Raw genomic sequence first — 57,671 nt, forward strand, 5'->3', positions numbered from 1 at the left:
TAGACCCGGTCGCAGAGGCGAATTTCGTCCATTTCCGTCGAATACCATATGAAGGTGCGACCGCCTGCCGCCTCGGAGCGCAGGATGTCATAGACTTCCTGCTTGGTGCCGACATCGACGCCGCGCATCGGGTCGTCCATCAGCACGATCCTCGCCGTCGTCGCCAATGCACGGGCGAACAGCACTTTCTGCTGGTTGCCGCCGGAAAGCGACAGGATGCGATTTTCCATATCCGGCGTACGGATCTCGATGCGCGTCTTCCAGCCGTTGCCGAGCACGCCTTCGCGATCATGGTCCACGATGCTCCGCGAGGAAAGATCGCCGAGCGAGGCGATGCTGAGATTGTTCAGGATGCTCCAGAGCGGGAATATACCGTTCAGGCTGCGGTCGCCGGCAACAAAGGCGATCTCCTTCCGGCGTGCCGGCCACCAGTTGCTGTTGCGCGAGAGATAGAGATCGAGGAGCGTTTCCGTCTGGCCATGTCCCCCGAGACCGGCAAGGCCGATCATCTCCCCGCGATGGGCTTGGAAGGCAAGACCGTGACCCCGTCGTGGCGGCATCGCAAGCACCGGCGCGCCATCGCGCTTGTCTGCCGCGCGCAGCCATTCCTGCTCGCGTACCACGTTGCCCATGGCTTCGACGAGGCTGCGGGTACTGAACTCTGGAGCGGAGCGGTCAGCGACGACCCGGCCGTCCTTCATCACCACGATGCGATCCGAGGTGGAGAGGATTTCGCCGAGGATGTGCGAGATCAGCAGCACAGAACCGCCCTCCCCGACGAACTTCCGAATATAGGCCATGAGCTGCGCCGCCAACCCCGCGTCGAGCGAAGAAGTCGGCTCGTCGAGAATGACGAGTTTCGACTTTTCGTTCAGGCCGGCGAAGCTGATGGCGATCTCGACCATCTGTCGTTCGGCGATCGAAAGCTCGTCGATCGTGCTGTCGCAATCGATGCCGTGGCCGGGAAAAATATCACCCAATTGCTGTTTGACGAGAGCGGCCGCCTTGGTGCGCCAGTTCCAGCCGGCGAGTTCCGCGTGCATCACGCGGGCGTTCTCGTTGACGGTCAGGTTGGGGCAGAGCGACAATTCCTGGAAGACGCAGCGAACGCCATTGGCTCGTGCAGTCGAGATGCCATGTTGGGCCCTCGAACCGCCATAGCTGACTTCGCCTGCGTGCGGGCTCAGGCTGCCGTTGATAACATTGACGATGGTGGACTTGCCGGCGCCGTTGTGGCCCACGAGGCCGACGCATTCGCCGCCGTGGATGACGAGATCCGCTCCGTCCAGCGCCTTGACGGCGCCGAAGGTCACCTTGAGGCCGCGGACCGCGACCACCTCTCGTCTTGCTGTTATTTCATTCATGCGAAACACATCGTCGATGATCTGGGCAGGGCAATGCGAAGGCACGGCGCCTGCTGGCGCCATGCCTGGTTGTTTGGGAGGACCAGCCTATTTGGCGCTGATGACTTTCTGAGCGTCTTCCAGCGAATATTCGACATTGGCGACGCCGCCCTTCTGGGTACTGGCGAGGTTGGTTTCGAGATTGGCCTGGTCGATGCGCAGGAAAGGAACAACCAAGTCCTTCTTCACCTGCTTGCCGTCAAGGATCTGCTGCGCCACCCAGAAGGCGAGCGTCGAGACGCCGGGCGCGATCGAGACGGACATGGTCTCGTAGCCGTTCTTGTCTTTCTGCTGCTTCCACCAGACGAGTTCGTCCTCGCGGTTGCCCATAACGATGGTGGGGGTCGGTCGGTTTGCCGTGGCGAAGGCCTGCGCCGCGCCGTAACCGTCGCCGCCCTGGGTCACGACCGCCGTGATTTCCGGCAGACTTGGCAGGATGCCGGCGACGGCGCGCTGCGCGACGTCCTGAGCCCAGTCGCCGTTGACGGCTCCGACGATCTTGAATTGCGGGTTTTTCTGAGCGCCCGCCTGGATGCCGGCGTGGATTTCATCGTCGACCGAAACGCCGGCGAGGCCCCGGATCTCCAGAAGATTCCCACCCTTCGGCATCTTCTTGGCGAGGTATTCGATCTGGCTTTCGCCCATCCCCTTGAAGTCGACCGCGATGCGCCAGGCGCAAGGCTCGGTCACGATGCCATCGAAGGAAACGACCGTGATACCGGCATTGCAGGCCTCCTTGATGGCGCCGTTGAGGGCGGTCGGCGAGGCTGCGTTGATGACGATCGCATCATAGCCCTGCAGGATCATGTTCTGGATCTGCGCGGCCTGCTCGGTCGCCTGATTTTCTGCGGTCGTGAACGGATCGGCAGCGGCAACGATCTTCTTTGCGACGGCGTCCTTGGTGATCTTGTCCCAGCTGGTCAGCATCGCCTGCCGCCAGGAATTGCCGGCATAGTTGTTGGAAAGGGCAATCTTCTTGCCCGAAGTTTCGGCCAGGGCAGAGAACGGCCCGGCAACGCAAGCGATTGCGACAGATGCGAAAAGCATCTTTCTGATGATCATGATTTCCTCCCTAGAGTTCCCAACGGGGTTCTCCCCGGGCCGCTCCTCAACGGTGGCCGAAGATAGTGTTTGCGCTGAGCCCCGTTTGCTCAGTAGGAGGAGAATGGAGGAGAAATCAGATGTTGTATAGGCGCATACAAGCAACCTTTCTGCGGGTATTCGCGCAAAATATGCGGGTTCCCGCAAGACAAGAACCACAACGAAGCGTCTAATGGTTTCAAGGACTGGGAGGAGGTCCGTCATGCTCAATCGGGCGCGAAACGCGTTGTTCGACCGTTATCTCGGCATCTCCCGGCTTCTTGCCGGACAGCTCGATTTCAATGCTATCATCCAGGCGGTGGCGGCCGAGATCAGCCACATCATTCCGCACGACCATCTCGACGTCTGCATCAAGATGCTGGATGGCAAATATCACATCGCTTACGAAAGCGGACTTGCGACTGCCTGGAGCCAGCAACCGCCGGCGCTTTTGACTGGCAGCCCGATCCGCACGCTTTTGGCCGGAGAGGTGGATTTCCTTTTGTCGCCCGATGCCTGTGCCGACCCGCGCTTCCATTTCGAAGGCGCCTTTTCAAGCCCGATTATCGCGCTTTCCCTCAGGAGCAGGCTGCATGTGCCGCTCAAGGTCCAGGGAGATATCATAGGTGCCTTGAGCTGCTCCAGCCATGAACGTGACAGCTACTCGATGGAGGATGTCGAGAATGCCCGTTCGATCGCCGACCTTTTGGCCCCCTATTTCTTTGCATTGAGGGCGGCCGAGCAGGCCAAGCGCTCGGCGATCGTCGAGACGGAGGCACGCGCCCGCGAGGAAGGGCTGCGGCTGGGGGCGCTGAAACTGACGGAGGCGCTGGAGGCCGAACGCCAGAGGATCGGCATGGACCTGCACGACCAGACGCTTGCCGACCTGACGCGGCTCTCACGGCGCATGGAGCGTCTGTCGAGGCTTGCGGACATGCATGGCGATGCGCTCGAACCGCTCTGTCGCACCCTGCAGCAATGCATGCACGATCTTCGCGAGATCATCGAGGAGGCCAAGCCGACCGTGCTGCAGCTGTTCGGCGTGGCGGAGGCGATCGAGAACCATCTCGAGCGCTCGGTGCGCGAAAGCGGGCAGCCAATCGAATGGCGGATGATCGACGAAAGCGACGGCGCACTCGTTGACCTCGACCAAACCGTGGCGACGGCCCTGTTCCGCATCGTCCAGGAAGCCGTCAACAACGCCATCAGGCACGGCCAGCCAAAAACCATCCTGGTGCGTCTTGCGAGCCGCAAGCGGGTGCTTTCGATCGAGGTGGACGACGACGGCAATGGCATCTGCAGCCCACAGGACAAGGCGGGCCATGGGATCGACAACATGAAGACGCGGTCGCGGCTCATCTCCGCGCGGTTCGAGATGGCCGGTCATGCCGACCGTCGCGGCACATCCGTGAAGGTCACCCTCCCCGTCGGGCCGAAGCGCCTGGTGGAGGCGTCGACATGAGGGTGCTGATCATCGAGGACGATCCGCTGCACCGGTCCTATCTCCACGAGGCGGTGCGGGCAGCACTGCCGGAATGCGACACGATCCTGGAGGCGGAAAACGGCCACACCGGCGAGGTGCAGGCGCGCCAATCACGGGCCGAACATGTGGTCATGGACCTGCAGATGAGCGAGCGAAACGGCATCGAGGCTGCCCGCACCATCTGGCGCGAGCGGCCGGACACCAAGATCCTGTTCTGGTCGAACTATTCCGATGAAGCCTATGTCCGCGGGGTGGCACGCATCGTTCCGGAAGGTGCGACCTATGGGTATGTGCTGAAATCAACCTCCGACGAGCGGTTGAAGCTGGCGCTGCGCGGCGTCTTCATGGAGTCGCAATGCGTTATCGACCGCGAGGTGCGTGGCATCCAGCAGAAGAGCCTCGGCAATGCGCATGGTTTAAGCGATGCGGAATACGAAATCCTGGTGGATGTGGCGCTCGGCCTGACCGATAAAGCGATCGCCCAGCGCAAAAGGCTTTCGCTGCGGAGCGTCCAGAACCGTCTCCAGCAGCTTTATGAAAAGCTGGATGTCTACGAAGTGCCGGGCGACGGACCGGAGGGCTGGTATAACCTGCGCATGCGGGCAGTCGCCGTGGCACTGCTTCGCAAGGTGCTGAACGCCAGCGCGCTCGAAAGGGCCGAACGCGAATTGCGCAATTCCGGCGGGAATTAAGTGGCGAGGCGGCGGCCCCGCCTTTCACCGAGTGCCAGGCTTTGACGTGCCCTCCAGCAAATCCGCTTCATCGGCAACAATCGAGGCAGCTTCGTTCTGCAAGACGTCCTTGGCGTTCTTGCGGGCATTTTCCATGGCGATATCGGCGCTCAGGCTACGCTCGTTTGCTTCCAGGCCATCGTCTCCACTGCGAGCCAAACCGTCGTTTGTTTGCTCGCGCGCCTTGAGACGGGCTGCCAAGGCCGTCAATTCGTTTTGACGTTCCGATTCATTGAGGGAAATGACGCGCTTCTCGCGCTGCGCCTTCAATTCGGCGGCGTCCTCGACAAAATGCTGGAAATTCCGATCGTTTTGCACGCGAGCATCATGGCGGCTTTCGAGCTGCGGCAGCAGCGCCGCGATATTGCCCGCGGCCGTATACTTCGCAGGCTTGATCTGGGCCCATGGCAGCGCGTTGTCATAACTCGCCTCGCCAAGGGTCTTAGGGTCCGAAAGGCCGGGCAAGCTGATATCGGGTGTCACACCCCGCAGCTGTGTTGTCCCGCCGTCGACGCGGAAAAACTGGGCAATCGTCAACTTTAACTCGCCGAATTTCGGTTTGCTGTTGTGGGCGACATTGTCGAGATTGATAACGGTTTGTACGGTGCCCTTGCCGAAACTAGGCTCGCCAACAATCACACCGCGACCGTAATCCTGTATCGCTGCGGCAAAAATCTCGGAGGCCGACGCTGAACCGCGATTGATCAGGACACCGACCGGGCCTGCCCAGGCGGGCGCGGATAAATCATCGCTTTCTACCTCGACCTTTCCTTCGGCGTCGCGTTGCTGAACCACCGGGCCTTTTCCGACGAACAGGCCTGTCAAATCGATCGCCTCAGCCAACGACCCTCCCCCGTTATCACGCAAATCGATCAAAACGCCGTCGACGTTTTCCCGCTTGAGTTCGCCAAGAAGCTTGGCGACGTCACGGCTTGCGCTTCTGTAGTCCTTGTCGCCCTTGCGCCGCGCTTCGAAGTCCTCATAGAACACCGGCAGGGTAATCACCCCAATTCTGCGCGCCGCACCGCGGTCCTCCACGGATAGGATGGCCTTTTTCGCGGCCTGTTTCTCGAGGCTTATCTTGTCCCGCACCAGGCTGATGACCCGGTGGCTCTCGCCGGCGTCTGCCGGCAGGACGTCCAAGCGGACAACGGAATCTTTGGTCCCGCGTATCATTTGCACGACTTCATCGAGGCGGGTGCCCACGACTTCTTTTACGGTGCCATTCTCGCCCTGACCGACCCCGATAATACGATCCCCGACCGCCAGCTTTCCGGACAGTTGCGCAGGTCCTCCCGGTACGAGTTCACGGACCGTCGTATAGCCATCGCGTTCCTGCAATACCGCGCCGATGCCAACCAGCGAAAGCTTCATTGAAATGTCGAAGTTGGCCGACGCGGCAGCACCAAAATAGTCCGTATGCGGATCAACGGACGTGGTGTAGGCGCCCATGAACGACTGGAAAACGTCATCGCTCTTGTATGTATAGGCGCGCTCGAGGATGTTCTGATAGCGCTTGTCGAGCGTCTCACGAATTGCTGCATCGGCTTTGCCGGCCAGCTTCAAACGCAGCCAATCGCCTTTGACGCGTTTACGCCACAGTTCGTTCCTTTCCGGCTCCGATTGCGGCCAGGGTTCTTCGTCGCGGAGCAAAGAGTAGCTTTCCCGCACGCTAAAATCGAAGTTCTGCTTGAGCAAGCTGCGCGCGTACGTCATGCGATCGACAACGCGCTGCGCATAGACATTAAAAATCGAAAACGGAATATCCAGGTCTTCCTGGACGATGGCATCGTCGATCCTGGCGCTGCCAGCCATGAACTTGTCGATGTCAGCCTGCAGGAAGAGCATCCGGTCCGGATCCAGGGACTTGATGAACCGATTTGTAATCTTGACCGATAGCGCATCGTTGAGCGGAACCGGCTTATAGGCATATCGCGTCAGCAACTGTGCGCTCAAATGAGCGGCTTGCGCTTGGCCCTGCAGCGGCGCCAAAGCCGGCGGTGGCCCAACTTCCAGCGCATATGCCGATGGTGCGATTGCAAGGAATATGCCGAGGAAACCGTAATGTATGCGCATTCGACTTTGATCCCATTTTGCAATGTCGAGACTATAGTGCTGGGATCTTGGTGCAACAATTATGGCGTTTTGGCAACGATATCCGAGAATGGTGCATCCGCCACGAAAACACTGGCTCCGGGCGATCGCTTGATCGCCCACACGGGCTCCGGCGTCATGACCTCTGAAAACCTCCCTGCAGATGACATTGTCGGCGCATATGGAGGCACAGCATTGGTGAAAGGGCTGGCCGCTTGCTGTCAGAATAGTCGATGTAGACCCTGCGGCCCGCCTTTGAGGGAAAGAATTACGCGCCGCTTCTTGTTCGGCCGCCATCCACATGAATGATCTGTCCGGTAATAAAGCCCGCTTCATCGGAGACCAAAAAAGCCAGAGCGTCCGCCACGTCCCTGGGCAGGCAGGCGCGCTTGATGGTCTGTTGGGATATGATCCGCTCCATCATCTGGTCAGCCGACGGCCCGTCCAGGGGCAGGCGTCCGGCGAATCCCTCCGTGAGAACGACGGTCGGAGCGAGCGAATTCACCGTGATGCCCCTATCTGCAAGTTCGTTGGCGAGTGCCTTCGTGACAGCGTGAACGGCGCCCTTGCTGGCGATGTAGGCGAGGTCGCGCGTCTGAGGGTGAAGCGTCACGGCAGATCCCGTCGTTACGATTCTTCCCCAACCGGCAGCAGCCATCGCCGGGACAAATTCACGAGCGAAGTGAACAATGGATTCGACGTTGATGGCGTGAACGCGTCGCCAGACTTCGGAAGTGACCGTTTCAAGCGTTGTGATAGGCATATAGGCGGCGTTATTCACAAAGATGTCGCAGCAACCGAACAGGTCGAGAACGGTCGAGGCAGCGCCTTCAATGTTCCAAGGCTCGCTGACATCGCAGACGAGTGCATATTTCTGTCCGTTGCCGGAAAGCGACGGCAGGAGTGGGGTGGCGTCGTCCCTGTCGATGACCACGACGTTGGCTCCGTCCGCCGCAAGACGTTCGCAATAAGCCCGGCCGATGCCGCGGGCGCCGCCGGTCACGACAGCAGTCTTTCCTTCGAGTGACATCACAAGCATCCTCCCGTTGCAGCTTCGCAGGAACCCGCTGAAGGCAGGCTATCGAGCCCGCGCAGAAGAACGGTCTCGACCTTCTTCACGATGACGCGGTCCTGTCGGATCCTTGCGAGCCCTTCCTGCCATCGCGGATCCGCATGAAAGCGATCCCAGTTGCTCTGGACATCTTCGAGCCGGGAATAGCTCGATATCTGGAAAAGCCTCTCAGCGGTTTCCTCCGTCCAGAAGCCTACCGGCATGATGCCGTATTCCGGCATCATGGGAAGGGCGAGTTCGGCAAGGACCTGCAACAGGGTCTCCATCTCGCCCTCGAGGACGTCATAGATCCGCAGGTCATACGGGCCGACCGTGGCCAATTGTGTGATCGTGTCGTTCATCGTCTTTCCTTGATTGACTTGGACCGCGTTGGCTGACGTGAACGCTTACGGTGCGGAACCCGCCTTCGAGGCGCGGGTTCTGCATTTCGATCAGCCTGCGTAATATTCCGGGCGACCGAGGTCGCTGAGAAGGCTCGCCTCCCGCGGCTGCCAGCCGAGGAGCGCGCGGGTCCTCACGCTGGAAGCCGCCATATCGCTTCCCGCGAAATGGGCGAACCAGCCGAAATGCTCGCGCGGCCGGGACTCGGCTGGAAGACCAAGCGCGGCCCCGATCGCTTCGGCGATCTGCCTGAAGGGCACGCTCTCTTCTGCGACCGCGTGGTAGACCGCCTCCGTGACGCCTGTTTCCAGTGCAAGGCGATAGACGCGGGCGGCGTCGCGACGATGAGTGCCCGACCAGCAATTGGTGCCGTCGTCGACATAGGCGGAGACGCCTGTCTGACGGGCGAAACGGATCAGGGTCGGGACGAAACCATGATCGCCAATGCCATGCACCGAAGGCGCGAGGCGCACCGTGGCCGCCCGCCCGCCGCGTTCGGCGACAGATCGCGCCGCGACCTCCGATTTGCGCGGAAACGCCGGGTTTGGAAGATCGGCTTCCCTCGCCCCGCGGGGCAGGCCCATCAGACCGGAGGTGACGATCAGCGGGCGGCTGCTTCCCACCAACGCCTCGCCGAGGGTTTCGATCACGCGCCGGTCCTGCTCGACATTCTCGAGGAACTTGGACAAATCGTCGTGATTGAAGGCGGTGTGGATGACGGCGTCGGCCGTTGAGGCCGTTGCGCGCAGCAGCCCAAGGTCGTCCAGCGAACCTTCGACGGGGGTCGCGCCGATGGCCGATAGCGTGGCTGCCTTTCCACTTGAACGGCAAAGACCGCTCACCGTATGGCCGGCGCCGATCAGGTCCTCGACAACCGCAGAACCGACCCAGCCGGTGGCGCCTGTAACGAATACATGCATTTTCATTCTCCTATGCGTGGTGTGTTGGCGTGGGTCTCGGCATCAGCCGAGGCGGATGGAAAGCTCGATGCCCTCGGCGACCGGGGTCGAGAGGTAAGAGGCGGTCTGCGAGCGGACGTGTTTCAGATATTCCGGGCTGAAGTCCACGTCGTCGGCAAGGACAAGCGCGCCGGGCCTCAACCGATCCTCGACCAGGGCAAGTACGTCTTCATAGAGGGCCTTGGCGCCGTCGAGCACGAGCAGGTCGATGCCTTCCGGCAGATCGCTTGCAAGCGTCTGAAGCGCGTCGCCTTCGCGCACTTCGACAAGATCCGAAAGCCCCGCTTCGGCGATGTTCTGGCGGGCGCGCGCCACCTTGGACGGCTCGAACTCGGTGGTGATGATGCGACCTCCGCCGTTGTCGCGCAGCGCGGCTCCGAGAAACAGCGTCGAGACGCCGAAAGAGGTGCCAAACTCGACGATGGTTTTTGCTTTCATGCTCCTCGCAAGCATGTAGAGAAGCTCGCCCGTCTCCCTGGACACCGGGAGCCAGAGGTCCTTCAACTGGCTATAGAGGTCGAGATATTCGGTCTTGCTTGTCAGCAGGCGGTCGCGTTCTTCCTCCGACATTGCTGCCATGGCGGGGCTGGTAGCGGCGTCGGCCTGCCTGAAGAGGCGATCCAGGAGGGGAGCGAGCGGAGCGCTCAAAAGGGTGGAATTCATGATCAGAACCGTTCGTGTTTGCGTAGGATTGCGTTGAGCCAGAAAATACGATTAATTAGTCGCATTCGCTAATCGCTTTACGGAGCTGGGACATGAACGGCCGGGCAAGCTATTCAATTTCTTCCAGAAAATTGCCGAAGCAGTCCCGCTCGGAAGAGCTGGTGAAGGCAATTCTCGAGGCTGCCGTTCGCGTTTTGGCTGAGGAGGGCGCACATCGTTTCACCACCGCGCGGGTGGCTGAGAAGGCCGGCGTCAGCGTCGGCTCGCTTTACCAGTACTTCCCCAACAAGGCCGCTATTTTGTTTCGTCTGCAGAGCGACGAATGGCGGCAGACCACCAACCTGCTGGCTGATATCCTGGGCGACCGCTCGATGCCGCCGCTCGCAAGGCTCCGCAGGCTTGTCCACATGTTCATTCAGTCGGAATGCGACGAGGCTGCGGTTCGCGTTGCACTGGACGACGCTGCCCCGCTCTACAGAGATGCGCCGGAGGCCTTGGAGGCACGCGAGGCGGGCAGCCGTAACATCGACGCTTTCATGATAGAGGCGCTGCCACGGTCTTCGGAGGCAGTCCGTAACATGGCGGGTGACCTGATTTTCACGGCAATGAGCACCGTCGGGAAAGAGTTCTCCGAGGCACAGCATGACGCGGCGGAGATCGAGGGGTTCGCCAATGCAATGGCCGACATGTTCGAAGCCTATATGCGCAAGCTCGGGGGTGATGAATCTTCGCCATAGGCGCTGCCGCGTGGACGTGGCAGTCTCCGTGATCCCGAATTCTATCAGGGATCACATTCCTGGTCGCGCACAGGCCCGAGCCCGATGGGATCGCGTTTTGATTTCCAGTGTCAGCGGCTGACTCTTTTCCAGAACCTCGATCGTCTTTGCAATATCGAAGCAAAGGAGCAGAACCGATGAGTCTCAAGGGTAAGAATGTCGTCGTCACCGGTGGAAGCCGCGGGCTCGGCCTGGGGCTGGTGGAGGCACTTGTTGATCAGGAGGCAAGGGTCACGGTTGTGGCGCGTCAATCCGATGCGCTTGAGGCGGTCCGAACCCGACTGGCCGTTTCGACGATTGCAGCCGATGCCAGGGACGAGGCCGCCACCCACCGTATCCTTTCGGACGTTCGGCCGGACATCCTTGTGCTGACGCCGGAGCGAAACCGCCGATGGAGCGATTGGACAAGATCAGTTGGGCCGATTTCACCGCGACCTGGGAGCACGACGTCAAAGCCGGGCTACACTGGCTGCAAGGCGCGCTGAACCTGCCGCTCGAACCCGGGACCCGGGTTGTCGTCGTGTCGAGCGGCGCGGCCGTCGATGGATCCCCGATGTCAGGCGGCTATGGCGGCGCCAAACGCATGCTCCGGTTCATGGCCAAATATGCCACTCGGGTTTCCGAGCAGAGGCAGCTTGGTATCCGTTTCCAGGCAATCCTGCCTCGGCAAATGATTTTAGGCACGGGTATCGGTGACACCGCCGCCAGCGCCTATGCCCGGGCCATGGACATCGAACCCGAAGCATTCGTGGCGCGTTTCGGGGCGCCGATGCCCACCGAGGCTCTTCGGCGAAACGTGGTGGCCGTGCTTGACAATCCAGCTTATTCTGATGGGTTCGCATTCGGATTGTCTGGCGACAAGGGTGTGGACGTAATGGAAAGGTTTGCGGATTGAGTACTGGATTGTCGGAACCTGACCGCGGCACACGAGCTGAATTCACAGTCCTGGCCGAGGCATTGCGGCCGGAGCTCCATCGCTATTGCGCCCGCCTCATGGGATCGGTGATCGATGGCGAGGATGTCGTTCAAGACACCTTTGCCAAAGCTCTTGTTGCCCTTGAAGACCTGTACGAGGCGCCGCACCCGCGGGCTTGGTTGTTCAAGATCGCCCATAATCGCGCCTTGGATTTGTTGCGCGGCCGGGCGATCCGTGCCGCAGAGCCCGTCGAGGCCGCGGAAAACGTCGTCGACGAAATCAATCTCGATCCCTTGGAGAGTCTGATGCATGAAGAAGCGATGCACACTGCGGTGTCGCGGTTCCATGAACTCCCTGTCCTGCAGCGCCGCGCCGTTATATTGAAAGATGTGCTCGACGAACCTTTGGCAGAGATTGCCTGTTTGCTCGGCATCACAATTGACGCGGTGAAGGGGCATCTGGCGCGGGGCGTGCGCGGCTCCGGGAGATCAATGCTCAAAGCATCCCGCTTCCGAACCGGACGGCACCCTCCCCTGCCGCGGTGCGCTACGTTTCGTTGTTCAACCAGCGGGACTGGAATGGTCTGCGCGCGCTCCTCGCCGAGGACGTGAAACTTCAGCAGTCCTCGTACCCGCTGCGCTCCGGCGCTGCAGACGTCGGTCTGTTCTTCACGATCTACGCCAAGTGCGACGAAATATGGCTTGTCCCCGCCTGGCTGGAGGGCCGGCAGGTCATCGCCGTTTTCAGCGCCTAAGGCGACCCGAAACCGACCCACGTCATGTGGCTGGAATGGAGCGGCGAACGGATCAGTTTCATCCGCGATTATCGCTACGCTCCTTACAATGTCGATGATGCGGAACTGGTGTTCTGATCCAGCCCAACCCGATTTTCGCCCGTCACACGGAAGGAAAATCGCTCTTCTCGGTTTTGACAGGAGGCGGCTCCGGCGGGTATCTACCGCCGGCTGACAGCCGACAACAAGCTTCGGGAAAATAACTTGTCGAGCAGACCTCGGTACGCCGACGTCCATCCCGAAGGCGTTGTGACAACCATCACAACGTGCATCTTTCGGGATGGTCCATCGATGACATCGCCAGCTACGAGGGAGCCACTGCGCAAAGGCACTGATCCCTCCGATCAGGCGGCCACGCGCCGCCTTTTCACGACATCGCGGCCGGTCGACTAACCGTGAGGAGTGGATGACGATCAAGCGCTGGTGAACAGATCGCCCGTATAGAACTGTTCCGGGGGCAGCGGATCCTTCACCGTGCCGAACTCCTGAAACATCTTGTTGAAGTCCGCCAGCCACTTGTTGACCGTGCCGTCCCTTGTGAAGGCGTCCAGTTCTCTGCTTGTCAGCATCTTGCGGCTGCGGGCGACCTTCTCGGTCGCATCTGCCGGGGCATTGAGGAAGGCCGTCGTAATCTGAATGGACCGGTCGATATTCGCGGCGCGGTAATCCATCGCCTTCTTCATGACGCGCAGGAATTTCTTCACGAGATCCGGGTTCTGCTGGACGATTTCGTTGCGGGCGACGAAGGTATTGATGAACGACGTCTGCGGATAGAAATCCTGGTTGGACGCCAGTTCCTTCATATCCGGAACGCGCGGTTTGATCACGTCGATCAGTGGATACCAGATACCGGCACCATCAATCTGCTTTGACGTGAACGCGGAAACGATCGTTGCAGGATCCATCGGCACGACCTGAATGTCGCCGACCGTCATGCCGGCCCTGGTGAGCGTCATGCGCAGGATCATATCGCCGGAAGTGCCCTGCGGCACTCCGACCTTTTTGCCTTTCAGATCCTTGATCGTGCTGATATTGCCCTGCACGATAACGCGGTCGGAAAATCCGATATCGTTCACGCCGACCACTTTGGCTCGACCGCTCGCTGGCAGCCAGAGCGCTCCGGGGCCGATCGTGCCGAAATTCAAGCTGCCGGCGCCCATCGCCTGGATCTGGATCGGGCCGTTGGTGAAAACTTTGACCGACGGCGTGATACCTTCCGCCTCCCAGAGCTTCTGGTCCTGAGCGATTGCCAGGACACTGGCATTGGGAAAGTCGGCAATGTAGCCGATGGTCATGTCAGCGGATTGGGCACTTGCCTTTCCGCCGATGGAAAATGCGCTCGCCACGGCGGCGACCGCCGTCGTCTTCATCAGATTACGTCTCGTCAGCATGTTCATTTCCTCCCTGTAACAGCCGATGTTTTTGAAAGCTTCAGGCCACGGCCGGATGGTAGACCGACCGCCACACCTCGTTGCGCAATGTCGAGAATTCGGGCGAAAGGCGCATCTCCTCGGTGCGCGGATAGGGCAGATCAACCCGAATTATCTTGTGTAGCCGGCCCGGCCGGGCGGCCATGACGACGACGCGGCTCCCCAGGTAAACGGCCTCGTCGACGTCGTGGGTAATGAACATCACCGTGCGCCGCTCCTTGCTCCAGGTGGCTAGCAACTGATCCTGAAGCTGCACGCGGGTCAAAGCATCCAATGCGCCGAAAGGCTCGTCCATCAGCAAGATCTTCGGATTGACCGCATAGGCCCGCGCAATCGCGCAGCGCTGCTTCATGCCGCCGGAAAGCGTCTTCGGCAGGGAGTTCGAGAAGTCGCTCAGGCCCACGAGGCCGATGAAATGGTCTGCAATCTTGCCGCGCTCCGCCTTCGGATGACCTGCAATCTGCAGGCCGAACTCGACGTTCTGGCGAACAGTCAGCCACGGAAAGAGCGCGTATTGCTGGAAGATCACGCCACGTTCAGGCCCCGGTCCCGTGACCGGCACGTTATCCACCAGCACCTGTCCGGACGACGGATTGGTAAGGCCCGCCGCGATATTCATGGCTGTCGACTTGCCGCAGCCGGACGGGCCGACCACGGTGATGAACTCGCCATCCTCGATATCGAGGTTGAGCCCCTGCAACGCGTTGAAGGAGATCTGCCCCGCGATGCTGAAAGTCTTGGTGACGCTTTGGAACGAGATTTTTGTGTTCATAGCTTTTCCTGCCAGGCGGTCAACACGCTATCGGTCGTCTGAACGATGCGGTCCATGATGAGACCGAGCACGCCGATCGCGATGAGGCTGACGAAAATCGTCGGAAGATCGTAGTAGAGCTGCGCCTGCTGCATGCGGAAGCCCAGGCCCGATTGTGCGGCAATCAGTTCGGCGGCGACGACGGTCGCCCAGGACGACCCGAGACCGATACGGACGCCGACCATGATGTAGGGCAACGAGGCAGGCACGATAACCCGCCGGAAGATGGTGAAGTCGTTGGCACCAAGCACGCGTGCGGCGTTGATCAGCGTTCTATCGACGTTGACGACGCCCTGATACGTCGCCACGACGCTCGACAGGAAGGATGCCAAGAAAATGACGAAGATCTTCGGTGTTTCATCGATGCCCATGGTGACGATCGCCAGGGGGATGATGGCAAGCGGCGGGATGGTGCGGAAGAACTGCACGTAGGGCTCAATGATGCCGCGGGCAATACGATACCAGCCCATCAGGAAGCCCACAGGGATTGCCACCGCGATGCCGAGCGCAAAGCCGGTAAAGACACGGCCAAGGCTCGAAATCGCATCCGACCACAAAAGCCCGTTCTGCGCCTGGATCACCGCCTGCTTCGCCACGGCAAGAGGCGTCGGAAGGCCGACAACCCCCTGTGACGTCACGACGGCCCAGAGAATGATGCCGACAGCCACGGCGGCGATATTGACCGCCATCATTGCAATCGAACCGGACATGAGGGACGGCCGGCTGGCCGGCTCGGGCTTTTCTTCACTCGTTGTGATGGACAAGGTCATGTCTCCCTCCGGGAAGCTGATCTATCCCGACAATATCGATGGCTCATCGCGCACCCGCCATGACGTCACGCGTCTTGAAGTTGGATTCGATCAGCCAGTCGCGCATAACATCCAGAAGCTCGCGCTTCCGTTCCGCATGGGCCGGATCGCTCCAGAGGTTCCTCACCTCCTTCGGGTCGTTCTCGAGGTCGAACAGTTGTCCATCCTCAGAGCCCTTGAAGTGGACGAGCTTCCACCGGTCGCTCCTCACACCGGTCATGAACTCGACACCGCCGGCCATTGCCACGTCGCCGATCTGTTCGCAGAACACGTGGGCGCGCGGCGTCCAGTCCTTGCCTTCGAGCGCCGGCTTAAGGCTTTTCGCTTCGAAGGTTTTCGGCGGCACAATGCCGGCATATTCGAGAATGGTCGGACCGAGGTCGAAGAGCTGGCAGAGACCGTCGACCGAGCGTCCACCCTCAAACCGGCCAGCCGTCGACCAGATGACGGTCGGCACGCGGGTGACGACGTCATACATCGACCATTTCTGGATCAGGCCATGCTCGCCCAGGCATTCGCCGTGATCCGAGGTGAAGATGACGATGGCATCTTCGAGATAGCCGCGCTCCAGAAGTGAACCGAGCAGTTCGCCAACCTTTTCGTCGATCAGCGTGACATTGCCAAGATAATGCGCCCAGAGCCGCTGCATCTGATCTTCAGACGGATCGAGGCTCCAGACGACGGAGTCGTGATCGACCTCCACGTCGTGCTGGCGCTTGTCCTTCAGCTCCTGATGGAGGGAGCGCAGCTCTTCTTTCGTCGGCCTTGGCAGCGGCAGGTCGTTGCGCCTGAGATACGGCTCGGCATAGCGCGCCGGCGGATCGAACGGTGGATGCGGCCCGGGGAAACCGACCTGCAGGAACAGCGGCTCGGTCGTCGGATAGGTCTCGACCCACCACTTCGCCATATTGCCGACGAAGGCGTCGGAATGCAGCGCCTCGGGCAGTTTCCAGTCGAAGCAGCCCAGCCTGTCACGATAGTCGTCGAGCTTACGGTAGTGTTCGCGCTGCTGTTTGACGAGTCCGTTGGCGGCCAGCGCCTTGTCCCACTCGTCGAAATACCAGCGGCCTTCCATATAGCGATCCTTGTTTTCCACGACGTAGCGCTCGTGGAAACCGGAGTCCGAATTATAGGGTATTGTATGCATCTTACCGACGTTGACGCAGCGATAGCCGGCGTCACGTAGCTGCTCGACCCATGTCCGCTGCCATGCCTGGCCGTTGGCCAGAACGCCCGTCGTATGCGGGTAGTAGCCGGAGAACAGGCTTGCGCGCGAGGGAACGCAGCTTGGCGCATTGACGTGGCAATTGGTAAGCGCCACGCCTTTTTCGACAAGCGCATCAATATTGGGGGTCACGGCATAGGGAAACCCGAGCGCCGATATCGAGTCGTAGCGCTGCTGGTCCGTCATGATCAGAATGATGTTTGGCCTTTCAGCCATATACTGCTCCTCCGCGTCGCCGATAGCTGGCTTTCGCCTGCCGTGCCAGGCAAAAGAACGACTTCGGTCCCTCTTTCGCTTGCCTCCATTTCAAAAAGATGGCATAAAGTTACCGTTAACGCAACGATCACTCACGGGATTTTTTGAGCTGAGATGACGATTGAACTTTCCGACAAGGTGGCCCGCAACGTCCCGACCCTTGCTTCGATCGCCGAGCGGGTGGGCGTTTCAGTCAATACCGTCTCGCGCGCGTTGCGCGCCCCGCACACGGTCCGCATCGAACTTCGCCGCCAGATCAATGCTGCGATGGAGGAGCTGAATTACGTGCCCAACCGGCTCGCTGGCGGGCTTTCGGGCACGCGCTCGGACATTGTTGGCGTTGTCGTCACCTCGCTCTACTATTCCGAATTCGCCAACATCATCGATACGCTGCAATCAGCTTTGCTGGAGCATGACCTGCAGGTCATGCTCGCCAATACAAGGTACAATGCCGACCAGGAGCTGCGTCTCGTCCGGTCGATCCTGAGCTGGCGGCCGGCGGCCGTTGCCATCATTGGCGTCGACCATCCCCCGAAAGTCGTCGAGCTTCTCAAGGCTGCCGACATCCCGATCATCGAGATGTGGGACACGGGCGGTGAAGTGATTGATACCGCCGTTGGGTTCGATCACGCACGTGTCGGCGCAGCGCAAGCCAACCATCTCATAGGTCAGGGTTATCGGCGCCTTGCCTTCGTTGGCAGCGTTCGCGAAAACGATAAACGCGCGCAGAAGCGTTTGAGCGGGCTGGAAACTGCGGCAGCCGCGGCCGGCCTCCCCGACATCGTCAAGCACACGGCGCAGCAAGGCGGCAGCCCGGAACTCGGGGAGCGGCTTGCAACCGAGCTTCTGCAACGCCATCCCGAGATCGACGCAATCGCCTGCAACAGCGATGTCGTTGCGTTTGGCGTGCTTCGGGCACTTCGGAAACTCGGCCGGCGCGTTCCCGAAGATATCGGTGTTATTGGATTTGGAGACAACGAGGCGGCGAGCTGCGTTAGTCCCTCTCTAACGACGGTCCGCCCTGATCGCGAGCTTATCGGCAAACTGACGGCCGAGGCGATCGTCGCCCGGATCAATGATGCCAAGCCATACACCGCACCCGTCGAATGGGAGCTTATCGTTCGGGAAAGTACAGCTCGATAGCTCCCAGCCATCCGAGGTGGTTGAAGCGCTCGTCTCCAGTGTTCGTTCGACATTCCCCTCTCGGTCCAGCTCAACCAGTCTTGCTTCGATCTGCCTAGCGATCCGACAAATGCCGCTCATCGCATTCTCGGGGATTGACAACGATCGCATTTGTTATGTTATAACGTAAAACGAATTTCGATCAAAGCGGCCATCAATCTTGGGGCAAGTCATGTCACAGCAGAAAATTGAACCGACACCGGTGACGGTTTTGACCGGTTATCTCGGTGCTGGCAAAACCACGCTTCTCAACCGCATCCTGACGGAGCCGCACGGAAAGAAGTTCGCGGTCATCGTCAACGAGTTAGGCGAGTTCGGATCGCCAAGCGAGGACCATGACCCGCTTCGTCTTTATCGGTCGAGATATTCCCAAGGATATCATCAGCGACGGCTTTCTCAGATGCCGCGCAATTCGCCAGGCCGCCGAATAAGCCCGCCCCGTGCGACGTAAGTTCAAACACCACGGAAGGAACCCCATGAAACTGTCTCTTGCTCGAAACCATCTGCTGGCAGCTGTCGCGTCAGGCCTCATCTTTGCTGCTTCCGGAGCGTTTGCCGATGACGATCACGAGACGAAAGAGTCGTGGCGCCTGTTTGTCGGCGATCATACGAATCCAGTCGTCCGCGCCATCGACTTCGAGAACGGCAAGGAACTCGGCCGCTATGACGTCAAGGGTCCCGCGGCCCTGACCGCCAGTGCGTCCGGCCGGACCGTATTTGCCACGCAGTCGGATCAGGACATCGTGCACGTCCTCAAGACGGGCATCGATTTCTCCGATCACGGCGAGCATCGGGATCTGGACGTTTCCGACGTCGGGCTGTTGCCCGTGACTTTCGAGGGCAAGCATCCTTTCCACGTCGTTCCGCATGACGACCATGCGATCCTCTTTTACGATCGAGGCGGCAAAGCGGATATCATCGATGAAGTAGCTCTTCTTGAGGGCAAGGCTGACGTGAAGACAGTCGACACCACCAAGCCGCACCATGGTGTCGCGGTGACGATGGGTCGTTTCGTACTCGTGTCGGTTCCAAACACCGCAGTCGAAACCAAGCCCGACGAATTGCCGCCGCGGGTCGGGCTTCGCGTCGTTGACGAGACGGGCAGGCAGCTCGGCGACGTCGCGAAATGCACCGATCTTCACGGCGAGGCCACTTCGTCCCAGCTGGTTGCTTTCGGTTGCAAGGAAGGCGTTCTTGTCGCTCGTCCCGGCGGACTTGATGGACCGAAACTGGAAATGCTCGCTTACCCATCTGACCTGCCGAAAGGTTCGACTGGTACCTTGCTTGGCGGCACGGCAATGCAGTTCTTCCTCGGCAACTACGGCGAATACAAAATCGTCCTGATCGATCCGGACAGCGAGAAGCACTTCCGGCTGATCGACCTTCCCACCCGCCGCGTTGACTTTTTGCTGGATCCGGCTGCGCCGCGCAACGCCTACATCCTGACCGAGGACGGTGATCTTCATGTGCTGGATGTGATCAAGGGCGAGATCGTTCGCAAGGGAAAGATCACGGAGCCCTACAGCAAGGACGGTCATTGGCGTGATCCGCGGCCGCGTCTTGCCGTGGCGGATGGTCATGTCGTCATCACCGATCCGCGGCATTCGCTGGTTCGCATCGTTGATGCGGAGAGCCTGAAGGAAGTCCGCACGATCGCCGTCGAGGGAAAACCCTTTACGATCGTTGCCGTGGGCGGCTCCGGTGCCTCGCATTGAGGCAATATCCTCTGGTCCGGAATTGCTACGGCAGTTCCGGACCAGATCGTTTCATCGGGGGACAACGATGCAACATGCCCTCCCCGGCTCCTGATCACCTGCGGGATGACGGGTTGAGGTGCAGCGTTGACAGACAGAGGAGGCCGTGTAAGTTCGCGGCGTCAAGGTTCTTCCGTCCCCGGACGGAAGCTAAGAGGGAATCCGGTCAAAACCGGAGCTGTCCCGCAACTGTGAGCGGTGAGCCGTTCGCCCAACATGTCACTGGCGCCAATGCCGGGAAGACGGGCGATCAAGGCTTTGACCCGCGAGCCAGGAGACCTGCCTGACGATAGAAATTCCGTGGTCGGGGTGTGCCACAGGAATGACGGTTCCGTTGGGCTATCCGTGCCTGCCGCAACCTTCATTTTTGCTGCCTCCTCCTTTGAGTGAGACGAAGGCAGTGAAAACACAGGGATTATCTTCCCAAAACGTATCCGGGCGCGCCGTCCTGCTGATTGCGAAATCCGCCTTTGCGGCATCGCCGCATCTGGAAATGCAACGGCTCGCGAAACTTGCAGCCGGCGTGACCGGAGCCGGACCGGTTCGGTTCGCCTTTACCGAACAGGGTACCCCCTCTCTGCGCGAAGCGCTGTCCGATCTGCTCGACGAGGATGTCGAAATCGTCGTTATCGTGCCGCTCGTCCTGCCCATGGAGCCGAGCTTCCTTATCTGGCTGACGAAATCGCTGAAGCGCTGGAAGGCCGCCGATAGCCGGCGCTGGCCGGTCCTTTCGATCGCCCGGGATATCGCCTCGAGCACACTGATGGCGCGGTTGATCGGCGAACTGCTCGAAACCGCCGAAGCACTGGACGTGCCGCAGACCGACAAACCGCCAGTTGCCGAGGGATCGCTCGTGCCGACCCAGAAACGCCGCGTGCTCGTCTGCCAGGGCGGACCCTGCAATGCGGCCGGAGCCGATGTGATCTGGGGACATCTGCGCAACCAGCAGGAGCGGCAGAAACTGCGGACTGCCGGCGACGGCACGATGACCGCAAAATCCACCTGTCTCGGTCCCTGCAATCTGGCGCCCGTGCTGCAAGTGTTTCCGGAAGGAACCTATTACGGCGGCGTCAACGAAGACGCGATCGACCGGATCATCGGCGAGCACCTGCTCGGCGGCGGGATCGTCGAGGACTTCGCCTATCACCCAACGGGCCGCAAGCAGCGGCTTCGCACCCCATCCGAATAGAACAAGAGGAAAGAGAATTGACGTCGCACACTCTATCGCGCCTGGCCGCCGCCTGGCTCAGTGCCACCATCTTTGTCACCGCAGGCACTGTCTTTGCAGCCGAGCCGGTTCGCGTCGGCGCCACCTACATCACCAGTGGCACGGATCCGGCCAAGGGCTCGAACGGCTGGGCGCTGGTTAGCCACGGGGTCGGCGAGAACCTCTTCACCGTCGATCGGGACGGCAAGCTCGTGCCGGAACTGGCCGAAAAGGCGCAGCGCATCGGCGACCTGACCTGGACCGTGACCCTGAAACCCGGCCGCTTGTTTTCCGACGGCACGCCGATGACCGCCAAGGCGCTGGCAGCAGGTTTCGACAACACATTCGCCAACAACAAGGCGGCGCTCGCCACCGGTGGCAAGCTGACCTTCGAGGCGGCCGACGACCTGACGCTGAAGGTGACAACCGAAAAGCCGGTACCGTTCATCCAGGCGCTCTTCGCGGAATGGCCGCTGATCGCGTACAAACCCACCGCGGCCGGCAACGCCGTCTTCAGCGGTCCTTATCGAATCTCGGGCTTCAAGGCGGATGCCTCGATCACGCTCGAGCCTAACGCGCATTTTGCCGGCGCCGACAAGCGTTCGCCGGTCAATTTCCGCAAGTTCGGCGATGCCCAGACCCTGACGCTGGCGCTGGAAGCAGGCGAGCTCGATTTGGCTTTCGGCTTGCCGTCGGAAGTCGTGAGCCGGCTCCAGACAAACCCTGATCTGGCGATCAAGTCGTTCCCGGTCGGATACCAGTATCTCGCCTTCTTCAACACGGCCCGGCCGCCGATGGATGATGTGAAGGTGCGCCAGGCGATCGATCTGGCCTTCGACCGCAAGGAGCTTGCAACCGCGATCAACGGCGGCGACCCCGCCACCGGCGCCTACGCCTCCTATTTCCCCTTTGCGGGCAGAGAGGCACGCTCGACCGACCCTGCCAAGGCCGCAGCGCTCCTCGACGAAGCCGGCTGGGCAAAAGGCCGCGGCGGCATGCGCGAAAAAGGCGGCAAGCCGCTACGTCTGCTGGTCATCACCTATCCGCAGCGTCCTGATCTCGTCACCATGCTGCCGGTGGTCAAGGCGGAACTCGCAAAGATCGGCATCGCCATCGATACGCAGGTGGTGGAGAACATCCAGCAGATGGCTGCGGCCGGTGACTTCGACATCGCGCTCTGGGCGCAGCACACTGCCCCGACCGGCGATGCCGCCTTCTTCCTGAACTCGATGCTGAGAAGCGGTGCTTCGCTGAACTATGCGAAATATGCTTCGCGCGACTTCGACGCGATCCTCGATCGATTTGCGACCGAGGGCGATCCGGCAAGGCGAGTGGCGATCGCGCTGGATGCCCAGCAGAAACTGTTCGACGATGCGCCCGCCTCTTTCCTGGTATCGGCCGTCTGGTATGTCGGCCTGTCGAAGCGGCTGAAGAACTACGAGCCGTGGGGATCCGATTACCACGTGCTGCGCGCCGATATCGGCGAGGCGGAGTAAGGCCACGTGATACGACTGGTCAGGTTCGGCATGCAATCGATAGCGGGGCTGCTGGCGATTTCGCTCGCCTCTTTCTCGGTCATCACCTTGATGCCGGCCGATCCGGTTGCGATCGCCATTCGCGTCTGGAGCCTGCCGGCGACGGATGACACCGTCGCCGCATTGAGGGCGGAGTGGGGCCTCGATCAACCCATGCTGTTTCGCTATCTCCATTGGCTGGCAGATTTCCTCGGCGGAGATTGGGGCCGTTCGTTTCGGACTGGAGAGCCGGTACTTGCCGAATTCGTTGAACGGCTGCCGGTTTCGCTGTCGCTCGGTCTCGCCGGCCTGGCGCTGGCGATCGCGCTGGCAATTCCGCTCGGGTTTTTCTCAGCGGCTTATCCTAGGGGTATTGTCGATCGGGCGAGCCGGGCTCTGTCGGTCTTCGTCCAGGCAGTGCCGGCCTTCTGGCTGGGCCTTGTTCTTCTCTGGGTCCTTGGTGTGCAGCTGCGCTGGGTCAGACCCTTCGCCAATGATTGGACCGCGATCGTCCTGCCCGTCCTGCTGATCGCGCTGCACTCGGTTGCCGTTCTCTCCCGCGTCTATCGGCGCGACCTGAAGGAGACCTCAGGGCAGCCGCATTTCCGCACCGCGCTTGCCAAGGGCCTTTCGGAACGGCAGGCGCTCTGGCGGCACGGCCACCGCAGCGCGCTCTATGCTCTCTTGTCAGCAATCCGTTCCGAAGCCGGCTGGGTGATCGGCAGTACCGCGACTATGGAAATCCTCTTCGGCCTGCCCGGCATCAGCCAGTTCTTGGTTCAAAGCATCGCGGCGCGCGACCAGATGGTGCTGCAGGCCTATGTCATGGTCGTTGCCGTCTGGATGCTGGTATTGAATGCCAGCGCTAATCTCGCCATGCGCCTTCTCGATCCGCGTCTCGCCTGATGCCCCGGTCGATCGCGCTTGCGGCGCTCGCCGTCTTTTTGTGTGTCGGTGGTTTCTGGCAGCCCCATGATCCCGATGCGGTGGACATGCTTGCCCGTCATTCCGGCATGACCGCCAGCCATCTGCTCGGTACCGATCATCTCGGTCGCGATCTTCTATCCCGTATCATGGCCGGCGGCTGGCGGACGGCCTGCGTCATCCTCTCGGTCGGTGCGATCGGCTTTTGCGCGGGCACGCTGCTGGGCACCGCCGCTGCCGTCCTTGGTGGCTGGCGCGAGAAGGTGATCCTGCGCTTCTGCGAGTTCTTCATCATGGTGCCGACGCTCATTGTGGCACTGACAGCCGCGGCGATTTTCGGCCTGTCGCCGCTCAGCGCCGGATTGGCGCTAGGCTTGGCTGGCGTCGGGCCGCATGCGCTGCTTGCGCATTCGCTCAGCCAGCGGGTGCTCGGCAAGCCGTTCATGCTGGCGGCGAGGAGCCTCGGCGTCGCGCCAGCACGGATGATTACCCGCCATCTTCTGCCGAATACTCTGCCGCTGATGTTCGCCTATGTCGGCAACCAAGCGGGACTTGCCGCAGTCGCCTACGCCTCGCTCGCCTTCATCGGTCTCGGGGCCGATCCGTCGAAGCCGGATTGGGGATCGATGTTGTTCGAATATCGCGTGTTCATCTTCGACCACCCGATGCTGATGGTCTGGCCGGGGACAGCGGTTGCAATGACTGTCTCGGTGATGAACCGGGTTTTTGACGACGGCCAGGAGGGACTGCGTTTTCGTCTGGTTTCCTGATGATCGATTGCCGGCGCCGTGAACCGCCAGCCGATCGAACGCTCATCGCGCAAGCACGCCGAACGGTGAAATCGACTTCAGGTCGGGGTCCGCGATATCGGTCGCTCTCGCGACCTCAGCATGGCTCATGCTGTAGCCGTAGTCGAGGACGCGCACCCCGTCCATGATGAAGAGTTGGGCCTTGTCCAGGCCGGGTCGCAGATTTCCTGTCACAGTGACGACCTCGTAAACCCTCGAAAGATGGAATGGCTCGTCTGCTACGACATGGACCAGTTGGTTGGGCGGTGGAGCCGCGCTGTGGCTGCAGGCTCCAGCCCAGGGCACCAGCATGAACTCGTAGACGAGGTCGCCGTCCTGATCGACGGGCAGGATGAACCCGGTCAGCTCCACCGCGCGGCTTTCGTCACGCCACGCGAGTGTTTCGCCCTGGGAGCGACTGGATGCCATGCCTGGTAACGCGACGTCTAATCTCGATTGATCCGCGGGCCGCAAGGCGCTCCATAAAACCGGCTGAGCAGCCGCAAAGACGCCCAACGCCGGACAAGCCGTCCCGATCATGATCGTCGTTAGTTTCAGGAGGGAAAGCGCGCGCCTCATCTGCATCTCCATGAGCGTAGCGCTCTCGCAAGCGAGAGGTCACTGCTGACGTGGATGTTAGCCCTATTTATCCACGTGGGTCAAAGCCAAGGTAGAAGGTGTAAAGTCAGAGTTTCGTGTGGTCCGTCCAGTCGAACCTCAAAGGAAGCCTTCACATATCGGAACCGGCCGTGGCGGCGGTGCGGGATGATCTTCGGTGTACTTGGTGATGATCGGCTCCAGCGTCTCCTTCGCCCAGAACTTCGGCGCGCCGATCTCCTGCAGGCATGTGGCGTTCCAGTAGAGTCCCGATTTCTCCGGCGCCTTGGCCGCCGCCAGTGCCTTGGAGACAGCCGCGATGTCTTTTGACTCAGGATAGACGTAGAGGGTCGTCGGATTGTCCTTGACCATCGACAGCGCCTGGGGCGTCTCCGAAGGCGACCAGCTGGTGCAGCCATCACTACGGCCGCCCGCATAGGTCACCAGCTTGCCACGGGGAACATATCCATCGCGGTTGGCGTATGGACTATCCGGCTTCTTCATCATGCAGATGCCAGAGACGAGTGCCGAGGCATGTCCGCCTATCGCGCGCTGCCTGGCGTTCGCAGTTTCTCCGATCCCATCGAACTGCACGAACGACCTGGTCAGGACCGTCTCCTGTTTTGGAGAAACGTTGTAGTAGCCCTTGAAGGACGTCTTGATTTCGCTGGTCAGATAGGCCCCGCCCGCGGTCAGATTGGAGTTGAGGGCATTGCCGAAGTTCTTCGCGCACTGCCGTTCATTGGTAAAGTTTGCGACGCCGGGCAGGTTGCGGCCCCCGCCGTGCCCCGACGAAATTACGCGAAAGGACTGCTCAGCCTCACAGATGATATAGAACCGCCCCCCTGCGGGCCCCTCGGTCAGGTCGTTCGGCCGCGTGGCGTCCATGGCGAAGTAGCAGGCGTTCCTGATCTTACCTTGTGACAGCTTTTCCAGATAAAGCGCACGCGCCCTTTCCAGCACCATCGGCGCGATCTGGCCGTTTCCGGCGCCGACATGGGCGTTCAGCCAAGTCGGGAGCCGGGACGCGCCTTCGGAGGCGAAGGATGCGGAAGGCGCGAATAGACAGGCGATAGCGGATAAAAATCCAAGATATTTGAGAAGTTTGAGCTTCGGATTCACGAACACTCTCCGGGAATGATCTTTGTGAAGGTCGGCCATCATGGTTGAGGAAGATTTAACAGCGGACCTCCAGCCTCGTCGCAACGATCTGCGAATAGTCGGTTCCCATCGGGTCGCTGAAGAACATGGTCGTCAGCCTCGCCTGGTTTTCTGCCAGGACCATTGGAAGCCTCTTGGGATCGAACATCCTTCAATCCTTCTCGCCGGCGCGGCAAACGCAACATGGACTTTACCGCCACCCACCATCGGGGCGTCTTAGGTTCTCGCACCGCTTCGTTCTTTGCCCGCTCGGCGCCTGCGGGCTCAACTCTTGTCGCCATAGGCTGAACAAGAAACTCGATCCGTTTCATGAATGCGCTGCTGTCGAACCGTTTTGACGTTACCAGCGGACCATCGCCGGAAGGCTCCGTGTGGAAGAAAACCTCGAGATTGACCACTGGTATAGAGCGGATATTGCGCAGGAGATCGATCTCGGGTCGGGTCGTTATGGCGAAGGAATAATGATCCGAACGGAGTGCAATAAAAGCCTCCGGAAGCGTCGACACCGCCACGGCGTCAAGCCCATGGCTCGCCAGTTTCGCGACGATCGCATTGGCCGCCGCCACGGGCAGAAACACAAGAATTCTCTTGGGGTGAGTTGTTTCGATAGACATAGCGAGTTCCTCATGCGGAGATGAGAAAATCTAGCCCTTGCCGGTGCAAGCGTGTGTTTGGTTTTGTTTGATTTTGTTGCAGCCGCCGCCTCCTGCAGCCAGCGGCTTCGATCGGGACAACATTTCTTAACATCACAAAACCCAAGTTAACGGCGTCGTCTGGGACAGTGCGCTCCGCAAGAGGCCGGCGCGTCGGGCTTTCACGCCTGCACGCCGAAAACTCTCTACCGGATCCCAGGAGCCAATTCGAATGTCATTGACCAAGTCCTTTTTAAGCCGACCGCGGCAGGCCGCCTATCCGACATAGTGTTGGCAGCGCACAGCATGATGCCTGATATCAGAAAAAGTCTCACCCGAGAGAATGCGAGGCTAGGGCATAGATCCTCGGGCTGCCATTTTGTCCGGTACCATAGCTGGCCGCCCCTTCAGTCACCATCGTCGTGAGGGTAGCGTAGATGCCGAGCCCGCACTGCTGGACGAGTGCTGCAAACGGGCCGGTGTCGATATGGGTATCGAGGCGCAGGAACCCGTCGGCATGGGCTGCGATATGCGGTTGGGTGACGGTGATGGCGTCCTCGTCGTTGCCGGCGACCACCGGTCCGACAACGTGTCCTCGTCCGAAGCGCCGACGCATCGAAAAGGCACGCAGCCGCTCGCCGTGGTATAGACCAAAGCAGATCGAACTCTCGAACAATCGCTGGAGATGCAGGCGACGTTCAGTCCCGAAGGCAGGAGTATCGAAGGCGATGACCGCCTCCAGATCGCCGCGGTCCAGCCGTCTCAAAACAAGTCCTTCCTCCAGGGGCGCAAGTGACATCGGCGCGATCGCCGTGCCCTGGCACTGATAAACCGTCTGCTTCGGCTTGAACCCCAGCGAAGCATAAAGGCGCCGGGCTTCGCGCGTCGAGTTAAGCCGAATACTGTTGCGGCCACAGTCTGCCATGATCCGCTTCATCAGCCACCTGGCCGTGCCGTTGGTCTGCAGCCTCGGCGAAGTAATCAGCATCCCGAACGTGGCAAAACCCTCGCCATGAGGAAACCACATTCCCGAGGCTCCTACGCGGCCGATCTCATCAAGCGCGACATACCCTTTCCCGATGTCGAGCAGATGCTGCCAGTCGGCTGCCCGGTGGGGCCAACCCACCGAGATTGACAATGACTGCAACTGTGAGATTTCGGCATTCGAGACGTCGGCAAGGCGCATCTCGAAATTATCGACAGTCAAGGTTCCTGGTAATTCGCTATCCATCATTCTTCCAGCCGAGTTGAAATATCCTCCTGCGGTTGCACCGATCGGATATCCCGGAGGTCACGTTAGTCGAGATCCCGCGAAACATTTCACTGCTGAAGCGAAATCGAACACAAGATTTGACCGTATCGCGTCCACTTTCGGCAGCCATTGGTTTCTCCTCCCTCTAATCTTGCCTGCCAGGATTGGTTCGCATGCTCTGCGAAAGCAAGGTGTAGCGGCCACGAGGTCATGGCTTTGGAAGGCGGGAACAGTCGATGCGAGCTTTGGACATCCTGGAGAAGCTGGTCGGCTTTCCCTCGGTCGTCGGCACGCCCAACGGCAACATCGTCGGATGGGTTGCCGACTATCTCAAATCCTTCGGGATCGCCACGCATATCCTGCCGGGGCCGGAAGGTGACCGGGCCAACCTTTTTGCCACGATCGGTCCCGTCGATCGGCCAGGCTACATCTTGTCCGGCCATATGGACGTAGTGCCGGCCACGGAGATTGGTTGGGACAGTAATCCGTTTTCGTTGAGGAACGAGAAGGGCAGGCTCTACGGGCGCGGAACAAGCGATATGAAGGGGTTTTTGTCGGCCGCTCTGGCAGCCGTGCCCGCGCTTCTCGCAAGTCCGCTTTCCCGCCCGGTCCACCTTGCCTTTTCCTACGACGAGGAAGCCGGTTGCCGGGGCGTGCCGCATCTTCTCGCACGGTTGCAGGACCTGTGTGTCCCGCCGCTGGGTGCGATCATCGGGGAGCCGAGCGGAATGCGCGCCATTCTAGCCCACAAGGGAAAGGCGGCAGCCCGGGTAACACTCAAGGGCCGTTCTGGCCACTCCTCCCGGCCGGATCTCGGCCTCAACGCGATCCACGCCATGACGGACGTGCAGCAGGCTGCGGTCGCGGCGGCCGTCAATCTTTCCCATGGACCGTTCGAGGTCGAATTCGAGCCCCCCTATTCCTCGCTGTCGATCGGCACGATCACCGGCGGTCAGGCGGTCAATATCATTCCCGAAATCTGCCGTCTTGAACTGGAAGCACGCGCCATCTCTTCCGTAGATCCCGAAGCGCTGCTCACTCCGGTGCGGGGGGTTGCTGAAGCCTTGGCGATGAAGGGCTTCGATGTCGACTGGCAGGTTCTCAGCGCCTATCCGGCGCTGCTGCTGGCGCCAACCTCGCCCCTCGCCGGCCTCTTGCAGGATCTGACGGGGGTCGAGCCGCTGGCGGCTGTCAGCTACGGGACGGAGGCAGGTCTTTATCAGCGCGCCGGCATAGACGCGATCATCTGCGGGCCTGGCGACATTGCCCGCGCCCATAAACCCAATGAATTCATTCTGGAGAGCGAACTCGACGACTGCCAGGCGATGATTGAAGCGCTTGGTCGACATTGCCGTGCAGAACTCCAATGAGCAGGAACGTAGCCGGACCATGACATTCCTCTTCAATTCCGATGCGGTTCGCGGCCGGATTTTCCAAGATGCCTTTGCTCGGGAAATCCCGGACCTGCCATTCTCCATGGATCCGGCGACGGTGGAGCCCGAACAGGTACGCTATCTCATGACCTGGACCGTGCCGGAAAATCTGGCGCGTTACCGCAATCTCGAAGTGCTGTTTTCGACCGGCGCCGGTATCGACCAGTTCCGCGCCGCCAGCGTACCCGACCACGTGAAGATCGTGCGCATGGTCGAAGAAGGCATCGTTCGGATGATGCAGGAATATGTGGTCCTCGGCGTCCTGTCGCTCCACCGCAACCTACCGGCCTATCTGGCACAGCAGCAGGCGGAGGTCTGGAAGGTCCTGCCGCAGGCTCAGGCGGGAGAGCGCCGTATCGGCGTCCTGGGGCTTGGCAATCTCGGCCAGGCCGTGCTGGAGCGGCTGAAACCCTTCGGCTTTCCCTTGTCCGGCTGGAGCCGGTCGGCGCGAGAGATTGCAGGTATCAGGTGTTTCTCGGGCGAGGCTGGTCTGAAGACCATGGTTGCCGAGACCGATGTGCTGATCTGCCTGCTGCCGCTGACCGAAGAGACCCGCGGTTTTCTCGACGCGGAGCTTTTCGCCAGGTTGCCGGCGGGCGCCGGACTGGTTCATGTCGGACGTGGTCCCCAGCTCGACCAGGACGCGCTTCTCGGTGCCCTCGACAGCGGGCACCTATCCGGTGCCGTGATCGACGTCAGCGACCCGGAACCCCTGCCGCCCGGCCATCCCATCTGGCATCACCCACGCATCCTGCTCACCCCGCATATTGCCAGCATCACCCAGCCGCATACCGCCGCGCGCGCCGCCATCGACAATATCAAGCGGCTTCGCGCCGGGCTCGACCCGGTCGGCTTGATCGATCGGCAGCGCGGCTACTGAATCTTCAACCTCGAAAGGAATCCCATGTCGCTTCTCAAGACCATCGAGCCTCAGCCGTCCTTTGCACCGCGCGAAAACGTTCCCGCACCGGACCGACTGATCTCCGGCGATCCGCAGTTCAAGACCTGGGCGCAGGACGTAGCCCATGGCGAACTGGTGCATACCGGCGTCTGGGAAGCGACGCCCGGCGTCACACATTCGATCAAGGGCCAGACTTTCGAATTCTGCCACATCCTGTCCGGCGTCGTCGAACTCACCCCCGAAGGCGGCCAACCCGTTGTCTACAAGGCGGGCGACAGTTTCGTCATGAAGCCGGGTTTTATCGGCGTCTGGAAAACCATCGAGACCGTCCGCAAGGTCTACGTCACCGTCACCCCTTGATAGGTGCGGCCGCGGCGCGGCCACCGCTTCCGGTCCGCTCCGCAGAATACGCCGTGATTGACCGCCAAAACGGATTTTTCCGCTGCGGCCTTTCGCTCTACCGGATCAAGCGGTTCCACCGATCCGGTAATATTGCCGTCCAGTGACCGGAGATAAGCCGATGAGCCTGAGTTTCGATCCCGACAGCCTGGCCCTGCCGATGGGACATTTCATCGGCGATCGGCTCGTGGCGGCCGAAGGCGTCATTGCAATGCACCGGCCGTCCGACGGCAAGGCTTATGCCGATTGCCCCGTCGCCGATGCGGATCTCGTCGACCAGGCGGTGCAGACGGCGAAGACGGCGCTGAAGCAAAGCAATTGGGGCGGCGTCCGTCCGCGCGAACGTCTGAAGGTGCTGCATCGCTGGGCCGATCTCATCGAACGGGACGCTGTAGAGCTTGCAAAGCTGGAAGCCGTCTCCTCCACCCGCCCCGTAGGCCATCTGGTCGAAGGCGACATCGCCGTATCGGCCGAGCAGATCCGCTTCTTCGCCGAATTTGCCGACAAGGAAGGCGGCGACCTGGTGCCGACCGACGACGGCAATCTCGGCATGATCATGACCGAACCCTATGGCGTCGTCGGCGCCATCACGCCCTGGAACTTCCCGATCAACATGGCCGTATGGAAACTCGGTCCCGCGCTTGCCGCCGGCAATGCCGTCGTGCTGAAACCGTCCGAGATGACGCCGTTCTCGACAATCCGCCTGGCGGAACTCGCCGTGCGCGCCGGCATCCCGGCCGGGTTGATCAACATCGTGCTCGGCGATGGCATGACCACCGGCAACGCCATCACCGGCCATCCCGATATCGCCAAGATAAGTTTTACAGGCTCCACCCGCGCCGGCTCGGCGATCATGGAAAACATCGCCCGCACCGGCATCAAGCCGATGACGCTGGAACTTGGCGGCAAGAGCCCGCAGCTGGTTTTCGCCGATGCCGATATCGACCGTGCCGCGGCGGCGGTGGCCACCAGCATCACCAGCAATGCCGGCCAGGCCTGTGTCGCCGGGTCGCGCCTGATCGTCGAAAAAAGCGTCGCCGCGCCGCTGATCGCGGCCATTTTGAAGAAAATGGAAGGGATCGTGCCCGGCCCGACCTGGGATGCGGCGAGCCAGTATTCGCCGATCATCTCCGATAGACAGCGCCAGCGCATCGGCGACATTGTCGCAGCCTCCGTCGCAGCCGGGGCGCAATGCCTGACGGGCGGCCGTCCCATGGACGCTCCCGGATATTTCTACTCTCCGACATTGCTCACCGGCGTCGACCAGACGTCGCCGGCAGTGATTGAGGAGATCTTCGGGCCGGTTCTGACGCTGCAGACATTCGAGGATGAGGAAGAGGCCATGATACTTGCCGATCATCCGAGCTATGGGCTGGCCGCCGGCCTGTTTACCAGCGACCTTTCGCGGGCGATCCGCCTTACCCGCCGGCTGCAGGCCGGCACCATCTGGGTCAACCGCTACGGCCGTTCGCGCGACCATATCCTGCCGACTGGGGGTTACAAGCAGTCCGGCATCGGCAAGGATCTCGGCCGGGAAGCTTTCCACGCCAATCGCAAGAGCAAGAGCGTCTTGATCGGTCTTTGAGGACGAAGAACATGAAATCATACCGGATTGCCCTGATCCCCGGCGACGGCATCGGCCGCGACATGACAGCGGCCGCATGGTCGGTACTGCAGAACGCGGCCAAAGCGCACGGCTTCGTGTTTGAAGCCACGGAATTTCCCTGGTCCTGCGCCTTCTACAGGGAAACCGGTACGATGATGCCGGCGGACGGGATCGAAACGTTGCGCAGCTTCGATGCGATCCTGCTTGGCGCCGTCGGCTGGCCGGCGCAAGTGCCGGATGCGGTGTCGCTGCATGGCCTGCTGCTGCCGATCCGCAAGAGTTTCGTGCAATATGCCAACATCCGCCCCCACCGCCTGCTGGCCGGTGTCGAAGGACCGCTGAAGGCGACCGCCTTCGACATTCTCTGCATCCGCGAGAACACCGAGGGCGAATATTCGGGCGCAGGCGGCCGTATCCATCAGGGCACGGCGGATGAAGTTGCTGTCGAGACGTCGATCTTTACCCGCAAGGGCGTCGAGCGCATCCTGCGCTTTGCCTTCGAACAGGCCCGGTCGCGGCGCGGCAAGCTCGCCTCGGTGACCAAGTCCAACGCCCAGAAATATTCGATGGTGTTCTGGGACGACGTCACCCGGCAGCTTTCGGCGGAATATCCTGACGTCGAGGTCACCAGCTATCACATCGACGCCATGGCGGCGCGCATGGTGATGGCCCCGGAAACGCTCGACGTCGTGGTCGCTTCCAATCTGTTCGGCGATATCCTGACCGATCTCGGTGCTGCCATTCAGGGCGGCCTCGGTTTTGCCGCATCGGCCAATATCAACCCGGAGCGCAATGCGCCTTCGATGTTCGAACCGGTGCATGGCTCGGCGCCCGACATCGCCCATCTCGGGATCGCCAACCCGATCGCCACGGTCTGGTCCGGCGCAATGATGCTCGACCATCTGGGTGAAAAGGATGCAGCGAACGCCGTCATGACGGCGATCGAAGCGGTCACGAAAAGCGGCATCGGCACGGTTCCCGGCAGGGACCGGACGGACACCATCACTGCGGCGCTGCTCGCCGCACTCTAAACATCGTACCGAGGATTGGACATATGCGGAATTTGAAGCTCCCCTCCCTGTTTCGGCAAGAAGGTCTGATCGGCGGCACCTGGGTCGGCGCCCGCTCCGGCAAGACCGTTGACGTCTTCGATCCGGCGAGCCAAGAGGTGATCGGCACCGTTCCCGACATGGGAGGCGATGACACACGCGCGGCGATCGAGGCTGCCGAGAAGGCCTATCCGGCCTGGAAGAACCGTACCCACGCAGAGCGCGCCGCCTTGCTTGAAACCTGGTACGGCCTGATGATCGAACATCTCGAAGATCTGGCGCTGATGCTGACCACCGAACAGGGCAAACCGCTCGACGAGGCGCGCGGTGAAATCCGTTACGGCGCCTCCTTCGTCAAGTGGTTTGCGGAAGAGGCACGCCGCATCGGCGGCCAGACCATTCCCTCGCCGACGCCAGACCGCCGCATCATCGTCCTGAAGGAGCCGGTCGGCGTCTGCGGCATCATCACGCCCTGGAATTTTCCGAACGCGATGATCACCCGCAAGATCGCGCCGGCGCTCGCCGCCGGCTGTACCGTCGTGGTGAAACCTTCGGAATTCACACCTTATTCGGCACTTGCACTCGGCGTTCTCGCGGAAATGGCCGGCATCCCTGCAGGTGTCGTCAACATCGTCACCGGCATGCCGAAGGAAATCGGCACCGAGATCATGGCCAACACTGCGGTGCGGAAGATCTCGTTCACCGGCTCCACGCCGGTCGGTTCGCTGCTGATGCGCGGTGCGGCCGACAGCATCAAGCGGCTGTCGCTGGAACTCGGCGGCAACGCCCCCTTTATCGTCTTCGACGATGCGGATATCGACCTTGCCATCGAAGGGGCAATCATCTCGAAATTCCGCAATGGCGGCCAGACCTGCGTCTGCGCCAACCGCATTCTCGTGCAGGCGGGCGTCTACGATCGTTTCGCCGAGAAGCTCACCGCCCGGGTGAATGCCATGAAGGTCGGCCCCGGAACCGAGCCAGGCGTTTCGATCGGCCCGATGATCAACGATGCCGCAATCGCCAAGATCAACCGCCATGTCGAGGATGCGCTCGCCAAAGGCGCGATGATCGTCACGGCCAAGGCCGATCTGCCGGCCGGTACCCAATACACGGCTCCGATCGTGCTGACCGGAGCCACAACCGACATGCAGCTTGCCAGCGAAGAGACGTTTGGCCCGGTCGCGCCGCTCTTCCGTTTCGAGACCGAGGAAGAAGCGATCGCCATTGCCAACGGTACGCCCTTTGGGCTCGCCGCCTATTTCTATACGGAAAGCCTCAAGCGGGCTTGGCGTGTCGGCGAGGCACTGGAATTCGGGATGGTCGGGCTCAATACCGGTCTGATCTCGACCGAGGTCGCCCCCTTCGGCGGCGTCAAGCAGTCGGGCCTCGGGCGCGAGGGTTCGCAGCTCGGGATCGAGGAATATCTGGAAGTGAAGACTTTCCATATCGGCGGGCTCAACTGAGCCTGTTTCCGCGCCCGGAACGTTTCCCAAAAAGGTGGAGTTGCGATCGCAACCCCACCTTTTTCTGCTCTCGACGATGGCAAGAGTTCCGTTACTGGACCTTGTCGAGCATCTTGTAATAAAGCCCGACCAGTGGCAGGAACCAGGGCTTGCCGAAATGACCCGGAACTGCCGGCCACTCGAGCCCCTTGACGGGGTTTCTGTCAGGCCGGCCGAGGATCGCATCGGCGATCGTCATGCCGAGATGGGTTGCAAGCTGCGCACCATGGCCGGAATAACCCATCGCGTACCATAACCCGTCATGGAAGCCCGCCCGCGGGTAACGATCCTTGGTGATGTCCACCAGGCCGCCCCAGCAATAGTCGATCTCGACATGGGAAAGCTGCGGAAAGATGCGGGTCAGGCTATCGCGAAGAATTGCGCCGCTCCTGACATCCGAACGCTGGTCGGAGGTCGCCGAAAATCGAGCGCGGCCGCCGAAGATCAGCCGATTGTCCGGCGACAGGCGCCAGTAGTTGCCGATGTTCATGCTGTTGACGCAGGTGCGGTTGCCCGGCATCGTCGAGGCGACTTCCTGCTCCGTCAGCGGCCGCGTGGCGATGATGAAACTGCCGACGGCCATGATCCGCCGGCGGAAATAACCGAAATTCGACGTCGTGTAGGCGCCGCTTGCCATCAGGACATTGTCGGCCGTGACCGAGCCTTTGGCGGTCTTCAGCACATGTCGGCCGCCCGATTTCGAAACATCGGTGACCATCGCCTTCTCGGCGATGATGGCACCGCGCCTTTTTGCCGCTTCGGCGAGGCCGACCACGTACCGTCCCATATGCATCATGGCGCTCTTCTTCGACAGCATGGCGCCGTGGAAAGGTGAACCGATCTCTTGGGCGAGGTCTTGGGGCGACAGCAGCGCCGTATCCGGATCGACCTCCGCGTGAACCGCCTCGAAATTCCGGGCAAGCCCTTCGAAATGCTTCGGCTTGGAAGCAAGCTTCAGTTTGCCGGCGCGGCGGAAGTTGCAGTCGATGCCTTCCTCGGCGATGATCGCTTCCAGCGTGTCGATCGAGGCGTCGAGGGCCTTGTAAAGCGCGATCGCGCGCTCCTTGCCGAGCTCCTGCTTGGCCGAAAGATAGCTGTGGGCAAGGCCGTTGTTCAGGTGGCCGCCGTTACGGCCGGACGCTCCGAAGCCGACCGTCTCCGCCTCCAGCACGATAACCTTCGCGCCGGCGATGGCGAGCTGACGCGCCGCGCCGAGCCCGGTAAAGCCGCCGCCGACCACGGCAACGTCGTAGTGACCTTCGATCGGCCCTTCCACGGCGCCCGTAAAACGGGGCGCCGTATCATGCCAGTAGGAGACATATTTCATCGGCTTCGGCCTTCCTTAGAGACCGACCACGCCCGGCAAGCCGGAAATGTCGGAGATTTCCACATAGCCATAGAAGGGGTTGGCCGGCTCGTGACCACGGTTGACCCAGACCTTATTCTTGATGCCGAGGTCATGCGCCGACATCAGGTCGTAGCGGAAGGACGACGAGCAATGCAGAATGTCCTCCGGGCCGCAGCCGAGCATATCGAACATGTATTCGAAGGCCTGAAAGCGCGGTTTGTAGGCATTTGCCTGTTCCGCCGTGTAAACGGCGTGGAACGGCGCGCCGAGCTTGGCGACGTTTGAGGGGATCTGGTCGTTCATCGCGTTCGAGAGGATGACGAGCGGTATTTCCCTGGCAACCTTGGCAAGACCGGCAGGAACATCCGCATGGGGACCCCATGTCGGCACGCGCTCATAGACCATCCTGGCGTCTTCATCCTTGAAAGCGACGCCATTCGCCTTGCAGCTGCGCTGCAGCGCGTTGTGGACGACGTCTGCATAAGGTTTCCAGTCGCCCAGGATCTCGTCCAACCGATAGGCTGCGAAATTCTTGATGAACTTCACCATGCGCGGCTCGTCGAGACGATCACCATAGAGGTCACGCGCAGCTTCGGCCATTTGGAAGTTGGTCAGCGTGCCGTAGCAGTCGAAGGTGATGTATTTCGGGCGGAACGTCGTCATGCGCTTGGTCCTTGCGTAATGGCCCATCGAGCCTTTCGGTTGACGACATGATCATAAGGCCGCTTCGGGCAGCCGAGCCGACTGATTTCCCCCAATCCGAAGCAGAAAGTTTCGTATCGTGGTGCCGGTTTGGCATTTGGTTGCAGATCGTGGCTGGCATGGCAGCCAACGCCCCTTGCATTGTCGGCCGTGATTGCGAACGCACGGCATAAGATGCGGTCCCGAGCCGCCGGTTTGGCGAAAGATACCGCCGCCGGCCCCGCCTTCGGATAATCGTCCGGCCCCTTCCCCTCGAAACTCGAAGCTCAAAACGGAGAGCATCGTCCATGCCAGTCGGGGACATCGAAACCACACCTTTCGGCATCGAGCACCTGGATCGCGCCATCCACCTTTCGCGCGAAGCCGGCTGGCCGCACCGCCTGCAGGACTGGCAGGTCGCCCTGCATCTGAGCGAGGGCGTGGTCGCGTTGGACGAGACCGGCGAAGTAGTCGGCACGGCATTGATGACCCCCTACGGCGATGACTGCGCCACCATCAACATGGTAATCGTCGGCGCCAACCTGCGTGGCCGTGGCGTCGGACGCCGCCTGATGGACGCAGTCCTCGGACTTGGTGGCGAGCGGCCGCTTCGGCTGATCGCCACCTCCGATGGCCTGCCTCTCTACGAAAAGCTGGGTTTCCTGAAGACCGGCGCGGTTTTCCAGCATCAAGGCACCGTCGGCGAAGTGCCGGCGCCCACCGACACCGAGACCGCCATGGCTGCCGATCTGGCCGAAATTACCGCCATCGATCGCGACGCCTTTGGCGTCGCCCGTTCGGCGCTGATCGCAAAATTTGCCGAAATCGGCGAGTTCGCCGTGATCCGCCGCAATGGCAAGATCGCGGGGTTTGCCTGCATCAGGACGTTCGGTCGCGGCGAGGTCATCGGGCCCGTCGTCGCGACGGATCTCGAGGACGCCAAGTCGCTTGTCGGGCATTACATGAGCCGCAGGGCGGGTGCCTTCCTCAGGGTCGATACCGGCGATGCCGGCCTCGCCGCCTGGCTGGCGGAACATTCGCTCGCCCATGCGGGCGGCGGCATCGCAATGGCACGCCCGGTCGTGGCCCGGCCCGCCACCTCGACATTCACCACCTTTGCCCTGGCCAACCAAGCCCTCGGCTGATCCGGAGACGACCATGCTCAGCAATTCCCTCATCGAACTCGATCGCGCCCATCTCGTTCATCCTGTCGCGTCCTATCGCGGCCATGAAAAGCAGGGCGTGCGGGTGCTCGCCTCGGGCAAGGGCGCGACCGTCACCGACGCGCAAGGGCACCAGCTGATAGACGGCTTTGCCGGCCTCTGGTGCGTCAATGCCGGTTACGGGCATGAGACGATCGTCGAGGCCGCGGCCCGTCAGATGCGGGAGCTTCCCTACGCGACCGCCTATTTCGGCCTCGGTTCCGAGCCGGCCATCCGGCTTGCCGCCGAGCTTGCCGAACGTGCGCCGGGCGATCTCGATCATGTCTACTTCACGCTCGGCGGCTCGGATGCCATCGACAGCACGATCCGCTTCATCCGTTATTACTGGATTGCCAGGGGGCAGCCGCAGCGCGATCAGTTCATCTCGATCGAGCAGGGTTATCACGGTTCCTCCACGGTTGGCGCAGGCCTGACGGCGCTGCCGAACTTCCATGCGGGTTTCGGCATTCCTTTCGACTGGCAGCACAAGATCCCGTCGCCTTATCCCTATCGCAACCCGGTCGGCGAGGACCCGAAATCGATCATCGAAGCCTCGCTTGCTGCGCTGAGAGCGAAGATCGAGGCGGTCGGCGCCGATCGCGTGGCGGCCTTCTATGCAGAGCCGATCCAGGGTTCCGGCGGCGTCATCGTTCCGCCCAGGGGCTGGATGAAGGCGATCCGCACCCTCTGCAAGGAATACGGCATCCTGTTCGTCGCCGACGAGGTGATTACCGGCTTCGGCCGCACCGGACCTTTGTTCGCCTGCAGCGAGGATGACATCGTCCCCGATTTCATGACGACGGCCAAGGGCCTGACCTCGGGTTATGTTCCGATGGGCGCCGTTTTCATGGCGGATCATGTCTACCAGGTGATCGCCGATGGCGCCGGTGCCTCGGCGGTCGGGCATGGTTACACTTATTCGGCTCACCCTGTCAGCGCGGCCGTGGGTCTGGAAGTGCTGAGGCTCTACGAAGGCGGGCTGCTCGAGAATGGCATCAAGGCCGGTGCGCGGCTTATGGCAGGTCTCGAAAGCCTAAAGTCCCACCCGCTGGTCGGCGATGTCCGGGGTCGCGGCATGCTGGCGGCCATCGAACTGGTGACGGATAAGGCAGCCAAGACGCCGCTTCCGACCGAAGCCGCGCCGGCCCGCCGGGTATTCGACCGCGCCTGGGACAACGGCCTGGTGATCCGGGCCTTCGCCAACGGCGTCATTGGGTACGCACCGCCGCTCTGCTGCACGGAGGCGGATATCGACGCGATTATCGAACGCACCGCAAAGACACTGGATCAGACCCTGGAGGATCCCGACATCCGCCGCGCGGTGAAGGGCTGACCCGGTCTCGGTGCTGCCGGCTGAAATATCGTCGGCAGCCCGATTTCGGAATTTTGTGCCGAGCTGCCCTGCCGATTCGGCGAAAACCGTTCCAGCGAACTGTCACTATTGCAGTCAATGAGGGCCTCAGGCCCCCGAAAATCCAGCATTTTCGATAGAAGAACGCCTAGGCCGGGAACAGCATATTCTTTCGCAGGTGGCATTTTTGCCAACAGCATCAACTGGGGATATGGAATTGACGAAAGCTCTTCCGGAATTCAAGTACATGACCTTCGACGTGGTCGGCACGCTCATCGATTTCGAGAGCGGTCTGACGTCCTGCCTGCAGGACATCGCCGCCGAAGCCAATGTCGCCATCGACAGCGAAGAGGCGCTTTCTCTCTATCGTGCCGCCCGGTATTCCGGAGATGCCGATCTTTTCCCCGACGACTTGGTGCGCGTCTATCTTGCGATTGCGCCGAGGCTCGGACTGCCGGCGGAGGAGGCCTATGGCATTCGCCTGCGGGATTCCGCCAAGATCTGGAAGGCTTTCCCCGACAGTGCCGCGGCGATGGCAGAACTTGGCAGGCACTATCGCCTGATCGCCATGACCAATGCGCGCCGCTGGGCGTTCGACTATTTCGCAGCGGCGCTCGGCAATCCATTTTATGCCGCTTTCACCGCCGACGACACCGGTACGGAAAAGCCCGATCCGGCCTTCTTCCACAAGGTCTTCGACTTCGTTGCCAAGGATGGCGCCGACAAGAGTGACATCCTGCATGTCGCCCAGAGCCAGTATCACGACATTGGTGTTTCCCGCGATCTCGGGATGACGAATTGCTGGATCCAGCGTCGACATGCGCAGCCTGGCTACGGCGGCACGATCGAGCCGTCGCAGTTCACCGAACCCGACTATCATTTCACGTCCATGGCCGGATTGGCCGAAGCCGTGAGGACCGCGCACGGCAGCTGACAGAATTCACAATTTTTCAAGCATCGGGCCAAACCACGGAAGATGGGTTGCCCGCCAACCAGCGAAAAGGGGAATGACATGAACGACAAGATCACGAACTGGACCACGTCTGACGACGCGATGATCGAGAACGCCATCCGCCGGGGCGCAAGCCGCCGCGAACTGCTGACGATGATGTTGGCAGGTGGCGTTGCGCTTTCCGCAGGTGGTCTGACCCTCGGCCGCGCTTCCAGCGCGGTGGCGGCCACCCCGAAATCGGGCGGGCATTTGAAGGCGGCAGGCTGGTCGTCGTCGACCGCCGATACACTCGACCCGGCCAAGGCGTCGCTGTCGACCGACTACGTCCGCTGTTGCGCAATCTACAACCGCTTGACCTTCCTTGATCAGGGCGGCACCGTTCAGATGGAACTTGCCGAAAGCATCAAGAGCGGAGACGCCAAGGTCTGGACCGTCAAACTTCGCTCCGGCATCACCTTCCACGACGGCAAGTCGCTGTCGGCGAAAGACGTCGTCTTCTCGCTGAAGCGGCATCTCGATCCTGCCGTCGGCTCCAAGGTCAACGCGATCGCCAAGCAGATCACCGACGTCAAGGACGTCGATCCGCTGACGGTCGAGATTACCCTGGCCAACCCGAATGCCGACCTGCCGACCATCCTGTCGCAGCACCATTTCATGATTGTGCAGGACGGCACGACCGATTTTTCGAAGGGCATCGGTACCGGCGCGTTCAAGATGGAAACCTTCCAGCCGGGCATCAAATCGATCTTCACCAAGAACCCCAACTATTTCAAGGCAGGCGGCGCCCATGTCGATTCGTTCGAGTTCTTCGCCATCAGCGATGACAACGCACGCGTCAACGCTCTGCTTTCGGGAGACATCCATCTGGCTGCGTCGATCAAGCCGCGCTCGATGAAGCTGGTGGAAAGCCAGCCCGGCTTCGTGCTGTCGCAGACCACGTCGGGCAATTATACCGACCTCAACATCCGTCTCGATCTCGCCCCCGGCGACAAGGCCGATTTTGCGGCCGGCATGAAATATCTGATCAACCGGCAGCAGATTCAGAAATCGGTTTTGCGCGGCCTCGCCGAAATTGCAAACGACCAGCCGGTCTCCCCGGCCAGCGTCTATCATAATGCGGAACTGAAACCGAAAGCCTACGATCCGGACAAGGCGAAGTTCCATTTCCAGAAGGCCGGCCTGCTTGGCCAGTCCATCCCGATGATCACGTCGGAAGCGCCGACCTCGGCGGTAGAAATGGCGACGATCGTCCAGCAGTCGGGCTCGGAGATTGGCATGAAGTTCGACGTTCAGCGCGTTCCTTCCGACGGCTACTGGTCGAACTATTGGCTGAAGGCACCGGTTCACTTCGGCAACATCAATCCGCGGCCAACCCCGGACATCCTGTTTTCGCTTCTTTACGCCTCCAACGCACCGTGGAATGAAAGCCAGTACAAGTCGGAAAAATTCGATAATATGCTCGTCGAGGCGCGCGGTCTTCTCGACGAGGCCAAGCGCAAGGAAATCTATGGCCAGATGCAGGTGATGATTTCCGAGGAAGCCGGTACGGTCATCCCGGTCTACATTTCGAACGTGGATGCGATCTCGGCGAAATTGAAGGGCCTTGAAGCCAACCCGCTCGGCGGCATGATGGGTTACGCCTTTGCCGAATACGTCTGGCTCGACGCCTGAGGCTTGACCCTTGGCGGCAGGGGAAGCTTCTTCTGCCGCCGTGGTTGCGCCTGATAGCGCTGTCCTGGTTCGTCCATGGATGGTGCCGGCTACATCGAACTTTTCAGGCAAGGAAACCCTATTGCGCACCTATGTCCTTGGACTCATCACGAACCGGCTCGGCAGTTCCGCCCTGACGCTGCTGATCGTGTCCTTCGCAGTCTTTTTCGCAACGGCAATGCTTCCGGGCGATACCGCCACGATCCTGCTCGGTCAGGCTGCGACGCCGGAAGCCGTTGCCGGCCTCAGGGCTGCAATGCATCTCGACGAACCTGCCTTCCTCCGTTTCGGGCGATGGCTCATCGGCCTGCTGCAAGGAGATCTAGGGACATCCTATGTCAATAATTTACCAGTCGCACAGCTGATCGGGGCGCGGTTCGTCAACACGATGCGGCTTGCCGGCATCGTCACTCTTTTTGCGGTTCCCCTGTCGCTGACGCTTGGCATCACCGCCGCGATGTTTCGCGGCTCGGTCTACGACCGCATCGTCACAATCCTGACGATCGGCATCATCTCAGTGCCCGAGTTCATGATCGCGACCTCGGCCGTGCTCCTGTTCTCCGTCTATCTCAAATGGTTGCCGGCGCTTTCTTTCGCCAGCGATGTCACGTCCTTCTGGCAGGTGCTGAGGATCTACGCCATGCCGGTCATCACGCTCACCTTCGTGGTCTCGGCCCAGATGATCCGCATGACCCGCGCTGCCGTCATCGATACGATCAACACGCCCTATGTGGAGGCCGCGATCCTCAAAGGGGCGTCACGCTGGCGTGCTGTCCTGCTACACGCGCTACCGAACGCGGTCGGCCCGATCGCCAATGCGATTGCGCTTTCGCTCTCCTACCTGGTCGGCGGCGTCATCATCGTCGAGACGATCTTCAACTATCCCGGCGTGGCGAAGCTGATGGTCGATGGCGTTTCCACCCGGGATCTCCCGCTGATCCAATCCTGCGCCATCATTTTCTGCGTCGGCTACCTCGCACTCATCACATTCGCCGACATTGTTGCAATCCTTGCCAATCCGAGGGTGCGCTGACCATGACCACATCCACGACACTGGGCCGCAAAGTGAGTTATCGTTTCAGCTGGGTTGGGATGATCGGCTTTACGATCATTCTCTTCTGGGCGGTCATCGCCCTTCTCGCGCCCCATATCATTCCGTATCCCGTTGGCGAGATCATCGACGACGACTATTTCGGCCCGATCGGCAGCAAACTGCTGCTCGGCTCCGACTATCTGGGCCGGGACATGTTCTCGCGCATCATCATGGGCGCCCGCTACACGGTCGGCATCTCGCTTGCCGCCGTCTGCCTCGCGTGTTTCAGCGGTGCGGCGCTCGGCATGGCGGCTGCCGTTATCGGTGGCTGGTTCGATACGCTGCTGAGCCGGTTGCTCGACGCGCTCAACTCAATTCCGAGCAAGCTTTCCGGTCTGGTCGTCGCTGCCGCTGTCGGGTCATCGCTTCCCGTGCTGATCATCATGCTCGCGGTGATCTACACCCCCGGCGCCTATCGGTTTGCGCGGTCGCTTGCCGTAAACGTCAATACGATGGATTACATCACGGTCGCCCGGACCCGTGGCGAGGGCATTCCTTATATCGTCTTTTCGGAAATCCTGCCGAACATCACGGGACCGCTGCTTGCCGATTTCGGCATCCGCTTCGTGTTCATCGTCCTCCTTCTCTCCGGGCTTTCCTTCCTCGGTCTCGGCGTCCAGCCGCCTTATGCGGATTGGGGAGCGCTGGTTCACGAAAATATCGGCGGCCTGCCATTCGGAGCGCCGGCCGTCATCGTTCCCTCGCTGGCGATTGCGAGCCTCACCATCAGCGTCAACCTGCTGATCGACAATCTGCCCAAGAAGATTCGCGATCGGAGTGCGTGAATGGAAAATCTCGTTGAAATCCGCGATCTGAAGGTAGAGGCGACGACCGATGCGGGCCGCCGCATCGAGATTATCAAAGGCGTCGACCTCGATGTCGCGCCGGGCGAAATCGTCGCCCTGATCGGAGAAAGCGGATCGGGAAAGACGACGATCGCGCTGACGATCATGGGTTATGCCCGTCCCGGCTGTCGGATCTCGAGCGGCAGCATCACGGTGGCCGGCAAGGACATGATGACGCTGAGCGAACGTCAGCGCGCACATGTGCGTGGCCTTGAGGTCTCCTATGTGCCGCAGTCTGCCGCGGCCGCGTTCAACCCGTCGAAGCGCATCATCGACCAGGTTGTCGAAGTCACGCGTATCCATCGGCTGATGCCGCTCGCGCAGGCCAAAGCGAAGGCTATTTCGCTGTTTCGGGCGCTTTCGCTGCCCAATCCCGAGGAGATCGGCAACCGTTATCCCCACCAGGTTTCCGGTGGCCAGTTGCAGCGGCTTGCCGCCGCGATGGCGCTTATCGCCGATCCGAAGCTCGTCATATTCGACGAGCCGACCACCGCGCTCGACGTGACGACCCAGATCGAGGTGTTGCGCGCCTTCAAGGCCGTGATGAAGAAAAGCGGCATCGCCGGCGTTTATGTATCCCACGATCTCGCGGTCGTCGCACAGATCGCCGATCGAATCGTCGTGCTGCGTGGCGGCGATGTGCAGGAAGTCGGCAACACCGCCGATATCCTGTCCGATGCCAAGCATCCCTATACGCGCGAGCTGCTTTCGGCCTTTGAACCGAAGTCTCGCGGCGAAAGTATCGTTGTTGCAGCGCCGGAACACGCGCCGCTCCTGAGGGTCGATGGCCTGATCGCCGGGTACGGTCCGCTCCAAGCCGACGGTCTGCCGCTCGTCAAGGCCGTACAGGAGGCAAGCCTTTCCCTGGAACGCGGCCGCAATCTTGGCATCATCGGTGAATCCGGCTGCGGCAAGTCGACGCTTGCTCGCTCGATTGCCGGTATCCTGCCCGCATCGGCCGGCCAACTGACCCTCGACGGGCACGAACTTGCCCGCTCCGTCCGGCAGAGAAGCCGGGAGCAATTGCGCGAGCTGCAGATCGTCTTCCAGCATGCGGACACCTCGCTCAATCCGGCAAAGACGGTCGAGGAAATTCTCGGGCGGCCGCTGAAATTCTACCATGGCATGAAAGGAAAGGTGCGGGACGCCCGGATCGACGCGCTTCTCGACATGGTCCGCCTGCCGAAGACGCTTCGCAGCCGAACCCCCGCCGAGCTCTCAGGCGGTCAGAAACAGCGCGTCAATTTTGCCCGGGCGCTCGCCGCCGAACCGAAACTGATCGTCTGCGACGAGATCACCTCCGCCCTCGACACTGTCGTTGCTGCCGCGGTCATCGATCTCCTGAAGGAAATGCAGCGGGAGCTTTCCCTCTCTTACATCTTCATCAGCCACGATCTGTCGGTTGTCGAAGCGATCTGCGACGAGATCGTTGTGATGTATAACGGCCGCAAGGTCGAGGCAATCACGCCTGCAATCTCAAAGATCCCGCAGCACCCCTATTCGAAACTGCTGTTCTCGTCCGTGCCGAAGCTCGATCCGGGCTGGCTCGATCGTCTGGAGCGTGATCCCGAGCTCGTCAAAACCTATGTGCAGGGCTGAGGCGACAATTGCCGCCTCATTTCCGCGGACAATAATTGTCGGCTGGGAGCATGTCGCGGCTATACCAGAAACAGGCTGGTGAGCGGCATATGGGCTTTGACGATCGGCGACTTCAGGACAACGAAGCTGAAATATTTGTCGATGCCGATATCCATATCGGTCAGCCGTTCCATGATCGTCTGATATTCGCCGATACCGGCGGTGACGAACTTGAGCATATAGTCGTATCCCCCCGACACCAGGTGGCATTCGATCACCTGGTCGACTTTTTCCACGGCTGCGAGAAAACGCGCGAAGTCGATCTGGCGATGGTTTTTGAGCGTCACCTCGGTGAAGACCGTCAGGGTCTGGCCAAGCTTGCCGATATTGATCTGGGCCGAATAGCCCTGGATATAACCTTCTTGCTGAAGCTTCTTGACGCGCATCAGGCAGGGGCTGGGTGAAAGATTGACCAGTTCGGCAAGCTCGACATTGGTGATGCGGCCGTTCTTCTGCAGCTCATAGAGGATCTTGATGTCGATACGATCGAGCTTCACGTGTGGACACCTCCCAAGGCCGGCGGCATTTTATGCCGCGAAAGTTCGAGATCGACTTTAACACTATGGCTTCTCTTGTCTATTTCATTCTGCGCAGGGACGGCCAGCACAATAAATTGCATCATCGGTTACGGGCGGAATCTTGTGCTGTTCGAAGGCTGTGTGCGGTAACCGCGATGTGGGCTGCGCCATTATGCTGAAGCATCGATCCGGTTGCGCCCAGGAGATTGAATATCATGCCAGCACCGCTCACGCTCGTCGAAACCGATGCCGGATTGCCGCGTTCCGCCGACGCTGTCGTGATCGGTGCCGGCATCGTCGGCGTCTTCACGGCTTATTACCTCGCCAGACGCGGCCTGAAGGTGGCGCTCATCGAAAAGGGGCGGATCGGCGCCGAACAATCGAGCCGCAATTGGGGCTGGTGCCGGCAGCAGAACCGCGATGCGCGCGAACTTCCGATGGCGACCAAAAGCCTCGACCTGTGGGAACGCTTCGCCGCCGAGACCGGCGAGGATACCGGCTTCCGGCGCCGCGGCCTCCTTTATCTCAGCGACAACGAGGAAGAACTGGCAGGCTGGGCCCGCTGGCGGGATTTCGCTCGCACGGTGGGCGTCACCACTCACATGCTCGACAGTGCCGGGGCAACCGAGCGCGGCAAGGCGACGGGCCGCACCTGGAAAGGCGGCGTGTTCTCCCCGACGGACGGGACGGCGGATCCCGCCAATGCCGCCCCGGCGGTCGCACGCGCGATCGTAAAACTGGGCGGGACAGTGCTGCAACACTGCGCAGCGCGCGGCATCGAGACGGAAGGCGGCAAGCTTTCGGCTGTCATAACCGAACACGGCACGATCCGAACCAAAGTCGCCATCCTGGCTGGCGGTGCCTGGGCGTCGTCCTTCTGCCGCCAGCTCGGCATTCGTTTCCCGCAAGCCTCGATCCGCTCCTCCATTCTCTCCGTCGGTCCCGGTGAGGGAAACCTGCCCGATGCGCTCCACACCGCCCGCGTCTCGGTGACGCGCCGCGGTGACGGCGGCCACACACTCGCCATCAGCGGACGCGGCCGGATCGACCTGACGGCCCAGACCATGCGTTTTGCGGCGCAGTTCCTGCCGATGTTCATGCGCCGCTGGCGCAGCCTGTCGCCCGGCGGCCTCGAAGGCCTGCGCAGCGGCCACGAAAGCCTGGCCCGCTGGCGGCTGGACCGGCCGACGCCGATGGAGCATATGCGCATCCTCGATCCGGCCGTCGACGCGAGCACGATCAAGCTGACATATGAGCGCGCCGTCGAATTGCTGCCGGCGATCGGCGGGCGCCGCATCACTGCGAGCTGGGCCGGTTATATCGATTCGACGCCGGACGGGGTTCCGGCGATCGGCGAAGTCGCGAGCGTTCCGGGCTTCGTTCTGGCGGCGGGGTTCAGCGGTCACGGTTTTGGTATCGGACCCGGCGCCGGCCACCTGATCGCCGACATCGTCACCGCCGTCACCCCGATCGTCGATCCGCTCCCGTATCGTCCGAAGCGTTTCGAGACGTCCGCCTGGGGCAAGGTGGCGGACTTCTGATCTTCGGACCGATAGGCTAGAGTGAACCCGCAAAAACCAGAGGACACGGTGAACCCGAATGCAGGCACGCCAGCTCGAGGTCTTTTGCATGCTCATGCGGACCGGGACGGTGACCGGTGCTGCGGCGATGCTCAACATATCGCAGCCGGCACTCAGCCAGATCCTGCTGCATGCCGAGGACCAGCTGGGCTTCAAGCTTTTCAACCGACTCCGCGGAAAGCTGGTTCCGACCCGGGAAGCCGAGGAGCTTTATCCGGAATGCGAGCGGATTTTTTCCGAGCTCAGCGCCCTTCGCCGGCGCACCACGGACATGCGTTTCGGCCGCACCGGGCTGATCCGGGTCGCCGCGTCAGCACCGCCAGCGATGTCGATCGTGCCCAAGGCGCTGCTGTCGTTCCGTGCAGCCCATCCCGATATCGTCGTGCGCTCACTGATCGCCCCGCTGGTCAACGTCGTCGACATGATCCGCGACGGCGACGCGCCGCTTGGAATCGTCATGAACAACACGGCCCGTCCGGGTATCGACGTGGAGACACTCGGGCATACGCAACTTGTCTGCATCATCCCTGAGCACCATCGGCTGGCCGAACTGGATCGGATCGGTTTTGCCGACCTGCAGAACGAGACTTTGATCTCCTACCGGGCCGGCACACTGCCGGGCCGGCTTCTGATCAGTGCCGCGGCCGCGGAAAAGCAAATATTCAACCCGGCAATCGAGATCGATATCTCGATTACCGCCCTGCCCTTCGTCCGCGACGGTTTTGGTGTTGCAATCGTCGATCGGCTCCTGCCGTGGCAGCAGTTTCCAGGGCTTGTCCTTCGGCCGCTGCAGCAGAAGATTTCCGTGCCGATCGCCTTGCTCACCAGCCGGGACCGCCCGTTGACGGGAAGCCATCTCGCCATGCGCGACGATCTCCGTGAGGCCTGTGCCAGCATCCTGAAGGCCGGCGGTTTGGAATCTTAGGCATCTCGGCCCAGCCGGTCAGGCATCGCGAACCCATTCACCGATCGGCAGGGGTCTGGCGGGGGCCTGTTCGCGGAGCCGGCCCGCGTCACAGACATTGATACGGGCCTTTTCGGCGATCAGCTCGGCGCCGGCGAGCTGACAGTAGCGCCCCTGGCATCGGCCCATTCCAACGCGCGCCAGCGATTTGACCCGATTGGCTTCGCCCCCGCCGTAAACGACGCTCTCGCGCAGCTGGCCTGCGGTCACCCCTTCGCAGCGGCAGACGACCGTCTCATCCGGAACGGCGCGGACCATTTCGCCCGGCCAGGGAAAGGCGCGTGCGATGGCGCGGGCAAAACGTTCGTAGCGGCCCAACCGGCGCAGATCCGATGTCGCGTCCGGCGAAGAAAGACCCATATCGGCAAGGCAGGCGGTCGCGGCAAGCCGACCGGCCACCTCCGCCGCGTCGGCGCCGAGAATTCTCAGACCATCACCGGCCAGATAAAGTCCCTCGGCCACCCTGCCCATCCGGTCGGTCCGGGGCAGCCATTGCGACCAGCTTTCGTCGTAGTCGAACATGCAGCCTGCCAGGCCCGCGAGCTGCGTTTCGGCGCGCAGGTGCCAGCCAAGGCCGACCATATCGCATGCCGTAATATGCGCCCGGCCGCGGGCATCGCGCCAGCACAGGCCAACGGGGCCGCGTTCGTCGGTTTCGATCCGGTCCAAGGTCACGCCGGCATGATAAAGCCGGCCGAGCTTTGCCCGCATCAGCAGGCCACGCAGGACCATGCCCGGCCTTGCCAGCATGCCCGGAAGACCTGCTGCCTGGTCCCTGATCGAGGACGTGTCGAGGATCGCGGCGATCTTGGCGCCAGCTTTCAGCAACTGGGTTGCGACGAGCGTCAGCAGCGGGCCCGAACCGGCAAGAACAATCCGGCTGCCGAGGGCGACGCCCTGCGCCTTCAGGGCGATCTGTGCCGCCCCCAGGCTGTAGACACCTGGTGCCTGCCAGCCGGGGATCGGCGCCAGGCGATCCATGGCGCCAGTGGCAAGGATCAGGCGGTCGTAGGTGAAATCCCGGCGCCCGGTCGGCGTCAGCGCCTGCAGAAAATGGCCGGCGATCGTCAGGACCGAACTTTGCGGATGATAGTCGATCTGTCCGGCAGCAACCATGCGGTCGAACACCGTATGGAGCGCCACGGCCTTGCGGGCTTCCGATCCGTAGAGCTGTTCCGGCCGTCGCGCGAAACCCTGTGGCGGGCGTCGATAGATCTGGCCACCGGCTTTGATGCCCTCGTCGATGACTATCGGTCTGATCCCGGCCTGGACCAGACGTTCGGCGGCGCGGATACCGGCCGGGCCGGCGCCGACGATCACCACCTTTTCAGCGCCCGGCGCCGTCATGGCCATGTTTCCGGCGGTGCGGTCCGCAATTTCATACCCTCGGCGACCAAAGTCGAACAGGCACGCAGCCGGCCGCCGTCTTCCTGCCATATCCAGCAATCCTGGCAGGCTCCCATCAGACAGAAGCCCGCCCGTTTCTCACGTCCGAATTCCGACTGCCGCACGGCAGGTCCGCAGACCAGGACGGCGGTGAGCACCGTATCCCCGGCCAGTGCCTGGCAATCGGCGCCATCCAGCCGGAACCGAACCTGCGGCCTACCCTTTTCGGCAAGGCGCACAATTCGCCCCCCGAGAGCGGCAGGCGGCAATCCGGATGTCATTCGGCAGCCTCTTTCCGTGCCTCGGCGGGGCTTGGCATGTTCGTGAAGCGTGCGCGCACATCCGCGAACGCAGCGGCCACGCCTTCGGCGCCTGCACGCCCTTTCATCCGGCGGAAGATCTCCGTCTTGGTGAAGAAGCGCCAATGGATGGGAAGGCCCTGCAGCAGGTCGGTCAGCAGGTCGTAGGCCTGCGGCGTCCATTGCGCCTCGTAACCTTCGCGCTCGGGACCAAAGTGGAAGTGTCCGGTCGGCGTGGCCCGGGCGGCTCTCACCTTTCCGGTTTCAATCTCGTCCACCGTGCCGTCGCGGATGACGACGCCGTAATCACGTTCGGCAGCCTCGGAGGAAACGTAGCCGCGTGCGACGTCCTGCGCCACGCGCCAGGTCTCGCGTTCGACAGGGTTGCCGCGCCCGCCGCCGCCGGCTGAGCGGATCTCCAGGACGTCGCCTGGCTGCAGAACCGCGGTGTCGATATTGCCGAGGCGTTGGAAGTCGTCACGGCCGGGGTTCAGCATCATGTCAGACAGGCCCGCAGCCCTGCCGCCCAGCGTGCCCCAGGGGCGGAAGAAGCTGCGGTCGCGGTTGCGGGCGGTGATACGGCTGCCGGGCGAGAAAACCCGGAAGGCCATTTCGGTCGCCAGCCCACCGCGCCAGCGTCCGGCGCCACCGCTGTCCTTTGCCAGGCCATATTTGACGAACTCGATCGGCACTTCCGTCTCGGTGATCTCGATCGGGGTATTCTTGAGATAGGCGGCATCAGCGCCGGAGCCGTTGGTGCCATCGCGGTGGGGCATGCCGCCGCCGCCGCCGACCACCGGATTGACGGCGGCGATCACCGTGCGGCCGTTCCGTTCGTCGGTCGTCATGACGTTGACGATGCAATTGTTGCCTGCCGGTGCTGCCGGCAGCTTTTCAGGCACGGCCTGGCAGAAAGCGCCGAATATGACGGAGCGCAGCCGCGCGCAGGTCAGCGAGCGCATGCCGACGGCAGCCGGCGCGATCGGATTGAGCACGCTGCCCTTTGGCGTGATGCAGGTGAACGGTCTCGTCAGGCCGGTATTGAGGAGGATCTTCGGGTTCAACGTGTAAAGTACGTAATAGACGCCGACCAGAAGCATCGTATGGCGCGGATCGCCGCCCGAGGGGACATTGAGCGAAGAGCCGAGCTGGGGGTCGGAACCGGTGAAATCGAGGATCGCCTCGTCGCCACGGATCGTCAGCGTCAGCTTCAGGCGGCACGGGTTGGCTTCGACCGAATCCTCGTCGGCATAATCGACGAATTCCCAGGTCCCGTCCGGCATGGCGCGCAGAAGATCGCGCGCCTGCGCTTCGGCATGATCGAGCAGGACCTCGGTACCTTCGAGAAAGGCTTGCTTGCCGAATTTCTCGACCATGGCGAGGATCTTGCGTTCGCCCGTGTTGAGCGCCCCGACCAGGGCCTTCATGTCGCCGATATTGAGATCGGGCTTGCGGACATTGGTGGTCATGATCTTAAGGATGTCTTCGTCGAAGACACCTTCGTTGACCAGCTTCATCGGCGGGAAGCGGATGCCCTCCTGATGGATTTCCGTCAACGCTCGCGACAGAGAGGCCGGCACCGCGCCACCCATGTCGGTGTTGTGGATGTGACCGCCGGTCCAGGCGATGATCTCGCCATCGTAGAAGACCGGTTTCCACAGATGGGTGTCCGGCGCGTGCGTCGCCACGAAGCAGGAATAGGGATCGTTGGTGAATGCCACGTCGCCGGGCTTGTAGTCGTCGATCATCGCGATCGCGCGGCTATAGGTGAGACCCGGATACCAGGTCGCGCCCAGTCCCATCGGCACGCCGAACGTCTCGCCTTTGCGATTGACCAGCATGACCGTGAAGTCTTCCGTCTCCTTGACGAAAGCGGAATGCGCGGTCCGCTGCAGCGTATAAGCCATGTTTTCGGCGGCAGCGCGGGTGTGATTGGCAAACACCTGAAGGTTCAAGGGATCGAACATGGGCCGTTACTCCGAAAAGGTGAGATGCAGGTTCAGTTGACGATCGACCTCGACATGTGTGCCGCTCGGGATTGCAAAGGTCGTATCTTCCTGGGCAACGACCGCCGGGCCGGCGAAGCGGCTGCCGGGACGCAGCCGATCACGCCGATAGAGGCCGATCCACTCGAAGCTCTTGCCGGTAAAGACCGGGATCTCGCGCTCGGGGTTGACCGCCTCACCGTCCTCGCGGGCATCGACAGGGATTTCCAGTGCCGGGCCGGCCCCGATTGCCGAGAGACGCAGGTTGACGATCTCGATCGCTCCGTCCGGATCATGGAAGTCGTAGAGCCGGGCATGCATGGCATGGAAGGCCTCCTCGATCGAACCGAGCTTGCCCTCGGCGATCCAGGCTGGCTGGATCGGCACCTCGATCTCGAAGCTTTGGCCGACATAACGCATGTCGGCGGAGACATTGAGCGTCGCGGCGCCGGCATGCCCCTGCTTGGCGAGCCAGTTGCGCCCCTCGACGGCAAGTGCGTCCAGCGCCTCGCGCAATTGTGGTGCCGCCTCGTCGGAGAGATGGGTAAACACGGTACGGATGAAGTCGCCGCGCAGATCTGCTACCAGGCCGCCGAGCGCCGATACAACACCCGGGCGCGGTGCGCCGATCACCTTTGCCATGCGAAATTCGCGGGCGAGGAACGCGCCGAGCATCGGGCCGCCGCCGCCGAACGGCATCAGCGTGAATTCCCTGAGATCGACGCCGGCGCGAGAGGCGAGTTTCTCGACCTCCACGAACATTTCCGAGATGGCGACGTCGAGGATGGCCTGGGCGGCCTCCTCCGCGGTCCGGCCGATCTTTTCCGCGAGCCGGGTGACGGCCGCGCGGGCAAGGCCGACGTCGATCTGTAGCTGCCCGTAGGCCATCTGGCTGTGACCGAGCCAGCCGCAAACGGCCATGGCGTCGGTCACGGTCGCCTGCTCTCCGCCGCGTCCGTAACAGGCCGGTCCGGGTGTCGAGCCGGCCGATTCCGGTCCGACCCGCAACACGCCTTGCGCATCGACGCTTGCGATCGAGCCACCGCCGATGCCGATCGAACTGACCGAGACGGACGGAATATGCAGCGGGAACTCGCCGACCAGTTCGCCGGTGCCGAATTGCGGTTCGCCGTCGATGATCAGCGCAAAGTCGGCCGAGGTGCCGCCGACATCGAGGGTGAGGATATGCTTCTCGCCGGCACGACGGGCGAGCCAGGCGGCGCCTATGACACCAGAGGCCGTGCCGGACAACAACATCTGCACACAGGACCGTTTGCCTTCGTCGGCATTCATCACGCCGCCGTTCGACTTGGTCAGCAGCGCTGGCGCCGTGACGCCACGCGACAACAGCTTTTCCTCAAGTGCGGTCAGGTAGCCGGAGACACGCGGATGAACGTAACCGTTGAGGATAGCAGTGGTGGTCCGCTCGTATTCGCGGATCACCGGCCAGACCTCGCAGGACGTGAAGACGAAGAGTTCGGGGGCGATCCGGGCGATTTCTCGGCTGACCGCCGCTTCATGGATGTCGGTGCGCCACGAATGCAGGAAGGAGACGATAATGCCGGCGGCGCCATTGGCCTTCGCCTTGGCCACCGCTGCCGCAACCGCCTCCAGATCCGGCGCCTCGATCTCGCTGCCATCCGCCCGCAAGCGAGCGGGGATGCCGAAGATCATGTCGCGGGCGATGAGCTGGTCCGGCCGGGAGCAGAACAGGGAATAGACGTCCGGCATCCGCAACCGCGCCAGCTCGATGACGTCTTCGAAGCCGGCATTGGTCATCAGCGCCAGCGACACGCCGCGACGCTGGATCACGGTGTTGATGCCGACGGTCGTTCCATGCACAAAACGGCTGATGGCTGCGGGGTCGAGCCCTTCCCGTTCGGCCAGAAGCGACAGTCCCGTCATCAGTTCCGCACCCGGATCGTCCGGTGTCGTCAGAACCTTGAGCGAGGCAACCCGGCCGGATCGCGTTTCCAGTGCACAGAAGTCGATGAAGGTCCCGCCGATATCGACGCCGATCTTCCAGTCCTGCTGATCGCTGGTTCCCTTGCCCGGCGCGGCCGCACTGTCCATGTCGCTCAATCCTTTCCTGCTGCTTGTCATGAAGCTGGCACGAATGCGCAAAGCCGGTCCAAGAGCGAAAAAGCCGCTGCCCATAAGTGCCGCTTATGCCTCGCCTGGGACGTCCCATAGGTCCGGCTTATGGGGAGATGAAAACCTCGACTTTGACACCGGCCGGCCGCACCGGAATGGTGGTGGGGATGAAAGACATTGCGGAAACGGCCTTATGGATGTGATCGTGCTGGGTGGCGGCCTGATGGGGGCCGCATCGACCTATTTTCTCGCCCGGCGCGGGGTGCGCGTGACGCTCATCGAGCGGAACCGGGTTGGGAGCGGCGCGACGGTCGCCTCGTTCGGCAATATCCGCCGCAGCGGCCGCTATCTGCCGCAACTTCCCCTCGCCCGACGATCCCTGACGCTTTGGGGCAAGGCTGCGGAGATGCTGGATCGGGACGTCGAGTTTCGGGCGACCGGCCATGTCCGTCTGGTGTTCAGCCAGGCGGGTCTGGAGGAGATGCGCAGTTTCGCGACAGCCGCCAGACCTTGGGGTCTCAGCCTTGAGGAACTTACCGCGACGGAGCTTCATGCCCGTTTTCCGGGGCTCGGCCCCGAGGCGATCGCCGCATCCTTTTCCCCGGAGGATGGAAGCGGCAATCCGCGCCTGATCGCCCCTGCCTTCGCGGATGCCGCGAGACGTATCGGTGCCGAGATCATCGAGAACGTGGAAGTAAAAGCGATCCGGCGAAGTGCCTATGGCTTTGAGGTAGAGACCTCGAACGGCATCCATGCCGCTGCTTGCCTCCTCAACACCGCCGGCGCCTGGGGCGCCCGGATCTCCGCGCAGTTCGGCGAAGCCGTCCCGATCGTGGCGAAGGGGCCGCAGATGGGAGTGACCGAGCCGCTGCCGCATCGCATCCTGCCGGTCGTCGGCGTCTGGGCCCATGACCATGGCGGCGGTTACCTGCGCCAGGTGGAGCGCGGAAACATCGTCTTCGGCGGCGGCGCGGAACGTACCGATGTTTCGCTCGATACCGGCCATGCCAAGCCCGACCCCGCCCGACTTCCCGGCCAGCTGCGCGCCCTCCTTCCGATCCTGCCGGCGCTCGCCAATGTCTCGGTGATCCGCACCTGGTCCGGCTGCGAAGGTTATGCCGCCGACGGCCTTCCGGTCATGGGACGATCGGCGACCGCGCCGGGGCTGTTCCATGCCTTCGGGTTCTGTGGCCACGGCTTCCAGCTCGGCCCGGGCGTTGGAGACGTGATGGCGGAATTGATTTCGACCGGCGCGACCGAGACGCCCATCCATGACTTCCGGATTGAACGATTTCACAGGCGGGACGAGGGGCAAGGACCAGGTTAGCCACTCGTCATACGTCTCCGCTCCCTTGCTCTCCAGCTCAACAAAGCGTGCCATTATGACCGGCGCTTGAACGTATGCTCCTCCGTGGGAAACGCTCGGGAGCGAACATCGTCCGCATAAGCTGCGGCCGCCGCCCCCACCCTCTTGCCCAGCTCGTCATACCGCTTGACGAAGCGCGGCGTGAAGTCGTTGAACAGCCCAAGCATGTCGTCCGAAACGAGGATTTGGCCGTCACAGGCAACCGATGCGCCGATTCCGATGGTCGGAACGGCGATAGCTGCCGACACCTCACGAGCCAATGTCTCGACCGTGCCCTCGATAACCACCGCAAAGGCTCCCGAGTTACCGACGGCATCGGCGTCACGCCGGATCTTCGCCACTTCTTCGTCGGAATGGCCGACGGATCGGTAGCCACCCGCGGTATGAACCTGCTGCGGCATCAGGCCGATGTGGCCAAGGACCGGGACGCCGCGGGCGGTGAGGAAAGCGATGGTCTCGGCCATCTCTTCACCACCCTCGAGTTTGACCGCGTCGCAGCCGGTTTCCTGCAGAATGCGCACGGCATTGCGATAGGCCAATTCCTTGCTTTCCTGATAACTGCCAAAGGGCATGTCGACGACCACGCAGGATCTGGTGACACCGCGCATCACCGCCTTGCCGTGCGCGATCATCATGTCGAGCGTCACCGAAACGGTGCTCTCCATGCCGTAGAGGACCATGCCGAGCGAATCCCCGACGAGCAGAAGATCGCAGTGTTCATCCAGCAGCCGCGCCATCGGCGTTGTGTAGGCGGTCAGGCAGACGATCGGCGCTCCACCCTTCATCGCCCGGATCCGACTGGGCGTCAGGCGCTTTAACGAGCCCGCCGCACTCATCGCGTTTCTCCTGTCCCAGACATGGTCTTTTTCGCAATCACCCGGTTGTCGAGAAGCTTGGTCGTACCGATCCGCACGAACAGCGCAACGACCACCGGATCCTCGATCTTCGCGATGGTCTGCAACGTCTTGGCATCCCTGACCGCGACGACGTCCGGTTTTGCCAAGGGCTCGCGACCGATGAAGCCGGCAAGCTTTTCTTCAAGGACCTGCGGGTCCGTGAGACCCTGGGCGACGAGACGCTCCGCCTCGTCCAGGGCGCGAGGGACGACGACTGCAGCGCGTCTTTCGTCTCCACTGAGATAGACGTTGCGGGATGACAGGGCGACACCATCCGCATCCCGGACCGTCAGCACGGAAACGACGCGCACCGGCAATGCGAGATCGTCGACCATCCGTTTGATGATGACGACCTGCTGGTAATCCTTTTCGCCGAAATAGGCGTTCCTCGGCTGGACGATATTGAAGAGCTTGTTGACGACGGTCGCCACGCCCGCAAAATGTCCGGGTCGAACCGCGCCTTCGAGCTCACATCCAAGCTCCGGCACATCAACCACCGTCTTCATGGGCCGCGGGTACATATCCTCGACGCCCGGCGCAAACAGGATATCGACGCCTGCTGTCTCCAGCATCGCCTTGTCGCGTTCCAGATCACGCGGATATCGACTGAGGTCTTCCGCCGGACCGAACTGAAGCGGGTTCACGAAAATGGAGGCAACGACCGTTTCGTTTTCGGCACGGGCTCGCGAGACAAGTTCCATATGCCCCGCGTGGAGATAACCCATGGTCGGAACGAGGCCGACCGTCCCGCCTTTCGCCTTGGTTGCGGCAAGTGCCGCGCGCAGCGCCTCAATGCTCGATAGGACCCGCATATTGCCCTCCCTGGCCACGATCACATCGGCGCGGATAGAGAGAGCAAGCGCGGCTACACGTCAATGCACGCCGTCCGATAAAACCGATTAGACCGACGCGATACGGACTGGCGGCTCATCGCCAATATCTATTCTAGCCTCAGTTTTGGCGTCGAGGAGATTGATGCTT

General features: G+C 61.6%; 50 protein-coding genes, 3 pseudogenes and 1 riboswitch (2 of these 54 only partly in view). Of the genes and pseudogenes, 28 read left to right on the forward strand and 25 right to left on the reverse strand.

Going from position 1 to position 57,671, the window contains the following annotated elements:
• Together RG540_RS26545 and RG540_RS26550 are read right to left on the reverse strand one after the other, a co-directional pair.
• On the reverse strand, positions 1-1,364 hold the 5' portion of the coding sequence (locus RG540_RS26545; protein WP_041366409.1) for an ATP-binding cassette domain-containing protein. It extends 100 nt beyond the left edge of the window; 1,364 of the gene's 1,464 nt are visible here — the first part of the coding sequence; its start codon is at positions 1,362-1,364; its stop codon lies off the left edge, out of view.
• Positions 1,365-1,451: 87 nt separating this feature from the next.
• Positions 1,452-2,465 (reverse strand): ABC transporter substrate-binding protein, encoded by a 1,014-nt coding sequence (locus tag RG540_RS26550; RefSeq protein ID WP_041364970.1) that lies wholly within the window; start codon positions 2,463-2,465, stop codon positions 1,452-1,454.
• Positions 2,466-2,706: 241 nt separating this feature from the next.
• On the opposite strand from RG540_RS26550, the gene RG540_RS26555 reads away from it, so the two are divergent.
• Positions 2,707-3,945 (forward strand): GAF domain-containing sensor histidine kinase, encoded by a 1,239-nt coding sequence (locus tag RG540_RS26555; protein WP_041364972.1) that lies wholly within the window; start codon positions 2,707-2,709, stop codon positions 3,943-3,945.
• On the forward strand, positions 3,942-4,658 hold the full coding sequence (locus RG540_RS26560) for a response regulator transcription factor (protein WP_041364974.1): 717 nt from the start codon (positions 3,942-3,944) through the stop codon (positions 4,656-4,658). The genes RG540_RS26555 and RG540_RS26560 overlap by 4 nt, the downstream gene beginning before the upstream one ends.
• A gap of 24 nt (positions 4,659-4,682) precedes the next feature.
• On the opposite strand, the gene RG540_RS26565 is transcribed toward RG540_RS26560, so the two are convergent.
• From RG540_RS26565 to RG540_RS26585, 5 genes are all read right to left on the reverse strand, one after another.
• On the reverse strand, positions 4,683-6,773 hold the full coding sequence (locus RG540_RS26565; RefSeq protein ID WP_041364976.1) for a carboxy terminal-processing peptidase: 2,091 nt from the start codon (positions 6,771-6,773) through the stop codon (positions 4,683-4,685).
• Positions 6,774-7,059: 286 nt separating this feature from the next.
• Positions 7,060-7,821, reverse strand: coding sequence for an SDR family NAD(P)-dependent oxidoreductase (locus RG540_RS26570; RefSeq protein ID WP_041364977.1), 762 nt, complete (start codon positions 7,819-7,821; stop codon positions 7,060-7,062).
• Positions 7,821-8,204 carry an NIPSNAP family protein gene (locus RG540_RS26575; protein ID WP_041364979.1) on the reverse strand — a complete coding sequence of 128 codons (384 nt, stop codon included), beginning with the start codon at positions 8,202-8,204 and terminating at the stop codon, positions 7,821-7,823. Before RG540_RS26575 ends, RG540_RS26570 begins: the two co-directional genes overlap by 1 nt.
• Before the next feature lie 90 nt (positions 8,205-8,294).
• Positions 8,295-9,164: an SDR family oxidoreductase gene (locus RG540_RS26580; protein ID WP_041364981.1), complete on the reverse strand. Its 870-nt coding sequence runs from the start codon at positions 9,162-9,164 to the stop codon at positions 8,295-8,297.
• A 42-nt stretch (positions 9,165-9,206) separates the two neighbouring features.
• On the reverse strand, positions 9,207-9,866 hold the full coding sequence (locus tag RG540_RS26585; protein WP_041364983.1) for an O-methyltransferase: 660 nt from the start codon (positions 9,864-9,866) through the stop codon (positions 9,207-9,209).
• A gap of 92 nt (positions 9,867-9,958) precedes the next feature.
• On the opposite strand from RG540_RS26585, the gene RG540_RS26590 reads away from it, so the two are divergent.
• The 3 genes and pseudogenes from RG540_RS26590 to RG540_RS26600 all read left to right on the forward strand — a co-directional run bounded on the left by RG540_RS26590 (position 9,959) and on the right by RG540_RS26600 (position 12,429).
• Positions 9,959-10,603: a TetR family transcriptional regulator gene (locus RG540_RS26590; RefSeq protein ID WP_041364985.1), complete on the forward strand. Its 645-nt coding sequence runs from the start codon at positions 9,959-9,961 to the stop codon at positions 10,601-10,603.
• A 176-nt stretch (positions 10,604-10,779) separates the two neighbouring features.
• Positions 10,780-11,537 (forward strand): annotated as a pseudogene (locus RG540_RS26595) (SDR family NAD(P)-dependent oxidoreductase).
• A pseudogene (locus RG540_RS26600) lies at positions 11,534-12,429 on the forward strand (sigma-70 family RNA polymerase sigma factor). The pseudogenes RG540_RS26595 and RG540_RS26600 overlap by 4 nt, the downstream one beginning before the upstream one ends.
• A 335-nt stretch (positions 12,430-12,764) precedes the next feature.
• Here RG540_RS26600 and RG540_RS26605 read toward each other — a convergent pair.
• From RG540_RS26605 to RG540_RS26620, 4 genes are all read right to left on the reverse strand, one after another.
• Positions 12,765-13,721: an aliphatic sulfonate ABC transporter substrate-binding protein gene (locus RG540_RS26605; protein ID WP_041366410.1), complete on the reverse strand. Its 957-nt coding sequence runs from the start codon at positions 13,719-13,721 to the stop codon at positions 12,765-12,767.
• 61 nt (positions 13,722-13,782) lie between these two features.
• Positions 13,783-14,553 carry an ABC transporter ATP-binding protein gene (locus RG540_RS26610; protein ID WP_041364987.1) on the reverse strand — a complete coding sequence of 257 codons (771 nt, stop codon included), beginning with the start codon at positions 14,551-14,553 and terminating at the stop codon, positions 13,783-13,785.
• Entirely contained in the window at positions 14,550-15,302 is a 753-nt protein-coding gene (locus RG540_RS26615; RefSeq protein ID WP_041366411.1) for an ABC transporter permease, read from the reverse strand. The genes RG540_RS26610 and RG540_RS26615 overlap by 4 nt, the downstream gene beginning before the upstream one ends.
• Before the next feature lie 103 nt (positions 15,303-15,405).
• On the reverse strand, positions 15,406-16,842 hold the full coding sequence (locus RG540_RS26620) for a sulfatase family protein (RefSeq protein WP_041364989.1): 1,437 nt from the start codon (positions 16,840-16,842) through the stop codon (positions 15,406-15,408).
• Positions 16,843-16,995: 153 nt separating this feature from the next.
• Here RG540_RS26620 and RG540_RS26625 point away from each other — a divergent pair, with 153 nt between their 5' ends.
• The 7 genes and pseudogenes from RG540_RS26625 to RG540_RS26655 all read left to right on the forward strand — a co-directional run bounded on the left by RG540_RS26625 (position 16,996) and on the right by RG540_RS26655 (position 24,232).
• On the forward strand, positions 16,996-18,024 hold the full coding sequence (locus RG540_RS26625) for a LacI family DNA-binding transcriptional regulator (protein ID WP_041364990.1): 1,029 nt from the start codon (positions 16,996-16,998) through the stop codon (positions 18,022-18,024).
• Between the two features lie 211 nt (positions 18,025-18,235).
• Positions 18,236-18,382 (forward strand): annotated as a pseudogene (locus tag RG540_RS31885) (GTP-binding protein); the annotation flags it as partial.
• Positions 18,383-18,539: 157 nt separating this feature from the next.
• The gene (aztD, locus tag RG540_RS26635; protein WP_041364993.1) at positions 18,540-19,778 is read left to right on the forward strand and encodes a zinc metallochaperone AztD; all 1,239 of its coding nucleotides are present in this window, start codon (positions 18,540-18,542) and stop codon (positions 19,776-19,778) included.
• Between the two features lie 146 nt (positions 19,779-19,924).
• A riboswitch (cobalamin riboswitch) is annotated at positions 19,925-20,118 on the forward strand.
• 99 nt (positions 20,119-20,217) lie between these two features.
• Positions 20,218-21,006, forward strand: a complete 789-nt coding sequence (locus RG540_RS26640; RefSeq protein ID WP_244446774.1) for a (2Fe-2S) ferredoxin domain-containing protein — start codon at positions 20,218-20,220, stop codon at positions 21,004-21,006.
• A gap of 17 nt (positions 21,007-21,023) precedes the next feature.
• Positions 21,024-22,520, forward strand: coding sequence for an ABC transporter substrate-binding protein (locus tag RG540_RS26645; protein WP_041364994.1), 1,497 nt, complete (start codon positions 21,024-21,026; stop codon positions 22,518-22,520).
• A 6-nt stretch (positions 22,521-22,526) separates the two neighbouring features.
• Positions 22,527-23,444 (forward strand): ABC transporter permease, encoded by a 918-nt coding sequence (locus tag RG540_RS26650; protein ID WP_244446775.1) that lies wholly within the window; start codon positions 22,527-22,529, stop codon positions 23,442-23,444.
• The gene (locus RG540_RS26655) at positions 23,444-24,232 is read left to right on the forward strand and encodes an ABC transporter permease (protein WP_041364997.1); all 789 of its coding nucleotides are present in this window, start codon (positions 23,444-23,446) and stop codon (positions 24,230-24,232) included. The genes RG540_RS26650 and RG540_RS26655 overlap by 1 nt, the downstream gene beginning before the upstream one ends.
• A gap of 42 nt (positions 24,233-24,274) precedes the next feature.
• On the opposite strand, the gene RG540_RS26660 is transcribed toward RG540_RS26655, so the two are convergent.
• The 4 genes from RG540_RS26660 to RG540_RS26675 all read right to left on the reverse strand — a co-directional run bounded on the left by RG540_RS26660 (position 24,275) and on the right by RG540_RS26675 (position 27,871).
• Positions 24,275-24,829 carry a DUF3299 domain-containing protein gene (locus RG540_RS26660; protein ID WP_051909951.1) on the reverse strand — a complete coding sequence of 185 codons (555 nt, stop codon included), beginning with the start codon at positions 24,827-24,829 and terminating at the stop codon, positions 24,275-24,277.
• 138 nt (positions 24,830-24,967) lie between these two features.
• A complete protein-coding gene (locus tag RG540_RS26665) occupies positions 24,968-26,011 on the reverse strand; it encodes a murein L,D-transpeptidase catalytic domain family protein (protein ID WP_244446776.1) in 1,044 nt (347 codons plus the stop codon).
• Positions 26,008-26,622, reverse strand: coding sequence for a hypothetical protein (locus RG540_RS33650; RefSeq protein ID WP_407668982.1), 615 nt, complete (start codon positions 26,620-26,622; stop codon positions 26,008-26,010). Before RG540_RS33650 ends, RG540_RS26665 begins: the two co-directional genes overlap by 4 nt.
• Positions 26,623-26,971: 349 nt before the next feature.
• Entirely contained in the window at positions 26,972-27,871 is a 900-nt protein-coding gene (locus RG540_RS26675; RefSeq protein WP_041365000.1) for a GNAT family N-acetyltransferase, read from the reverse strand.
• Positions 27,872-28,128: 257 nt separating this feature from the next.
• Here RG540_RS26675 and argE point away from each other — a divergent pair, with 257 nt between their 5' ends.
• The 6 genes from argE to RG540_RS26705 all read left to right on the forward strand — a co-directional run bounded on the left by argE (position 28,129) and on the right by RG540_RS26705 (position 34,743).
• The gene (gene argE, locus RG540_RS26680) at positions 28,129-29,262 is read left to right on the forward strand and encodes an acetylornithine deacetylase (RefSeq protein ID WP_041365002.1); all 1,134 of its coding nucleotides are present in this window, start codon (positions 28,129-28,131) and stop codon (positions 29,260-29,262) included.
• Between the two features lie 19 nt (positions 29,263-29,281).
• Positions 29,282-30,205, forward strand: coding sequence for a 2-hydroxyacid dehydrogenase (locus tag RG540_RS26685; protein WP_041365004.1), 924 nt, complete (start codon positions 29,282-29,284; stop codon positions 30,203-30,205).
• A 24-nt stretch (positions 30,206-30,229) separates the two neighbouring features.
• On the forward strand, positions 30,230-30,586 hold the full coding sequence (locus tag RG540_RS26690; protein ID WP_041365006.1) for a cupin domain-containing protein: 357 nt from the start codon (positions 30,230-30,232) through the stop codon (positions 30,584-30,586).
• 160 nt (positions 30,587-30,746) lie between these two features.
• The gene (locus RG540_RS26695; protein WP_041365008.1) at positions 30,747-32,210 is read left to right on the forward strand and encodes an aldehyde dehydrogenase family protein; all 1,464 of its coding nucleotides are present in this window, start codon (positions 30,747-30,749) and stop codon (positions 32,208-32,210) included.
• 11 nt (positions 32,211-32,221) lie between these two features.
• A complete protein-coding gene (locus RG540_RS26700; protein ID WP_041365010.1) occupies positions 32,222-33,262 on the forward strand; it encodes a tartrate dehydrogenase in 1,041 nt (346 codons plus the stop codon).
• Positions 33,263-33,285: 23 nt separating this feature from the next.
• Complete coding sequence (locus RG540_RS26705) at positions 33,286-34,743, forward strand: NAD-dependent succinate-semialdehyde dehydrogenase (RefSeq protein WP_041365012.1); 1,458 nt, start codon at positions 33,286-33,288, stop codon at positions 34,741-34,743.
• Positions 34,744-34,834: 91 nt separating this feature from the next.
• Here the strand turns inward: RG540_RS26705 and RG540_RS26710 are convergent, their stop codons facing one another.
• The gene (locus RG540_RS26710) at positions 34,835-36,109 is read right to left on the reverse strand and encodes an NAD(P)/FAD-dependent oxidoreductase (RefSeq protein WP_041365015.1); all 1,275 of its coding nucleotides are present in this window, start codon (positions 36,107-36,109) and stop codon (positions 34,835-34,837) included.
• A gap of 15 nt (positions 36,110-36,124) precedes the next feature.
• Positions 36,125-36,793 carry a haloacid dehalogenase type II gene (locus RG540_RS26715; protein WP_041366416.1) on the reverse strand — a complete coding sequence of 223 codons (669 nt, stop codon included), beginning with the start codon at positions 36,791-36,793 and terminating at the stop codon, positions 36,125-36,127.
• Positions 36,794-37,119: 326 nt separating this feature from the next.
• Between RG540_RS26715 and RG540_RS26720 the strand changes: the two genes are divergently transcribed.
• From RG540_RS26720 to RG540_RS26750, 7 genes are all read left to right on the forward strand, one after another.
• Positions 37,120-37,956 carry a GNAT family N-acetyltransferase gene (locus RG540_RS26720; protein ID WP_041365017.1) on the forward strand — a complete coding sequence of 279 codons (837 nt, stop codon included), beginning with the start codon at positions 37,120-37,122 and terminating at the stop codon, positions 37,954-37,956.
• 13 nt (positions 37,957-37,969) lie between these two features.
• Positions 37,970-39,346, forward strand: a complete 1,377-nt coding sequence (locus tag RG540_RS26725) for an aspartate aminotransferase family protein (RefSeq protein ID WP_041365019.1) — start codon at positions 37,970-37,972, stop codon at positions 39,344-39,346.
• Between the two features lie 235 nt (positions 39,347-39,581).
• Positions 39,582-40,298: an HAD-IA family hydrolase gene (locus tag RG540_RS26730; RefSeq protein WP_041366417.1), complete on the forward strand. Its 717-nt coding sequence runs from the start codon at positions 39,582-39,584 to the stop codon at positions 40,296-40,298.
• A gap of 78 nt (positions 40,299-40,376) precedes the next feature.
• The gene (locus RG540_RS26735; RefSeq protein ID WP_041365021.1) at positions 40,377-41,987 is read left to right on the forward strand and encodes an ABC transporter substrate-binding protein; all 1,611 of its coding nucleotides are present in this window, start codon (positions 40,377-40,379) and stop codon (positions 41,985-41,987) included.
• Positions 41,988-42,066: 79 nt separating this feature from the next.
• Positions 42,067-43,059 carry an ABC transporter permease gene (locus tag RG540_RS26740; protein WP_051909823.1) on the forward strand — a complete coding sequence of 331 codons (993 nt, stop codon included), beginning with the start codon at positions 42,067-42,069 and terminating at the stop codon, positions 43,057-43,059.
• The gene (locus RG540_RS26745; RefSeq protein ID WP_041366419.1) at positions 43,056-43,904 is read left to right on the forward strand and encodes an ABC transporter permease; all 849 of its coding nucleotides are present in this window, start codon (positions 43,056-43,058) and stop codon (positions 43,902-43,904) included. The genes RG540_RS26740 and RG540_RS26745 overlap by 4 nt, the downstream gene beginning before the upstream one ends.
• Positions 43,905-45,563 (forward strand): ABC transporter ATP-binding protein, encoded by a 1,659-nt coding sequence (locus tag RG540_RS26750; protein WP_041365023.1) that lies wholly within the window; start codon positions 43,905-43,907, stop codon positions 45,561-45,563.
• Positions 45,564-45,622: 59 nt separating this feature from the next.
• Here the strand turns inward: RG540_RS26750 and RG540_RS26755 are convergent, their stop codons facing one another.
• Positions 45,623-46,099, reverse strand: coding sequence for an Lrp/AsnC family transcriptional regulator (locus RG540_RS26755; protein ID WP_040124996.1), 477 nt, complete (start codon positions 46,097-46,099; stop codon positions 45,623-45,625).
• A 236-nt stretch (positions 46,100-46,335) separates the two neighbouring features.
• Between RG540_RS26755 and RG540_RS26760 the strand changes: the two genes are divergently transcribed.
• Positions 46,336-47,661 (forward strand): NAD(P)/FAD-dependent oxidoreductase, encoded by a 1,326-nt coding sequence (locus RG540_RS26760; protein ID WP_041365025.1) that lies wholly within the window; start codon positions 46,336-46,338, stop codon positions 47,659-47,661.
• Between the two features lie 58 nt (positions 47,662-47,719).
• Positions 47,720-48,625: a LysR family transcriptional regulator gene (locus tag RG540_RS26765; protein WP_041365027.1), complete on the forward strand. Its 906-nt coding sequence runs from the start codon at positions 47,720-47,722 to the stop codon at positions 48,623-48,625.
• 18 nt (positions 48,626-48,643) lie between these two features.
• Here the strand turns inward: RG540_RS26765 and RG540_RS26770 are convergent, their stop codons facing one another.
• From RG540_RS26770 to RG540_RS26785, 4 genes are read right to left on the reverse strand one after another with little or no spacing between them, the layout of a single operon-like run.
• Complete coding sequence (locus RG540_RS26770; protein WP_041365029.1) at positions 48,644-50,011, reverse strand: NAD(P)/FAD-dependent oxidoreductase; 1,368 nt, start codon at positions 50,009-50,011, stop codon at positions 48,644-48,646.
• Positions 50,008-50,331, reverse strand: coding sequence for a (2Fe-2S)-binding protein (locus tag RG540_RS26775; RefSeq protein WP_041365031.1), 324 nt, complete (start codon positions 50,329-50,331; stop codon positions 50,008-50,010). Before RG540_RS26775 ends, RG540_RS26770 begins: the two co-directional genes overlap by 4 nt.
• Complete coding sequence (locus RG540_RS26780; RefSeq protein ID WP_041365033.1) at positions 50,328-52,316, reverse strand: hydantoinase B/oxoprolinase family protein; 1,989 nt, start codon at positions 52,314-52,316, stop codon at positions 50,328-50,330. Before RG540_RS26780 ends, RG540_RS26775 begins: the two co-directional genes overlap by 4 nt.
• Before the next feature lie 6 nt (positions 52,317-52,322).
• On the reverse strand, positions 52,323-54,407 hold the full coding sequence (locus tag RG540_RS26785) for a hydantoinase/oxoprolinase family protein (protein ID WP_041365035.1): 2,085 nt from the start codon (positions 54,405-54,407) through the stop codon (positions 52,323-52,325).
• A 214-nt stretch (positions 54,408-54,621) separates the two neighbouring features.
• Here RG540_RS26785 and RG540_RS26790 point away from each other — a divergent pair, with 214 nt between their 5' ends.
• Positions 54,622-55,755 carry an NAD(P)/FAD-dependent oxidoreductase gene (locus tag RG540_RS26790; protein ID WP_041365037.1) on the forward strand — a complete coding sequence of 378 codons (1,134 nt, stop codon included), beginning with the start codon at positions 54,622-54,624 and terminating at the stop codon, positions 55,753-55,755.
• Positions 55,756-55,808: 53 nt separating this feature from the next.
• Here RG540_RS26790 and panB read toward each other — a convergent pair whose 3' ends face one another.
• From panB to RG540_RS26805, 3 genes are all read right to left on the reverse strand, one after another.
• Positions 55,809-56,630 (reverse strand): 3-methyl-2-oxobutanoate hydroxymethyltransferase, encoded by an 822-nt coding sequence (gene panB, locus RG540_RS26795; protein ID WP_041365039.1) that lies wholly within the window; start codon positions 56,628-56,630, stop codon positions 55,809-55,811.
• Complete coding sequence (gene panC / locus RG540_RS26800) at positions 56,627-57,502, reverse strand: pantoate--beta-alanine ligase (protein WP_041365041.1); 876 nt, start codon at positions 57,500-57,502, stop codon at positions 56,627-56,629. Before panC ends, panB begins: the two co-directional genes overlap by 4 nt.
• 87 nt (positions 57,503-57,589) lie before the next feature.
• Positions 57,590-57,671, reverse strand: partial view of a hypothetical protein gene (locus RG540_RS26805; protein WP_244446782.1) — the final stretch only. 101 nt of this gene lie beyond the right edge of the window; the window shows 82 of its 183 coding nt (coding positions 102-183); the start codon falls outside the window, past its right edge; the stop codon is at positions 57,590-57,592.

It is taken from the genome of Neorhizobium galegae bv. orientalis str. HAMBI 540 (genome assembly GCF_000731315.1).
Lineage (GTDB): Bacteria > Pseudomonadota > Alphaproteobacteria > Rhizobiales > Rhizobiaceae > Neorhizobium > Neorhizobium galegae.

Bases quoted from the DNA above. Each gene is read 5' to 3' on its own strand.
- RG540_RS26550 (WP_041364970.1), bottom strand. From the start codon at position 2,465: ATGATCATCAGAAAGATGCTTTTCGCATCTGTCGCAATCGCTTGCGTT.
- RG540_RS26555 (WP_041364972.1), top strand. From the start codon at position 2,707: ATGCTCAATCGGGCGCGAAACGCGTTGTTCGACCGTTATCTCGGCATC.
- RG540_RS26560 (WP_041364974.1), top strand. From the start codon at position 3,942: ATGAGGGTGCTGATCATCGAGGACGATCCGCTGCACCGGTCCTATCTC.
- RG540_RS26565 (WP_041364976.1), bottom strand. From the start codon at position 6,773: ATGCGCATACATTACGGTTTCCTCGGCATATTCCTTGCAATCGCACCA.
- RG540_RS26570 (WP_041364977.1), bottom strand. From the start codon at position 7,821: ATGTCACTCGAAGGAAAGACTGCTGTCGTGACCGGCGGCGCCCGCGGC.
- RG540_RS26575 (WP_041364979.1), bottom strand. From the start codon at position 8,204: ATGAACGACACGATCACACAATTGGCCACGGTCGGCCCGTATGACCTG.
- RG540_RS26580 (WP_041364981.1), bottom strand. From the start codon at position 9,164: ATGCATGTATTCGTTACAGGCGCCACCGGCTGGGTCGGTTCTGCGGTT.
- RG540_RS26585 (WP_041364983.1), bottom strand. From the start codon at position 9,866: ATGAATTCCACCCTTTTGAGCGCTCCGCTCGCTCCCCTCCTGGATCGC.
- RG540_RS26590 (WP_041364985.1), top strand. From the start codon at position 9,959: ATGAACGGCCGGGCAAGCTATTCAATTTCTTCCAGAAAATTGCCGAAG.
- RG540_RS26605 (WP_041366410.1), bottom strand. From the start codon at position 13,721: ATGAAGACGACGGCGGTCGCCGCCGTGGCGAGCGCATTTTCCATCGGC.
- RG540_RS26610 (WP_041364987.1), bottom strand. From the start codon at position 14,553: ATGAACACAAAAATCTCGTTCCAAAGCGTCACCAAGACTTTCAGCATC.
- RG540_RS26615 (WP_041366411.1), bottom strand. From the start codon at position 15,302: ATGTCCGGTTCGATTGCAATGATGGCGGTCAATATCGCCGCCGTGGCT.
- RG540_RS26620 (WP_041364989.1), bottom strand. From the start codon at position 16,842: ATGGCTGAAAGGCCAAACATCATTCTGATCATGACGGACCAGCAGCGC.
- RG540_RS26625 (WP_041364990.1), top strand. From the start codon at position 16,996: ATGACGATTGAACTTTCCGACAAGGTGGCCCGCAACGTCCCGACCCTT.
- aztD (WP_041364993.1), top strand. From the start codon at position 18,540: ATGAAACTGTCTCTTGCTCGAAACCATCTGCTGGCAGCTGTCGCGTCA.
- RG540_RS26655 (WP_041364997.1), top strand. From the start codon at position 23,444: ATGCCCCGGTCGATCGCGCTTGCGGCGCTCGCCGTCTTTTTGTGTGTC.
- RG540_RS26660 (WP_051909951.1), bottom strand. From the start codon at position 24,829: ATGAGGCGCGCGCTTTCCCTCCTGAAACTAACGACGATCATGATCGGG.
- RG540_RS26665 (WP_244446776.1), bottom strand. From the start codon at position 26,011: ATGATGGCCGACCTTCACAAAGATCATTCCCGGAGAGTGTTCGTGAAT.
- RG540_RS33650 (WP_407668982.1), bottom strand. From the start codon at position 26,622: ATGTCTATCGAAACAACTCACCCCAAGAGAATTCTTGTGTTTCTGCCC.
- RG540_RS26675 (WP_041365000.1), bottom strand. From the start codon at position 27,871: ATGGATAGCGAATTACCAGGAACCTTGACTGTCGATAATTTCGAGATG.
- argE (WP_041365002.1), top strand. From the start codon at position 28,129: ATGCGAGCTTTGGACATCCTGGAGAAGCTGGTCGGCTTTCCCTCGGTC.
- RG540_RS26685 (WP_041365004.1), top strand. From the start codon at position 29,282: ATGACATTCCTCTTCAATTCCGATGCGGTTCGCGGCCGGATTTTCCAA.
- RG540_RS26690 (WP_041365006.1), top strand. From the start codon at position 30,230: ATGTCGCTTCTCAAGACCATCGAGCCTCAGCCGTCCTTTGCACCGCGC.
- RG540_RS26695 (WP_041365008.1), top strand. From the start codon at position 30,747: ATGAGCCTGAGTTTCGATCCCGACAGCCTGGCCCTGCCGATGGGACAT.
- RG540_RS26700 (WP_041365010.1), top strand. From the start codon at position 32,222: ATGAAATCATACCGGATTGCCCTGATCCCCGGCGACGGCATCGGCCGC.
- RG540_RS26705 (WP_041365012.1), top strand. From the start codon at position 33,286: ATGCGGAATTTGAAGCTCCCCTCCCTGTTTCGGCAAGAAGGTCTGATC.
- RG540_RS26710 (WP_041365015.1), bottom strand. From the start codon at position 36,109: ATGAAATATGTCTCCTACTGGCATGATACGGCGCCCCGTTTTACGGGC.
- RG540_RS26715 (WP_041366416.1), bottom strand. From the start codon at position 36,793: ATGACGACGTTCCGCCCGAAATACATCACCTTCGACTGCTACGGCACG.
- RG540_RS26720 (WP_041365017.1), top strand. From the start codon at position 37,120: ATGCCAGTCGGGGACATCGAAACCACACCTTTCGGCATCGAGCACCTG.
- RG540_RS26725 (WP_041365019.1), top strand. From the start codon at position 37,970: ATGCTCAGCAATTCCCTCATCGAACTCGATCGCGCCCATCTCGTTCAT.
- RG540_RS26735 (WP_041365021.1), top strand. From the start codon at position 40,377: ATGAACGACAAGATCACGAACTGGACCACGTCTGACGACGCGATGATC.
- RG540_RS26740 (WP_051909823.1), top strand. From the start codon at position 42,067: ATGGTGCCGGCTACATCGAACTTTTCAGGCAAGGAAACCCTATTGCGC.
- RG540_RS26750 (WP_041365023.1), top strand. From the start codon at position 43,905: ATGGAAAATCTCGTTGAAATCCGCGATCTGAAGGTAGAGGCGACGACC.
- RG540_RS26760 (WP_041365025.1), top strand. From the start codon at position 46,336: ATGCCAGCACCGCTCACGCTCGTCGAAACCGATGCCGGATTGCCGCGT.
- RG540_RS26765 (WP_041365027.1), top strand. From the start codon at position 47,720: ATGCAGGCACGCCAGCTCGAGGTCTTTTGCATGCTCATGCGGACCGGG.
- RG540_RS26770 (WP_041365029.1), bottom strand. From the start codon at position 50,011: ATGACGGCGCCGGGCGCTGAAAAGGTGGTGATCGTCGGCGCCGGCCCG.
- RG540_RS26775 (WP_041365031.1), bottom strand. From the start codon at position 50,331: ATGACATCCGGATTGCCGCCTGCCGCTCTCGGGGGGCGAATTGTGCGC.
- RG540_RS26780 (WP_041365033.1), bottom strand. From the start codon at position 52,316: ATGTTCGATCCCTTGAACCTTCAGGTGTTTGCCAATCACACCCGCGCT.
- RG540_RS26785 (WP_041365035.1), bottom strand. From the start codon at position 54,407: ATGGACAGTGCGGCCGCGCCGGGCAAGGGAACCAGCGATCAGCAGGAC.
- RG540_RS26790 (WP_041365037.1), top strand. From the start codon at position 54,622: ATGGATGTGATCGTGCTGGGTGGCGGCCTGATGGGGGCCGCATCGACC.
- panB (WP_041365039.1), bottom strand. From the start codon at position 56,630: ATGAGTGCGGCGGGCTCGTTAAAGCGCCTGACGCCCAGTCGGATCCGG.
- panC (WP_041365041.1), bottom strand. From the start codon at position 57,502: ATGCGGGTCCTATCGAGCATTGAGGCGCTGCGCGCGGCACTTGCCGCA.